General features: G+C 72.8%; 49 protein-coding genes (1 of these 49 only partly in view). 20 read left to right on the top strand and 29 right to left on the bottom strand.

What is annotated here, in order from left to right; all coding sequences use genetic code 11:
* A partial coding sequence (locus G011_RS29925) for a nucleotide disphospho-sugar-binding domain-containing protein (protein ID WP_019609404.1) occupies positions 1 to 719 on the top strand: 719 nt, incomplete at its 5' end.
* Here the strand turns inward: G011_RS29925 and G011_RS0116215 are convergent.
* The 3 genes from G011_RS0116215 to G011_RS0116225 all read right to left on the bottom strand — a co-directional run bounded on the left by G011_RS0116215 (position 706) and on the right by G011_RS0116225 (position 4,371).
* On the bottom strand, positions 706 to 1,881 hold the full coding sequence (locus tag G011_RS0116215) for a class I SAM-dependent methyltransferase (RefSeq protein ID WP_019609405.1): 1,176 nt from the start codon (positions 1,879 to 1,881) through the stop codon (positions 706 to 708). The two genes, G011_RS29925 and G011_RS0116215, sit on opposite strands and share 14 nt — an antisense overlap.
* 149 nt (positions 1,882 to 2,030) lie before the next feature.
* Entirely contained in the window at positions 2,031 to 3,014 is a 984-nt protein-coding gene (locus G011_RS0116220; RefSeq protein WP_026338358.1) for an NAD(P)-dependent oxidoreductase, read from the bottom strand.
* A gap of 4 nt (positions 3,015 to 3,018) precedes the next feature.
* The gene (locus G011_RS0116225; RefSeq protein ID WP_019609407.1) at positions 3,019 to 4,371 is read right to left on the bottom strand and encodes a nucleotide sugar dehydrogenase; all 1,353 of its coding nucleotides are present in this window, start codon (positions 4,369 to 4,371) and stop codon (positions 3,019 to 3,021) included.
* Between the two features lie 419 nt (positions 4,372 to 4,790).
* Between G011_RS0116225 and G011_RS0116230 the strand changes: the two genes are divergently transcribed.
* Positions 4,791 to 6,050 (top strand): activator-dependent family glycosyltransferase, encoded by a 1,260-nt coding sequence (locus G011_RS0116230; RefSeq protein WP_019609408.1) that lies wholly within the window; start codon positions 4,791 to 4,793, stop codon positions 6,048 to 6,050.
* A gap of 78 nt (positions 6,051 to 6,128) precedes the next feature.
* Here the strand turns inward: G011_RS0116230 and G011_RS0116235 are convergent, their stop codons facing one another.
* Positions 6,129 to 7,403 carry an activator-dependent family glycosyltransferase gene (locus G011_RS0116235; RefSeq protein WP_019609409.1) on the bottom strand — a complete coding sequence of 425 codons (1,275 nt, stop codon included), beginning with the start codon at positions 7,401 to 7,403 and terminating at the stop codon, positions 6,129 to 6,131.
* Between the two features lie 337 nt (positions 7,404 to 7,740).
* On the opposite strand from G011_RS0116235, the gene G011_RS0116240 reads away from it, so the two are divergent.
* Positions 7,741 to 8,727, top strand: coding sequence for an aldo/keto reductase (locus tag G011_RS0116240; RefSeq protein ID WP_026338359.1), 987 nt, complete (start codon positions 7,741 to 7,743; stop codon positions 8,725 to 8,727).
* Between the two features lie 22 nt (positions 8,728 to 8,749).
* On the opposite strand, the gene G011_RS0116245 is transcribed toward G011_RS0116240, so the two are convergent.
* The 8 genes from G011_RS0116245 to rfbA form a co-directional block, all read right to left on the bottom strand.
* Positions 8,750 to 9,025 (bottom strand): phosphopantetheine-binding protein, encoded by a 276-nt coding sequence (locus tag G011_RS0116245; RefSeq protein WP_026338360.1) that lies wholly within the window; start codon positions 9,023 to 9,025, stop codon positions 8,750 to 8,752.
* Positions 9,022 to 10,509 carry an amino acid adenylation domain-containing protein gene (locus tag G011_RS0116250; RefSeq protein WP_019609412.1) on the bottom strand — a complete coding sequence of 496 codons (1,488 nt, stop codon included), beginning with the start codon at positions 10,507 to 10,509 and terminating at the stop codon, positions 9,022 to 9,024. Before G011_RS0116250 ends, G011_RS0116245 begins: the two co-directional genes overlap by 4 nt.
* Positions 10,506 to 11,651: an acyl-CoA dehydrogenase family protein gene (locus G011_RS0116255; RefSeq protein WP_019609413.1), complete on the bottom strand. Its 1,146-nt coding sequence runs from the start codon at positions 11,649 to 11,651 to the stop codon at positions 10,506 to 10,508. Before G011_RS0116255 ends, G011_RS0116250 begins: the two co-directional genes overlap by 4 nt.
* Before the next feature lie 15 nt (positions 11,652 to 11,666).
* Positions 11,667 to 12,707 carry a ketoacyl-ACP synthase III family protein gene (locus G011_RS0116260; protein WP_013155714.1) on the bottom strand — a complete coding sequence of 347 codons (1,041 nt, stop codon included), beginning with the start codon at positions 12,705 to 12,707 and terminating at the stop codon, positions 11,667 to 11,669.
* Between the two features lie 134 nt (positions 12,708 to 12,841).
* Positions 12,842 to 14,341, bottom strand: coding sequence for an aromatic amino acid ammonia-lyase (locus G011_RS0116265; protein ID WP_019609415.1), 1,500 nt, complete (start codon positions 14,339 to 14,341; stop codon positions 12,842 to 12,844).
* Positions 14,338 to 15,450 (bottom strand): class I adenylate-forming enzyme family protein, encoded by a 1,113-nt coding sequence (locus G011_RS0116270; RefSeq protein WP_019609416.1) that lies wholly within the window; start codon positions 15,448 to 15,450, stop codon positions 14,338 to 14,340. The genes G011_RS0116265 and G011_RS0116270 overlap by 4 nt, the downstream gene beginning before the upstream one ends.
* 113 nt (positions 15,451 to 15,563) lie before the next feature.
* A complete protein-coding gene (gene rfbB, locus G011_RS0116275; RefSeq protein WP_019609417.1) occupies positions 15,564 to 16,556 on the bottom strand; it encodes a dTDP-glucose 4,6-dehydratase in 993 nt (330 codons plus the stop codon).
* A complete protein-coding gene (gene rfbA, locus G011_RS0116280) occupies positions 16,553 to 17,449 on the bottom strand; it encodes a glucose-1-phosphate thymidylyltransferase RfbA (RefSeq protein ID WP_026338361.1) in 897 nt (298 codons plus the stop codon). Before rfbA ends, rfbB begins: the two co-directional genes overlap by 4 nt.
* Before the next feature lie 334 nt (positions 17,450 to 17,783).
* Here rfbA and G011_RS0116285 point away from each other — a divergent pair, with 334 nt between their 5' ends.
* Positions 17,784 to 18,992, top strand: coding sequence for a nucleotide disphospho-sugar-binding domain-containing protein (locus G011_RS0116285; RefSeq protein WP_019609419.1), 1,209 nt, complete (start codon positions 17,784 to 17,786; stop codon positions 18,990 to 18,992).
* Positions 18,993 to 19,019: 27 nt separating this feature from the next.
* Here the strand turns inward: G011_RS0116285 and G011_RS0116290 are convergent, their stop codons facing one another.
* Together G011_RS0116290 and G011_RS0116295 are read right to left on the bottom strand one after the other, a co-directional pair.
* Positions 19,020 to 20,270, bottom strand: a complete 1,251-nt coding sequence (locus G011_RS0116290) for an activator-dependent family glycosyltransferase (protein WP_019609420.1) — start codon at positions 20,268 to 20,270, stop codon at positions 19,020 to 19,022.
* A gap of 43 nt (positions 20,271 to 20,313) precedes the next feature.
* Entirely contained in the window at positions 20,314 to 20,850 is a 537-nt protein-coding gene (locus G011_RS0116295; protein ID WP_231391508.1) for an N-acetyltransferase, read from the bottom strand.
* A gap of 382 nt (positions 20,851 to 21,232) precedes the next feature.
* Between G011_RS0116295 and G011_RS0116305 the strand changes: the two genes are divergently transcribed.
* The 3 genes from G011_RS0116305 to G011_RS0116315 all read left to right on the top strand — a co-directional run bounded on the left by G011_RS0116305 (position 21,233) and on the right by G011_RS0116315 (position 25,204).
* Positions 21,233 to 21,814, top strand: coding sequence for a GNAT family N-acetyltransferase (locus tag G011_RS0116305; RefSeq protein ID WP_019609422.1), 582 nt, complete (start codon positions 21,233 to 21,235; stop codon positions 21,812 to 21,814).
* A 62-nt stretch (positions 21,815 to 21,876) separates the two neighbouring features.
* Positions 21,877 to 24,396, top strand: coding sequence for a class III lanthionine synthetase LanKC (lanKC, locus tag G011_RS0116310; protein WP_019609423.1), 2,520 nt, complete (start codon positions 21,877 to 21,879; stop codon positions 24,394 to 24,396).
* Between the two features lie 82 nt (positions 24,397 to 24,478).
* Positions 24,479 to 25,204: a class I SAM-dependent methyltransferase gene (locus G011_RS0116315; protein ID WP_013155725.1), complete on the top strand. Its 726-nt coding sequence runs from the start codon at positions 24,479 to 24,481 to the stop codon at positions 25,202 to 25,204.
* Between the two features lie 6 nt (positions 25,205 to 25,210).
* Here G011_RS0116315 and G011_RS0116320 read toward each other — a convergent pair whose 3' ends face one another.
* From G011_RS0116320 to G011_RS31805, 5 genes are all read right to left on the bottom strand, one after another.
* Positions 25,211 to 25,975 (bottom strand): DUF4429 domain-containing protein, encoded by a 765-nt coding sequence (locus G011_RS0116320; protein ID WP_019609424.1) that lies wholly within the window; start codon positions 25,973 to 25,975, stop codon positions 25,211 to 25,213.
* Between the two features lie 21 nt (positions 25,976 to 25,996).
* Positions 25,997 to 27,001, bottom strand: a complete 1,005-nt coding sequence (locus G011_RS0116325) for a daunorubicin resistance protein DrrA family ABC transporter ATP-binding protein (RefSeq protein WP_019609425.1) — start codon at positions 26,999 to 27,001, stop codon at positions 25,997 to 25,999.
* A gap of 73 nt (positions 27,002 to 27,074) precedes the next feature.
* Entirely contained in the window at positions 27,075 to 27,632 is a 558-nt protein-coding gene (locus G011_RS0116330; protein WP_019609426.1) for a GNAT family protein, read from the bottom strand.
* Positions 27,633 to 27,732: 100 nt separating this feature from the next.
* Positions 27,733 to 27,855, bottom strand: coding sequence for a hypothetical protein (locus G011_RS31800; RefSeq protein WP_013155729.1), 123 nt, complete (start codon positions 27,853 to 27,855; stop codon positions 27,733 to 27,735).
* 160 nt (positions 27,856 to 28,015) lie between these two features.
* The gene (locus tag G011_RS31805; protein ID WP_013155730.1) at positions 28,016 to 28,138 is read right to left on the bottom strand and encodes a hypothetical protein; all 123 of its coding nucleotides are present in this window, start codon (positions 28,136 to 28,138) and stop codon (positions 28,016 to 28,018) included.
* A gap of 317 nt (positions 28,139 to 28,455) precedes the next feature.
* On the opposite strand from G011_RS31805, the gene G011_RS0116345 reads away from it, so the two are divergent.
* Together G011_RS0116345 and G011_RS0116350 are read left to right on the top strand one after the other, a co-directional pair.
* The gene (locus G011_RS0116345) at positions 28,456 to 29,058 is read left to right on the top strand and encodes a GNAT family N-acetyltransferase (RefSeq protein ID WP_013155731.1); all 603 of its coding nucleotides are present in this window, start codon (positions 28,456 to 28,458) and stop codon (positions 29,056 to 29,058) included.
* A 49-nt stretch (positions 29,059 to 29,107) separates the two neighbouring features.
* Positions 29,108 to 29,965: an ABC transporter permease gene (locus G011_RS0116350; RefSeq protein ID WP_013155732.1), complete on the top strand. Its 858-nt coding sequence runs from the start codon at positions 29,108 to 29,110 to the stop codon at positions 29,963 to 29,965.
* Positions 29,966 to 30,005: 40 nt separating this feature from the next.
* On the opposite strand, the gene eda is transcribed toward G011_RS0116350, so the two are convergent.
* The 3 genes from eda to zwf form a co-directional block, all read right to left on the bottom strand.
* Positions 30,006 to 30,638 (bottom strand): bifunctional 4-hydroxy-2-oxoglutarate aldolase/2-dehydro-3-deoxy-phosphogluconate aldolase, encoded by a 633-nt coding sequence (gene eda / locus G011_RS0116355; RefSeq protein ID WP_019609427.1) that lies wholly within the window; start codon positions 30,636 to 30,638, stop codon positions 30,006 to 30,008.
* A gap of 474 nt (positions 30,639 to 31,112) precedes the next feature.
* On the bottom strand, positions 31,113 to 32,963 hold the full coding sequence (gene edd / locus G011_RS0116360; protein ID WP_019609428.1) for a phosphogluconate dehydratase: 1,851 nt from the start codon (positions 32,961 to 32,963) through the stop codon (positions 31,113 to 31,115).
* A complete protein-coding gene (gene zwf / locus G011_RS0116365) occupies positions 32,960 to 34,438 on the bottom strand; it encodes a glucose-6-phosphate dehydrogenase (protein ID WP_019609429.1) in 1,479 nt (492 codons plus the stop codon). The genes edd and zwf overlap by 4 nt, the downstream gene beginning before the upstream one ends.
* A gap of 210 nt (positions 34,439 to 34,648) precedes the next feature.
* Here zwf and G011_RS0116370 point away from each other — a divergent pair, with 210 nt between their 5' ends.
* The 3 genes from G011_RS0116370 (at position 34,649) to G011_RS0116380 (ending at position 39,142) form a co-directional block, all read left to right on the top strand.
* On the top strand, positions 34,649 to 35,836 hold the full coding sequence (locus G011_RS0116370; protein WP_019609430.1) for an ROK family protein: 1,188 nt from the start codon (positions 34,649 to 34,651) through the stop codon (positions 35,834 to 35,836).
* Between the two features lie 466 nt (positions 35,837 to 36,302).
* Entirely contained in the window at positions 36,303 to 36,971 is a 669-nt protein-coding gene (locus tag G011_RS0116375) for a hypothetical protein (RefSeq protein WP_019609431.1), read from the top strand.
* Positions 36,972 to 37,429: 458 nt separating this feature from the next.
* Entirely contained in the window at positions 37,430 to 39,142 is a 1,713-nt protein-coding gene (locus G011_RS0116380) for an LCP family protein (RefSeq protein WP_026338363.1), read from the top strand.
* A gap of 353 nt (positions 39,143 to 39,495) precedes the next feature.
* Here G011_RS0116380 and G011_RS0116385 read toward each other — a convergent pair whose 3' ends face one another.
* Positions 39,496 to 40,845: a hypothetical protein gene (locus tag G011_RS0116385; RefSeq protein WP_019609433.1), complete on the bottom strand. Its 1,350-nt coding sequence runs from the start codon at positions 40,843 to 40,845 to the stop codon at positions 39,496 to 39,498.
* A 353-nt stretch (positions 40,846 to 41,198) separates the two neighbouring features.
* On the bottom strand, positions 41,199 to 42,179 hold the full coding sequence (locus tag G011_RS0116390; RefSeq protein WP_026338364.1) for a hypothetical protein: 981 nt from the start codon (positions 42,177 to 42,179) through the stop codon (positions 41,199 to 41,201).
* Between the two features lie 313 nt (positions 42,180 to 42,492).
* On the opposite strand from G011_RS0116390, the gene G011_RS0116395 reads away from it, so the two are divergent.
* Positions 42,493 to 44,238 (top strand): GAF domain-containing sensor histidine kinase, encoded by a 1,746-nt coding sequence (locus tag G011_RS0116395; protein ID WP_019609434.1) that lies wholly within the window; start codon positions 42,493 to 42,495, stop codon positions 44,236 to 44,238.
* 134 nt (positions 44,239 to 44,372) lie between these two features.
* Here the strand turns inward: G011_RS0116395 and G011_RS0116400 are convergent, their stop codons facing one another.
* From G011_RS0116400 to G011_RS0116410, 3 genes are all read right to left on the bottom strand, one after another.
* Positions 44,373 to 45,044, bottom strand: a complete 672-nt coding sequence (locus G011_RS0116400; RefSeq protein ID WP_013155741.1) for a response regulator transcription factor — start codon at positions 45,042 to 45,044, stop codon at positions 44,373 to 44,375.
* Between the two features lie 208 nt (positions 45,045 to 45,252).
* Positions 45,253 to 46,767, bottom strand: coding sequence for an amidase (locus tag G011_RS0116405; protein ID WP_019609435.1), 1,515 nt, complete (start codon positions 46,765 to 46,767; stop codon positions 45,253 to 45,255).
* Positions 46,768 to 46,796: 29 nt separating this feature from the next.
* Complete coding sequence (locus tag G011_RS0116410; protein WP_019609436.1) at positions 46,797 to 47,816, bottom strand: D-2-hydroxyacid dehydrogenase; 1,020 nt, start codon at positions 47,814 to 47,816, stop codon at positions 46,797 to 46,799.
* Between the two features lie 302 nt (positions 47,817 to 48,118).
* Here G011_RS0116410 and G011_RS0116415 point away from each other — a divergent pair, with 302 nt between their 5' ends.
* The 4 genes from G011_RS0116415 (at position 48,119) to G011_RS0116430 (ending at position 51,038) form a co-directional block, all read left to right on the top strand.
* A complete protein-coding gene (locus tag G011_RS0116415; protein WP_019609437.1) occupies positions 48,119 to 48,601 on the top strand; it encodes a DUF3830 family protein in 483 nt (160 codons plus the stop codon).
* A 115-nt stretch (positions 48,602 to 48,716) separates the two neighbouring features.
* Positions 48,717 to 49,517 carry an Asp/Glu/hydantoin racemase gene (locus G011_RS0116420; protein WP_019609438.1) on the top strand — a complete coding sequence of 267 codons (801 nt, stop codon included), beginning with the start codon at positions 48,717 to 48,719 and terminating at the stop codon, positions 49,515 to 49,517.
* A gap of 30 nt (positions 49,518 to 49,547) precedes the next feature.
* Positions 49,548 to 50,300: a maleate cis-trans isomerase gene (locus tag G011_RS0116425; protein WP_019609439.1), complete on the top strand. Its 753-nt coding sequence runs from the start codon at positions 49,548 to 49,550 to the stop codon at positions 50,298 to 50,300.
* Positions 50,301 to 50,354: 54 nt separating this feature from the next.
* Positions 50,355 to 51,038 carry a GntR family transcriptional regulator gene (locus G011_RS0116430; RefSeq protein WP_026338365.1) on the top strand — a complete coding sequence of 228 codons (684 nt, stop codon included), beginning with the start codon at positions 50,355 to 50,357 and terminating at the stop codon, positions 51,036 to 51,038.
* 250 nt (positions 51,039 to 51,288) lie between these two features.
* Here the strand turns inward: G011_RS0116430 and G011_RS32120 are convergent, their stop codons facing one another.
* Positions 51,289 to 51,465 (bottom strand): antitoxin VbhA family protein, encoded by a 177-nt coding sequence (locus G011_RS32120; RefSeq protein ID WP_013155748.1) that lies wholly within the window; start codon positions 51,463 to 51,465, stop codon positions 51,289 to 51,291.
* Between the two features lie 65 nt (positions 51,466 to 51,530).
* Positions 51,531 to 52,994 carry an NAD-dependent succinate-semialdehyde dehydrogenase gene (locus tag G011_RS0116440; RefSeq protein WP_019609441.1) on the bottom strand — a complete coding sequence of 488 codons (1,464 nt, stop codon included), beginning with the start codon at positions 52,992 to 52,994 and terminating at the stop codon, positions 51,531 to 51,533.
* A 146-nt stretch (positions 52,995 to 53,140) separates the two neighbouring features.
* Here G011_RS0116440 and G011_RS0116445 point away from each other — a divergent pair, with 146 nt between their 5' ends.
* The 3 genes from G011_RS0116445 to G011_RS0116455 all read left to right on the top strand — a co-directional run.
* A complete protein-coding gene (locus tag G011_RS0116445) occupies positions 53,141 to 54,397 on the top strand; it encodes an aspartate aminotransferase family protein (RefSeq protein ID WP_019609442.1) in 1,257 nt (418 codons plus the stop codon).
* Between the two features lie 150 nt (positions 54,398 to 54,547).
* Positions 54,548 to 55,729 (top strand): hypothetical protein, encoded by a 1,182-nt coding sequence (locus tag G011_RS0116450; RefSeq protein ID WP_019609443.1) that lies wholly within the window; start codon positions 54,548 to 54,550, stop codon positions 55,727 to 55,729.
* Positions 55,730 to 56,129: 400 nt separating this feature from the next.
* Positions 56,130 to 57,279: the 5' portion of a glycoside hydrolase family 64 protein gene (locus G011_RS0116455; RefSeq protein WP_019609444.1), read on the top strand. Its footprint extends 32 nt past the window's final position; only the first 1,150 of its 1,182 coding nucleotides appear in the window; it begins with the start codon at positions 56,130 to 56,132; its stop codon lies off the right edge, out of view.

Consider the following 57,279-nt stretch of genomic DNA (forward strand, 5'->3'; position numbering starts at 1 on the left):
CCCGCCACGGCGTGGACTTCTCCGAAACCCTCGTCCGCGGCCAGGCCACCCTGGACTACCTGCCCGCCTCCCTGGGCGTGCCCGCCCCCACCGGCACCCACCGCCTGCCCATCCGCTACGTGCCCTACAACGGACGCGCCGTCGTCCCCGACTGGCTGCGCACACCCCCCACCCGCCCCCGCGTCTGTCTCAGCCTCGGCACGACGGCCACCCAGCGCCTGGGCGGCTACACGGTCGACGTCGCGACCCTCCTGGAGGGCCTGGCCGACCTGGACGTGGAGGTCGTGGCCACCCTGCCCGCCCGCGAACAGGACAAGCTCGGCACCGTCCCCGGCAACGCCCGCCTGGTCGAGTACGTCCCCCTGCACGCCCTGACCCCCACCTGCGCCGGCATGATCACCCACGGCGGGGCGGGCACCGTGATGTCCGGCCTGGTGCACGGGGTCCCGCAGTCGGCCGTGCCGCACCACATGTACGACGAGCCCCTGCTGGCCTCACTGGTGGCCGCGCAGGGCTCGGGGGTGGTCGTGGACCCCGCCCGGGTCACCCCCGAGGCCGTCCGGGAGAGCACCCGGAGGCTGCTGGAGGACCCCTCCCACACCGAGGCCGCGCGACGCCTGCGCGGGGAGGTGGACGCCATGCCCTCCCCCGCCGACGTCGCGCGCCGGCTGGCGCGGGCCGCGGGGGAGGGCGGGCGGGTGGACCTCACACGGTGGTGACGTCCGGGACGTAGTGGATCCAGCGTCCCCCGGCCTCGCGGAACCCCTCCTCCTTGGCCATGATCTCCTCGGCGTGGTTCCAGGCCAGCAGGAGGGCGCGGTCGGGGTAGGAGGCCGTGAACGCGCCGTGGTCGCGCACCGGCACGTGGGAGCCCGGCGTCAGGCGCCCCTGCTTGGCCGGCGTGGTGTCGCAGACGAACTCCAGCAGGTCGGGGCCGATCCCGCAGAAGTTGAGCACGGTCGCGCTCTTGGCGGTGGCGCCGTAGCCCACCACGCGCAGGCCCTGGTCGCGCAGCGAGCGCAGTTCCTCCACGAGCCGGTCGCAGTTGCCCCGCACCTGGTCCGCGAAGGAGGCCAGCGACTCCGGGGAGGTCAGCTCCCGCTTCCCCTCCTCCTCCAGGATCGCCTCCACGGCGGGGGAGGCGGCCCGGGAGCCCTCGCGTGCCAGGGTGTAGCGCAGCTCGCCCCCGTGCGTGGGCAGACGCTCGACGTCGACCAGCTCCAGGCCGAACCTGCGCGCCATGTTGCGCACGGAGGATGCGGTGAACAGGAAGAAGTGCTCGTCGTAGAACTGGTCGAAGGACGCCTTCTCGCTCACGTCACCGAAGTAGGGGTCCTCGAAGACGAACACGCCCCCGGGGGACAGCAGCTCCCCGATCCCCTCCAGTACCGAGTCCACGTAGGGGATGTGGCAGAAGGTGTTGGCCGCGTAGACGACGTCGGCGGGCCCGTCCTCGGCCAGGATCTCCAGGGCCGTCGCCTTCTCGAAGAAGGCGTTGCGCACGCGCACGCCCTTGCCGCGGGCGACCTCGGCCACGGCTCCGGAGGGCTCCATCCCGAGGTGGCGCACGCCCGCGCGGGCCACCGTCTCCAGCATGACGCCGTCGTTGCACCCCAGCTCGACCACGAAGGGGTCGGAGCCGGTCAGGTGCTCCGCGAGGAGCTTCTCGGCGGTCGCCTCGAAGTGGGAGCGCATCACGGTGGAGCCCGAGGAGTAGTACGGGTACCCCTCGTGGAACATGCGTTCCCGGGGCACCTCCTCCATCAACTGCACCATCTGGCAGTCCGGGCAGAGCCCGACCGCGAGCCGGTAGAAGAACTCCTCGCTCGTGTCGTCGGGCGCCCGGAAGGCGTCGGACAGCGGCTGGCGGCCGAAGTCCATGAACTGGGTGACCGTTCCTTCGCAGACACGGCACGTGGTGGTGGGGACCAACCTCAACTCCTCGGCTTCTCACGGACGTCGTCGGACGGGCGCGCCGGACTCGGCGGCCCGGGCGCGGGCGGGGCGGTGGCGCACCGGCCGCGGCGGGGTCAGCCGGTGGTGTTCTCCGGCTGTTCGAGCCACCAGGGGTTCTCCTCGGCCCACTCGATGGTCCGGGCGACCCCCTCCCGCAGCGAGGTGGTGCTCTTCCAGCCCAGGAGCGAGCGGATCTTCCCCGCGTCGGGGATGCGCCGGTCCAGGTCCTGGTAGGAGTGCCCGAACCTGTCGCGCGTGTCGATCGAGGTCGGGACGACCTTGCCGCCGGTCAGCTCCACGATCAGGTCCACGGCCTCGCGGATGGTGACCTCGTCCGAGCTGCCGACGTTGAAGCACTCGCCGTCCGCCTCCGGACGGGTGCCGATCTGGACCGTCGCCTCGACGGCGTCGTCGATGTAGGTGAAGCTGCGGGTCTGGCCGCCCTCGTCGTAGACGACGGGGGGCTCGCCGCGCAGGGCGCGGTGGAGGCTGCGGCTGACGAGGAAGGCGGGGCGCTGGCGCGGCCCGTAGAGGTTGAAGTAGCGGACGATGGAGGCGTTGAGCCCCCGGCCCATGTAGCCGAACGTCAGGTGCTCGGCCAGGGCCTTGCTGGAGGAGTAGCTCCACCTGCTCGCCGAGGTCGTGCCGAGGACCCGGTCGGCGTCCTCCTTCCAGGGGACGTCGGGGTTCTTGCCGAACACCTCGCTGGTGCTGGCGAAGACCACCTTGGCCCCGGCGCGCTCGGCCAGGTCCAGGACGTTGCGCGTCCCCGTGAAGTTGACGTCGATGACCTCCATGGGGGACTCCAGGTAACGGTCCACCCCCACCACGGCGGCGAGGTGGTAGACCACGTCCACGCCCCCGCGGACCGCCTTGGCGAGCTGCTCGGAGGAACTGACGCTGCCCCGGACGTACTCGACCTCCTTCCATGAGGGGGCGGGCGCGGGCCGGGCCCCCCTCGTGTCGAAGACCACGACCTCGTCGCCCCTGGCGAGGAGCCGGTCGACGAGGTGGCTTCCGACGAAGCCGTTCCCTCCGGTCACTACGGCGCGTGCCACGTGTCTACCGTCCGATCCCTCGGTAGGTGAAACCGAGCCCCGTCAGGGACTCGACGGTCTGGTCGTCGAAGTGGGCCCTGCCGTCCAGGAGGAGGCACTCCCGCGCCGTGAGGCGGCGCAGGGCCGCCATGTCCAGTGCGGCGAACTCGTCGTGCCAGGCGAGCACGGCGAGGCAGTGGGCCCCGGTCGCGGCCGCCTCCGCCGAGGGGGAGGGCTCCAGGCCGAACGTCTTGCGGACCTCGTCCGGGTCGGCGAGCGGGTCGAACACCGCCACGTCGGCCCCGGCGTCGCGCAGCGCGGCGACCACGGGCAGGGTCGGCGTGGACCTCAGGTCGCCGGTGTTGTTCTTGAAGGACAGCCCGATCACGGCCACGCGGGCCCGCTCGGCGGGGGTTCCCAGCGCGTCCAGCCCCTCGGTGACGAGCCCCGCGACGTAGCCGGGCATCGCGTCGTTGGCGCCGCGGGCCGAGACGACGGTTCCCAGGTGCACGCCCCTGTCCCGGGCGGAGCGCCACAGCATCCAGGGGTCCTTGGTCAGGCAGGAGCCTCCGACGCCGACCCCCGGGGAGAGGACGTTGATGGTCCCTCCGCCCTTGGGCACCTCGTTGGTGGCGGCGATGACCTCCATCGCGTCCACCCCGATCGACGTGCAGAAGCGGGCCAGCTCGTTGGCCAGGGCGATGTTGTGGTCGATCCACCAGTTGTTGAGGAGCTTGACCGTCTCGGCGGCCTCCATGGAGGAGCAGACGACGGTCCGCACGCCGAGCCGGGACTCCCAGAACCTCGCGGCGGCGGCCCCGCTCTCCGCGTCCCACCCGCCGACGACCACGGGCAGCTCCTGGATCTCCGCCAGGGCGCTGCCCTGCGACAGCCGCTCGGGGCAGAAGGCCAGACCGAAGTCCTCGCCGCACGTCAGCCCGCCGCTCTCCAGCAGGGGGACGACGAGGTCACGGGTCGTGCCCGGGGGAACCGTGCTCTTGAAGACGAGGAGCTGCCCGCGGCGCAGGTGGCGGCCCGCCTCGGCGGCCGCGCTCCTGATCTGGGTCTCGACGAGGGTGCCGTCCTCCCGGACCGGCGTGCCGACCGCGACGACGACCACGTCCGCCGAGGAGATCGCGGAGTAGTCGGTCGTGGCGCGCAGGCGCCCGGAGCCCCGCCCCCGGGCCACCAGTTCGGGCAACCCGGGCTCCTTGAGGTGGCAGCGGCCCGCCTCGATCTCCTCGACCGGGTGGGCGTCCACGTCGACGCCCACGACGTTCACCCCGTTGGACGCCAGGCTGGCGGCCACGCACGACCCCACGTACCCCAGGCCGACGACCGAGACGGTGATCTCCTCCCGGTCCAGCAGGAAACGCATACGATCTCCATTCGACTCTCAGCCCGGCGCTACAGGGAAAACAGGCCCGGAGGGGCCTTGACGAGAAAAGTCGGGTTCCGTACCCGGCCATTCACCTGGCCCGGAGGCCGGATTCTCCCACTCTTTCTTCACTACTTCCCGTGGCCAGGGACGCACGGGGCAACATCGAGGGAATCATCGTCGGAATCGGAACAGCCAGCTTCTCTACAATCCCCTTTGTCGAGGACGGATAAAGCACCGGCCGGATCGGCTGGGCAATGATATCCGCGCGGAAGCGGCTCTTGGCAAACCCGGTTGCGCGGTGATTGGACCGCCCGCCGGAAAGGTAACAGGCCCGCCACGGGGGGCGGCGGAACCGGGAGCGCCCCGGTTCCCGACCCGGTGCGCGGGACCGCACACGAAGGACGGAGGCGACGGCCGTGCGCGTGCTGATCGCGACGCAGGCGGAGCGGACCCACTTCCTGGGGCTGGTGCCCCTGGCGTGGGCGCTGCGCGCCGCCGGGCACGAGGTCCGGGTGGCCAGCCAGCCCGAGCTGGAGGCGGTGGTCACCGGGACGGGCCTGCCCTTCTCCCCCGTGGGCAGGGACCACCTCCTGCGCCGGGTCATGCGGCAGTACCACGCGATGACCGGCGGGGAGGGCGACGACTTCGACATGGCCGAGGACCGTGACGAGGTCCTGACCTGGGACTACCTCCTGGAGGGCTACCGCCTGACCGTGCAGTGGTGGTGGCGGATGGTCAACGACCCCATGGTCGACGACCTGGTCGCCCTCTGCCGGGAATGGCGCCCCGACCTGGTCGTGTGGGAGCCCATCACCTTCTCCGGGGCGATCGCCGCCGAGGCGTGCGGGGCCGCGCACGTGCGCTACCTGTGGGGGGCCGACATCTTCGCCCGCACCCGCGCGCGGTTCCTGGCGCGGATGGGCGAGCAGCCCGCCTCACAGCGGGAGGACCCCCTGGCCGCGTGGCTGGGGGCCAGAGCGGCCCGGTACGGGGTGGACTTCTCCGAGACCCTGGTCCACGGACAGGCCACCATCGAACAGGTGCCCTCCCCGCTCAGGGTGGACACGCCCCCGCACCTGGACTACCTGCCGGTGCGCTACGTGCCCTACAACGGACGCGCCGTCGTCCCCCACTGGCTGCGCACACAACCCGACCGGCCCCGGATCGGACTCAGCCTCGGGACCAGCGCGAACGAGTGGTACGGCGGTCACCGGGTCTCCGCCGGGGAGATCCTGGAGGGTCTGGCCGAGCTGGACGTGGAGGTCGTGGCCACCCTGCCCGCCAGTGAGCAGGAGAAGCTCGGCACTGTCCCCGGCAACGCCCGCCTGGTCGAGTACGTGCCCCTGCACGCCCTGGCCCCCACCTGCGCCGCCATGGTCACCCACGGCGGCCCCGGCACCGTCCTGACCGGCCTCGCCCACGGAGTCCCGCAACTCATGTCACCCAACGCGCACATGTTCGACACGGTCCTGCTGTCCGGGCTGGTGGAGGGGGCCGGGGCGGGCAGGGTCGTGGACCCCGACCGCATGGACGCCGCCACCGTCACCGCCGGCGTACGCGACCTCCTCGAAGACCCCCGCCACACCAGCGCCGCCCACGCCCTGCGCGCACGCATGGACGCCATGCCCACCCCCGCCGACCTCGCCCACACCCTCACCGGCCTCACCCGCACCTGAAGCACGACCCACGGCCCGAGGGAACGCTCAGACACCGCCGCCACGGGTCACCCGTTGTCCCGCTGGCGGGACCGTCCCTCAGACGGAGGCGCCCAGACCCTCCAGGACGCGGGGCAGGCCGCGCACCGCCTCCGCGGGCGAGGGCATGGCGGCCATCTCCCCGCGCAGGCGCCGCGCCGCCCCGACGTGGGAGGGGTCCTCCAACAGGCGCCGGGTCGCGTCGCGGACGCTGTCGGCCCCCGCCTCGCCCGACGGCACCACCAGCCCGGCCCCCTCCCGCTCCACCAGCCGCGCGAGCAGGGGGGCGTCGAGGCGGGGGCCGGGGACGAGGAGCTGGGGAACACCGTGGGAGAGCCCGGAGCACAGGGTCCCCGGCCCCGCGTGGGTGATCATGACGTCGCAGGTGGGGGCCAGGACGTGCAGGGGGGCGTACCCCACCAGCCGCACGTTGTCCGGAACCGCGCCGAGTGCGGCCTCCTCCTCGGGGGGCAGGGTCGCGACCACCTCCGCGTCCAGTTCGCCGAGGCCGCGCACCACCTCGGCCAGGGAGAACGTGTGCCCGCCGAACCACTCGGTCGTGCTGCTCCCCACGCTGAGGCAGACGCGGGGGCGGGTGGGGGGTGTGCGCAGCCAGTCGGGGACGACGGCGCGTCCGTTGTAGGGCACGTAGCGGATGGGCAGGCGGTGGGCGCCGGTGGGGGCGGGCACGCCCAGGGAGGCGGGCAGGTAGTCCAGGGTGGCCTGGCCGCGGACGAGGGTTTCGGAGAAGTCCACGCCGTGGCGGGCGGCGCGGTCGCCCAGCCACGCGGCGAGGGGGTCGTCCCGCTCCTGTGGGGGCTGTCGTTCCATGTGGCGCAGGTACTGTTCGCGCATCGCGGCGAACAGGTCCAGGCTCCACAGGAAGCGCACGTGCGCCGCACCGCACGCCTCCGCGGCGACCGCCGCCGAGAACGTCATCGCCTCCCACACGACCAGGTCGGGGCGCCACTCGCGGCAGAAGGCGACCAGGTCCTCCAGCATCGGGTCGTTCACCATGCGCCACCACCAGGCCGCGGTGTCGCGCAGGCCCCAGCGCATCTCGTCCCAGGACAGGTCGCCGGGCCAGCTCTCCCCCACGTCGAACAGCCCCGGGGCATCGCCCTCGCCCCACTGCGTCACCAGCTCGAACCGCTCGCGCAGCAGGTGGTCCCGCCCGACCGGGACGGCGGGCAGACCCGCACCCCTCAGGAACCCCGCCAGTCCGGGCTGGCTGGCGACGCGCACCTCGTGCCCGGCGGCGCGCAGCGCCCACGCCAGGGACACCATGCCGATGAAGTGCGTCTTCTCCGCGTAGGAGGCGAGTAGTACACGCAAGGGGTCATCTCCCAGATGGAGGGCCGAACCCGCTTCCGGGACCGGGGCGGGCGCCGCGCGGCTCGGCGGCGGAGGAGGGGCCCTCGGCCGCGTCGAGTTCACGGGGCCCGGGATACGGTGCCATTCGTCCGCCGGGAGCGGGTCGGTCCCGGCCCGAATCCGCCGGACCGGAGCATACCGGCGCGGCCTTTCCCCGGAACGTGGAAGCCTTCCCCCGACGGCCTTTCCCGCTCCGGAAAAGTGGCGGCCTACCCGTGGGCTTCTGCAGCGGATGAGAGCCCCGTCCGCCCCCGAGTCCCGTTTTCTCCGCGAGAGACACCATGAAACAGGGGAGAGAATGCAGTACACACGCCTTGGCCGGACCGCTCTTGAGGTCAGCCGGCTCTGCCTGGGAACGCTGAATTTCGGCGTGAACACCCCGAGGGACGAGAGTTTCGCGATGATGGACAGGGCCCTCTCCCACGGCGTCAACTTCTTCGACACCGCCAACCACTACGGATGGCAGGTCCACAAGGGCATGACCGAGGAGCTCATCGGCGAGTGGTTCGGCAGGGGCGGCGGGCGTCGCGAGCGCTCCATCGTGGCCACCAAGGTCTTCAACCCGATGAGCGACTGGCCCAACGACCGCGGTCTGTCGGCCCGCCACATCATCGCCTCGTGCGAGGGGTCCCTGCGGCGGCTGCGCACCGACTGGATCGACCTCTTCCAGATGCACCACGTGGACCGCAACGCGCCGTGGGAGGAGGTCTGGCAGGCGATGGAGATCCTGGTCCACCAGGGCAAGGTCCGCTACGTCGGCTCCTCCAACTTCGCGGGCTGGCACCTGGCGGCGGCTCAGGAGGCCGCCAACCGCAGGAACTTCCTCGGCCTGGTCTCCGAGCAGTGCGCCTACAACCTGGTGACGCGCCACGTGGAGCTGGAGGTGCTCCCCGCGGCGCAGGCGTACGGCATCGGGGTCCTGACCTGGTCGCCCCTGCACGGCGGCCTGCTCGGCGGAGCCATCCGCAAGCTGCGCGAGGGCACCGCGGTCAAGACGGTCAAGAGCCGGGCGATGCAGGCGCTGGAGGAGCGGCGCGAGACGATCGCCGCCTACGAGGACCTGTGCGACGAGATCGGCAGGGACCCCGCCGAACTGTCCATCGCCTGGGTCCTGTCACGCCCGGAGGTGCACTCGACGATCGTCGGGCCGCGCACCCTGGAGCAGTTCGACGGGGCGCTGCGGGCCCTGGAGACGGGGCTCGGCGAGGGGGACGGCGAACGGATCGACGCCCTGTTCCCCCCGGTCGGCAAGGGCGGCCCCGCCCCCGAGGCGTGGTCCTGGTGACCCCGGGGAGGGCCGGGGCCGCTCAGGCCTCCCCGGTCCTCCCGGCGCACAGCATCGCCGCGATGCTGCGGACGTCGGTGAACGCGCGGGGGTCGATCCTCTCGGCCCGGATCTGCACGCCCAGGCCGGTGTGGATGTGGTTCATCAGGACGGCGGTGTTGAGGGAGGTGAGCACACCCCACTCCCGCAGCGGTGAGTCCTCGGTCAGCTCGCCGTGGGGGTCGCCGTCCAGGAACCGGTCGCGGACGAAGAGCAGGAGGAGTTCCCGCACCTCCTGCTCGCTGGCGTCCTTCGTCACGTGTTCTCCCTCCGCTCCGGAGCGCGCGCCCACCGGGCGAGCTCCAGTCTGTCGGTCTTGCCGTTGGGTGTGCGCGGCAGCGCCTCGGTGAAGCGCACCGCGTCCGGGATCATGTAGGCGGGCAGGTGCCGCGAGGCGTGGCGCTTGAGTCCCAGCACTCCCAGCCGGGCGCCCCTCCTCAGGACGGCGAACGCCGTGATGGCCGCCGTGACCCCGCTCCCGGTCACCACGACGGCCGCCTCCTCGACGTCCGGGCTGCGCTCCAGCGCCGCCTCCACCGCCCCCGGCTCGACGCGGTACCCGCGGACCTTGGCCATGTGGTCGCGGCGCCCCAGGAACTCGAACACGCCGTCCTCGCGCACGCGTGCCAGGTCGCCCGTGGCGTAGGGGCCCTCCACGGGCGGCGCCCCCCAGTAGCCGAGCATCACCGTGGGACCGTCCACCACCAGTTCTCCGGCCTCGCCCGGAGCCGCGGGTCCGCCCGTGTCCGAGCGCACCCAGACGCGGTTGCCCGCGGTGGCCCGGCCGATGGGCAGCGGCCTTCCGTCCTCCAGGTCGGCGGGCACCACCTCGTGGAAGGTGCACGCGTTGGTCTCGGTGGGGCCGTACAGGTTGAGCAGCCGTGCGGGGCTCCACTCCGCCAGGCGCCGGGCGTACTCCGGAGGGAGCGCCTCCCCGGCGAAGAGCACGGCGCGCAGGGCCGGAGGCGGGGGCCGGTCGGCGAGCCCGCCGTCGCGGATCATCAGCACCAGCGCCGAGGGCACGGAGTACCAGACGGTCACGCCCTCGCTGTGGACGAGGTCCACGAGCAGGTCGGGCGCGAAGGAGTACCCCTCGGGGATCAGCGTGACCGACGCCCCCGCGCTGAAGGCGGTGTACAGGTCCAGGACCGACAGGTCGAAGGTGAGCGAGGCGTGGTTGGCGAAGCGGTCCCCCGGCCCCGCGTCCAGCTCCCCGCGGGCCCACTCCACGAAGGCCAGGGCGCCCGCGTGGCTCACCGTCACACCCTTGGGCCTGCCGGTGGACCCCGAGGTGTAGAGCACGTAGGCGGGCGCGTCCGCGGGCGCGGTGCAGGCGGGGACCGGCCCGCTCCGCGCCGGAGGTGCGTCGATGTCGAGGAACGCCGTGTCCGCGCCGAGGCGTCCGCGCAACCGCTCCAGGTCCGCGGCGGCGGCGCAGACCACACGCGGTCGGCAGTCCTCGGCGATCCGCAGGACGTGGTCCGGCGGCATGGCGCCGCTGGCCGGAACGTGGACGGCCCCCGTCCGGAGCACCGCCTGGGACGCGGCGACGGCGCGCAGGCCCTTCTCCGCCCAGACCAGGACGCGCTCGCCGGGGCCCGCGCCCAGCGCCGCCAGGTCGGCGGCCATGGCGTCGGCCTCCGCGTCCAGCTCCGCGTAGGTCAGCTCCCGGCCCCCGCAGCGCAGCGCGGTGCGCTCGGGCGCCTCGCGCGCGGACCGGCGGACCAGGTCCTGGAGGTTCACAGGCCCTCCCCCCGGGCGATGATCTCGCGCTGGATCTCGCTCGTGCCCGAGACGAGGGTGCCGGGCAGGGCGTCGCGCAGCCGCTGCTCCATCCCCGTGCCGACGAGGTAGCCGGAGGAGCCGAAGAGCTGCACGGCGTCGAGCCCGTTGGCCACGGCCGCCTCGGTGACCGCGACCTTGGCCAGGGAGACGGCGGTGTCGGCCTCCGGCCTGGCCCGGTCGAGCAGCCAGCAGGCGCGGTAGAGCAGGAGGCGGGCGCCCTCCAACCTCTGGCGCATCGCGGCCACCCGGTGCGAGACCGCCTGGAACTCGCTGATCGGCCGCCCGAACTGCCTGCGGCCGCGCACGTGCGCCGCGACCCGGCCCATCTGGTCCTCCATCGCGCCCAGGTAGATCGCCGGGAGGCAGGCCCGCTCCCAGGCCATGGAGAACTGGAAGACCGCGTTCCCCTGCCCCTCGGCGCCCAGCCTGAGCGAGGCGGGCACGCGGCAGCCGGAGAAGGTCACCGGCGCCGCCGCGCAGGCGTGCAGTCCCGCCTTGCGCAGTGTCGGGCCGACGGTGACCCCGGCCGTGCCGCGCGGCACGGCGAACGCGGTGACGCCGAAGAAGCCCGCCGACGGGTCGGTGACCGCGTAGGCGACCAGGACGTCGGCCTCGGCCGCGTTGCTCACGAAGGACTTGGTCCCGTCGAGCACGTAGCCCCCGTCGTCCGGCCGGGCCGTGGTCGCCATGGCGTTGACGTCGGAGCCCGCGCCCTCCTCGGTCGCGGCGTTGCCCGCGACCAGTTCCCCGCCGGCCATGCCCCGGAGCAGGTCGGTGACCTCCGGGCCGCGGCCGAACTCGCGCATGGGTACGCCGCAGGCCAGCAGGTGGGCGGCCACCGCGAAGGGCAGACCGGCGTCGGGGCAGGCCGAACCGAGGGCTTCCAGGGCGAGGGCGGTGTCGAGCGCGCCGAGCCCTCCGCCGCCCACGGAGGCGGGCAGGCACGCACCGGTCAGTCCGGCCTCGGTCGCGGTCCGCCACTCCTCGCGGGTCAGCGGCTGGTCGTGTTCGCGGGGCGGGGCCCCGCCGAGGCGGTCCCGGACGAGCGCGGTGACGCGCTCACCCCTCTCCCGCTGCTCGGGGGTCGGGTCGAAGTCCACGGTGTCCCTTCCGTCTCAGGAGCCGGACGGGGGTTCGGCGATCCTCACCACGGCGCAGGAGACCGTCATCCCCGATCCGAGTCCGCCCAGGATGACGTGGTCCCCCGGCCCGACCTCGCCCTCGTCCATGAGGTGGCGCAGGCCGATGAAGGGGTCGGCCGCGCCGATGTGCCCGATGGTGCGGCCGTGTTCCCACGTGGAGCGCTCCATCGGCAGGCCGAGGACCTCCATCCAGCGGTGCTCCACCGCCTCGGGGCCCAGGTTGCCGAAGGCCGCCCGGGAGATGTCCCCGAAACCCACCCCGGCCTCGGCCAGGGTCCGTCCCACCAGCAGCATCATCTTCTTCTGGAGGGTGAACCAAGCGATGTTCACCTCCGGGTCCCGCTCGCCCTGCCGGGCGTGGTCACGGGCCCTGGCCCGGAAGTCGAGGAGCGAGCCGGTGGTCGCCGCGGGCGGGAAGTCCGGCTCACCCGAGCGGTGGTGCTGCTCCAGCTCGGGGACGACCATCGACCCCACCGCGAGCACCCGCGCGGGTCCGGGGCGCCGGCCGAGGAGGACGGAGCAGGCGCCGTCGCCCAGCACGAAGGCGCCCGACCGCCACCGGTCGACGCCCGGGGTGCCGAAGTTGTCCGCGGCGACGAGGAGGGCCGTGGCGTCCTCGGGCGCCTCCCTCAGGTGGGGGACGCACAACTCCATGGCGGTGAACAGGGCGTTGCACCCCTGGCGCACCTCGGCGGCGATGACGTCGCCGCGGACCAGGTGGTGCTGGAGGTGGTACTGGGGGAACCAGCCGTCCGGGCCCTGGTGCCAGGTGTCGGCGTACAGCAGGACACGCACGTCGTCCGGGCTGGCCCCGGCCCGTTCGAAGGCCTCGCGGGCGCTGCGCAGCGCCATCTCCGGCGCGGGCAGGTCGTCGGCCACGGCGGCGCCGACCATGTCGTGCACGGCGGCCTCCTCCGCCGTCGTGAGGCCCCGTTCGACCGCGGACCGCACGCTCACCCGGGTCTCCGGCAGGTACACGCCGAGGCCGCGGATCCATAGTTCTGGCGTCTTCAAGGGGAACCCTTCCTGTCCGGTCGCGGCGGGCGGCCGGGGCCCGCCCGGATGCGCGCCCGGTCGGCGGCGCGCCCCCGGACCGGGGCGCGGGACGAAGGTAGCGAAGGGCCGGGGCGCGCCCGCCCCGGCCGCCGTCACAGCTCCGGCAGGGGCCACCGGTCGGCTCTGCGCGCGGCCTCCTCGGCCAGGGCGTCGCGCACGGCCCGCACCTCGGCGGCCAGGGGGCGGTCGCGGTCCAGCGGCGGGCTGAGCTCGGCGATCCGGGCCCACGGCCCCGCCTCCTCGGACCGGCCCGAGAGCGCGGCGAGCTGCGCCAGGCCCACGCCGAGCGAACCGACGACGAGCCAGGCCAGCTCGATCGCCTGGGCCACGGAGTTGGCGCCGTTCAGCGCCATCGGCACGTGGTCCTGGTTGCCGTTGTTGCAGGGCAGGGCGGTGAGGCTGGCGGGTGTCACGAGCTGGCGGATGCGCGAGACGAACGAGGTGGCGCTCACCTGGACCCCGGCCAGACCGCTGCCCGCGCCGGGCCGGGGGGTGAGCATGGGGGGCAGGCCCCCGTTGGTCTCCGAGGCGCAGAGCAGGGAGAGCTGCCGGTCGGCCAGGTAGGCGACCTGCTGGAGGGCCAGGCCGATCTGGTCCGAGCACAACCCCACCGGCATCGCGTGGAAGTTGCCCCCGTGCAGGACCTCGTCACCGTGGCTGACCGGGTTGTCGGTGGTCCCGACCGCCTCGCGCAGCAGGATGCGCGAGGCGGCGGAGAGCTGGTCCAGGACCGCGCCCAGCACCTGCGGCGCGCACCGCAGGCTGTAGGGCTCCTGGAGGGGCCGCGAAGGCGCGCGCTCGGCTCCGGCGGGCAGGTCGGACCTGATCCAGGCCGCGACCGCGGTCTGGCCCGCCTGGCCCCGGGCCTCGGCGACACCGTGCGCGTACGCCTGGGGGTTGGCCCCCAGCAGGTCCGCCATCCGCGCCGTCATCATCGCCGAGGCGCGCACGACGTCCTCGACCTGCTGGTGGTTGTGCAGGGTCACCGCGAGGCTGACCCCGCTGCCGTTGACGAAGGAGAGGGCCTCGCGGGCGCTCCAGCGCACGGGGGCGGCGCCCAGTCGGGCGAGGGCCTCGTCGGCGGGCACGCGGGACCACCGGCCGGGGCCGTCGGACACCCACGCCTCCCCCTGCCCGGCGAAGGCCAGGGCGGCGCTGGCCAGGGGCTGGAGGTCGCCGCTCGCGCTGACGGTGCCCTCCCGCGGGATGACGGGGGTGAAGCCCCGGTTCCACAGGTCGACGAGCTCCTGCCAGAAGTCGACCGAGACCGCCGAGTAGCCCCGGCGCATGCTGGTGAGGCGCAGCGCGACCACGAGCCTGCTGACCTCGGGCGGGAGCGGCTCGCCCTGGGCGCTGCCGAGGTGGGAGATGAGCCCCTCCCCCTGCTCGCCCGCGGACTCCGCCGCGGGGAAGGCCACGAGCGGGCCGAAGCCGCGCGTGACGCCGTAGACGTCGGCGCCCTCGGCCAGGTGCTTGGCCATGGTCGTGGCGCTGGCGCGCATGCGCGAGAGGTCCTCCTCGGTCCATCCGATGCGCGCGTCCGGTCCGGCCTGGCGGAGGACCTCGGCCAGGCTGCTCGGCGTAGGCGTCAACTGTCCACTCCTTCGGGGCGGGCGCGCGTCGGCTGCACGCGCCGTAGTTTGCCTGTCTCGGAGCGGTCGATCCGCTCCACCGCGCACACCCTCCGGGGGCGGTACGCGATCTGGTCCAGGGCCCGCGCCATCTCGTCGGCGCCCGGGACGCCGTTCTCCCCCGGTACGACCAGCAGGTCGAAGTGCTCCCCCGTCAGGGGGTCGCGCACCGGGACGCAGGCGAGGTCCTCGCATTCCAGGGCGCCGGACAGGGTCTCCTCCATGGCGTCCAGGTCCAGGCGGCGGCCGTTGACGTTGACCAGCCGGGTCCTGCGCCCGGCGAAACCGAAACCGCGCTCTCCCACGCGGACCACGTGGTCGTCCATGCGGCACTCGGGACCCGCCGTCCCGTCCTGGGGGCGGGCCAGACGGGGGCTGCGCACCACCAGGGGCGCCTCCGCCGCCGGGGCGGCGGGCCCGCCGCCGAACTCGACGTCGGGGAAGAGGCGCCACGGCGGGTCGTTCGGACCCCACACCCGGTGGGCGACGCCACCGGTCTCCGTGGACCCGAAGATCTCCACCAGGCTCGCCCGGTCCCCCAGCCCGGCCATCAGGTCCACCGCGCTCTGCGGCAGGACCGCCGTGCTGTGCACGAAGGCCAGGTGCTCGGCGGAGGCGAGCCACTCCCGGCGCTGCCGCAGGATGCGGAAGGTCCAGGGGATGGCCATCACCGCCCAGCGGCGGCCGTCCGCCGGCGGGAGCGGCGCGAACTGGGAGACGTACCAGACCGGCACGCCCAGGTAGGCGGGCACCAGCACGCTGGCGAGCATGCCGTAGACGTGCCGGGGCGGGGCGAAGGACAGGACCGCCTCCGGGCGGTGGCCGACCACCAGGTCGGCGAGCAGGCGGGCCTCGTCCATGAGCTGCTCACGGGTGCGGAACCAGGACCGCGGCCGCCCCGTGCTCCCCGAGGTGAAGAACTCCGTCTCGGGCGGGAGGAGTTCGGCGAACAGCCGGTCGGCCGGTTCGTCCGCCTCGTCCCAGCGCACCGTCCACGGGCGCTCGGTGAGTTCGGGGGCCCTGGGCAGCTTCGCCATGAGGTCGCCGGGGGTCAGCTCGTCAACCGCCACGTGAGTCCTGATCCGATCGTGGTCGTGTCCCGGACCGGTCCGGGAGCTGTGCGGATGGGGCGCGCCCGCGGGTCGGTGTCCCGCCGGCGGGACGCGGCCCGGGGCGGAGCCCGTCAGTCGTCCTGCTGGGGGAGGCGCTTCTTCAGCGGCTCCCACCACGCGCGGTTCTCCGTGTACCAGGCGACGGTGCGGGCCAGCCCCTCCTCGAAGGAGACGGAGGGGCGGTACCCGAGCCTGGTCTCGGCCTTGGAGCCGTCCACGGAGTAGCGGCGGTCGTGGCCCTTGCGGTCGGCCACGAAGCGGACCATCGAGTCGTCGTGGCCGAGCAGTTCCAGGAGCGCCTCGGTGACCTCCAGGTTCCGCTTCCCGACCGAGCCGCCGATGTTGTAGACCTCGCCGGGCTCGCCGTGCTCGGCCGCCAGGGCGAGGGCGTCGCAGTGGTCGTCCACGTGGACCCACTCCCGGACGTTGCCGCCGTCCCCGTAGAGGGGGACCGGGACGCCGTCCAGGAGGTTCGTCACGAAGAGGGGGATCATCTTCTCGGGGAACTGGAAGGGCCCGTAGTTGTTGGCGCAGCGGGTCACGCAGACGCGCATCCCGTAGGTCCGGTGGAAGGACCGCGCCAGCAGGTCCGAGGCGCTCTTGGAGGCCGAGTAGGGGGAGTTCGGCTCCAGGGGGTCGGTCTCGACCCAGGACCCCGTGCTGAGGGTTCCGTAGACCTCGTCGGTGGAGACGAGGACGAAGTTCTCCACGCCCTCGTTGAGCGCGCTGTCCAGCAGGTGGAACGTGCCCACGACGTTGGTGCGCACGAAGCACCCCGCGTCGGAGATGGAGCGGTCGACGTGGGTCTCGGCGGCGCAGTGGACCACGGTCGAGACCCCGCGCATGAGGCCGCGGACGAGCTGCTCGTCGCAGACGTCCCCCTGGACGAACGTCATCCGGGGGTGGTCGGCGACGGAGGCGAGGCTCTCCGTGGTGCCCGCGTAGGTCAGTTTGTCCAGGACCACGACCTCGGCGTCCGCGAAGCGCGGATAAACGCCTGCGAGCACGCGCCTGACGAAGTTCGAACCGATGAATCCGGCTCCACCGGTGACCAGGATCTTCATACGCCCGCACCCTGCCATACCCCGGCCGCCCGGCGGGCGGCCTCCATGACGTACTCGCCGTAGGGCGAATTCTGCATTTCCTCCCCAAGGCGATAGCACTCATCGGCCCCGATGAAGCCCATGCGCAATGCGATCTCCTCAAGACAGGCGACTCGGACTCCGGATTCCCGGGCCATGGTGGACACGTACCGGCCTCCCTCCAGCAGGGATTCCTCCGTGCCGAGGTCGAGCCACGTTATCTCGTTCCCCATGGTCACGAGTTCGGCTCTGCCCATTTCCAGATAGGCGCGGTTGACATCGGTGATCTCGAGTTCTCCGCGCCCGGAGGGCTCGATCCTCTCAGCGATGTCTACCACGTCCTGGTCATAGAAATAAAGCCCGGTCACCGCGTAGTCCGACTCCGGCTCGGAGGGCTTCTCCACCAGGGAGACGAACCTGCCCTTTTCACCGAAGCCCGCCACGGCGTAATGCCGGGGGTCGCTCACCTTGCACCCGAACAGCGTGCAGCCGGAAGTGGAGGCGGCGGCCCTGCCGAGGAGGTCCGGGAACCCTTCGCCGTGAAATATGTTGTCGCCCAGGGCTAGGGCGCTACGGGTTCCGCGAATGTGGTCCCGCCCGATGAGGAGCGCCTCGGCTATACCCCTGGGCTCTTTCTGGACCGCGTATTCGATCTCTATTCCCAGATGGCCGCCGTCACCCAGGGCCTGCTGGATGAGGGGGAGGCTCTCTGCGTTCGATATCACCATGATCTCCCGGATTCCGGCCATCATGAGCACGGAAACCGGATAGTAGAACATCGGCTTGTCATAAACCGGGAAAAGGTGCTTGGAGACGCTTCGCGTGGTGGGGAATAGGCGGCTCCCAGTACCGCCTGCCAGCACAATGCCTTTCATGGTGACTCCCAACGGTGGCCGAACATCGATATTGCTGGGCAAGCACACCACGGATGCGCCGTGGTGCTTTGGTCAGCGGCCTGGACCCGGCACTCGGTGCTAGGCTCTCCGAACCTCTCCCGAAGGAATCCTCACAACAGTACCGTCACGCTGCCTCGGGAGAGGAGAACAGCCCGGAGTGCAGCACCCGCAATGAACATGGCGCGGACCGGACTTGTCAAGGATCGGTGTCGGCTTTCACTCCTCGGAACATCGGGTCATCGAAATCTCGGAAGTGGGGAACACGTTGCGAATCGTCGTCGCGGCTTACGCGGACAAAGCTTATTTCTTTAGCATGGTGCCGACGGCGTGGGCACTGCGCGCCGCCGGGCACGAGGTCCGGATCGTCACCCAGCCCTCCATGACCGAGGCCGCGGCGGAGACGGGCCTGACCGTGGTCCCGGTCGGCGGCGACCACACCCTGGCCGAGGTGCTGGCCCACGCCCGCGATCAGCAGGGCGAGTCGATCTTCGACCTGGCCGAGGAGCGGCCGGAGATGCTGGTGCCGGAGAAACTGCACCACGCCTACGAGGAGTACGTCACCTGGTGGTGGAAGCTCGTCAACGAGCCGATGGAGCGGGACCTGGTCGCCTTCTGCCGCGAGTGGCGCCCCGACCTCGTGCTGTGGGAGCCCAACACCTACTCCGCGGCGATCGCCGCGGAGGCGTGCGGCGCCGCGCACGGGCGGTTCCTGTGGAGCGTGGACCTCTTCGCGCGCATGCGGCGCCTGTACCTGGGGGCCGCCGACGCCACCCCCGGACCCGACCCGCTCAGGAGCTGGCTGGAGGAGAGCGCGGCCCGGTACGGGGTGGCGTTCTCCGAGGACCTCGTACTCGGCCAGTTCTCCGTCCACCAGATCCCGGAGGCGCTGCGGCCGCGCGAACTGGAGAAGACGGGCACCCACCTGAGCGTGCGCCCGGTTCCCTACGCCGGAAGCGCCGTTCTGCCCTCCTGGGCACGGGCCGGGTCCGAGCGGCGGCGCGTCCTGGTGGACTGGGGGTCCTGGAGCAGGACGGCCGAGGGCGCCGCCGCCCTGGTGGACGTCATCGACGCCTGTGCCGAGATCGGCGCCGAGGCCGTCGTCCTCTCCCCCGCCTCCCGCCGGGACTCCCTGCCCGCGCTGCCCGAGGACGTGGTGGTGACCGACTCGGGGGCGGCCCACATGCTCATGGGCTCCGGCTCGCTGATCGTCCACGGCGGCGGCTTCGACGTGTGCTGCAACGCCGTGGTCGAGGGGCTGCCGCAGCTGGTCGTGCTCAACACCGAGCAGTTCGACGCCGCTCCGCTCTCGCGGGCGCTCCGGGAGCGCGGGGCCGCGCGCGTACTGGCGGTGGAGGAGGTCCTCACCCGGGGCGTGGACGACCTCCTCGCGGAGCTCCTGGGCAGCGGGGAGGTACGCGCGGCGGCCGGGCTGGTGCGCGACGAGGCCCTGGCCGTGCCCGCCCCGGACCAGGTGGTGCCGGAGCTGGAGCGCATCGCGGCGGCCCGTGGCGGCGGTGTCTGAGCGTTCCCTCGGGCCGTGGGTCGTGCTTCAGGTGCGGGTGAGGCCGGTGAGGGTGTGGGCGAGGTCGGCGGGGGTGGGCATGGCGTCCATGCGTGCGCGCAGGGCGTGGGCGGCGCTGGTGTGGCGGGGGTCTTCGAGGAGGTCGCGTACGCCGGCGGTGACGGTGGCGGCGTCCAGGCGGTCGGGGTCCACGACCCTGCCCGCCCCGGCCCCCTCCACCAGCCCCGCGAGGACCGGGATGTCGAACATCCGGGCGTTGGGTGACATGAGTTGCGGGACTCCGTGGGCGAGGCCGGTCAGGACGGTGCCGGGACCGCCGTGGGTGACCATGGCGGCGCAGGTGGGGGCCAGGGCGTGCAGGGGCACGTACTCGACCAGGCGGGCGTTGTCGGGGACGGTGCCGAGCTTGTCCTGCTCACTGGCGGGCAGGGTGGCCACGACCTCCACGTCCAGCTCGGCCAGACCCTCCAGGAGGGTCGCCACGTCGACCGTGTAGCCGCCCAGGCGCAACGCCGCCGTCGTGCCGAGGCTGAGTCCGATCCGGGGGCGGGTGGGGGGTGTGCGCAGCCAGCGGGGGACGACGGCGCGTCCGTTGTAGGGCACGTAGCGCACCGGCAGGTAGTCCAGGTGCGCGGGCGTGTCCACCCTGAGCGGGGAGGGCACCTGTTCGATGGTGGCCCGGCCGTGGACCAGGGTCTCGGAGAAGTCCACGCCGTACCGGGCGGCCCTGGCTCCCAGCCACGCGGCCAGGGGGTCCTCCCGCTGTGAGGCGGGCTGCTCGCCCATCCGCGCCAGGAAGGTCCGGCGGACCCTGCTGAACAGGTCCACGCTCCACAGGTGGCGCACGTGGGCGGCACCGCACGCCTGGGCCGCCACGGGGGCGGCGTAGGTGGACGGCTCCCACACGACCAGGTCGGGGCGCCACTCGCGGCAGAGGGCGACCAGGTCGTCGAACATGGGGTCGTTGACCGTCCGCCACCACCAGGTGACCACCCCGCGGTAGCCCTGGAGGAGGTGGTCCCAGGTCAGGGCCTCGTCACGGTCCTCGGCCATGTCGAAGTCCAGGTGCCGGTCCGCCCGGCCGTCCCGGCTGATCCTGGCGAAGTGGTGGTCGCGGCCCACGGCGGTGAAGGGCAGTCCCGCCCCCGCCGCGACGGACTCCAGATGGGGCTGGCTGGCCACCCGGACCTCGTGCCCGGCGGCGCGCAGCGCCCACGCCAGGGGCACCAGCCCCAGGAAGTGGGTCCGCTCCGCCTGCGTCGCGAACAGCACCCTCATCCCGGCGTTCCCCTCCGGAGGGGACCCGTCCGCGGGACCGCGCTCACGCCGCCCTCCCGGCCGCCGCGTCCCGGACGTAACCGGCCCCGTCCGCGTCCCACGCCTCCCGGTAGACGGCGAAGATCCGCGCCGAGCGCAGCCGTTCGCCGTCGAGCACGTACTCGGGGAGCGTCCCCTCCCGGTGCACCTCGACGCCGCTCGCCCGCAGGGCGGGCAGCCCGCTGTCGACCACCCAGAAGTAGACCTTCCGGATGTTCCACATCGCGAAGGCGTAGTTCACGGCGAGGGCGTGGGCGTGGGCCACGCCCTCGGAGCCCAGTACCTCCGGGTCCGCGGCCACGGAGCACTTGACATAGCGCCCCAGCGGATTGAGGGAGTGGAGGGAGACGTAGCCCCCGACCCTTCCCGACCCCGGCTCCTCCGCGAGGAACTGCGCGGCCACGCCCTCGAACTCCTTGGGCCACAGGGACGCGAAGACGTCCCTGCTGGGAAGGCCCCCCAGCCCGTGCCGCGAGAGCTCGTCGTGGACCGCCTCCCCCGACCTCTCCGCCGTGGAGGCGAACCTGACGGCGCGCGTCACGATATGCGGAAACACGATCTCCTGCACCACATCTCCCGTCGCCCCGAACGGGGCAGAGAAAAGCGCTGTGAAGAATGGATTTCTCCACAGCGCATCAGAGGAATCAGCTGCAACCGACGTAGCTGAGACCGCTGTTCAGCAGAACGGCTTCATCGAGGACGGTGTCCATCTCCTGAAGGGACAGAACGTCAGAGAGAACCATGGCTGGCCTCCTTTCCTTCGCGTGGGCCGACACTGGCGGGACAGAACCTAGGACAATTCCTCCGGCTCGACAAGAAGGCGGACCGGTCCGGGGCCCCGGACCCGGCGGCTGTCCCGCCGGCGGGACGCCGCGCGGCGGGAGGGGGTCCGCGCCGCGGCGCGGACACTAGGGTGTGGCGCCATGCTCACACTGCACCTGGAGACCCCGCGCATCAGGTTCGGTCCCATCGCCCCGGAGAAGGTCGGAGAACTCTACGACCTCCTCGTGGAACTGGGCCTGGAAAGCCTTCCGTCACGAGGCGCCTTCATCGAGTCCTACCACTCGGTGGCCAAGCGCTTCGTCGACGTATTCGAGATCCAATTCCGCAGTACGGGCGAGGTCCTCGGTTTCGCGTCGATTCGCGAACACGATCCGGCGGGGCACGTGAAACTGGGCATCTTCATGCGCACGGACCGTCTTCCCGTGGGTGTGGGGGCCGAGTCCATGATGATGCTCGTCAACTACGCCTTCGCCCACTGGGATTACCTGCGGAAGGTATACGTTCTGACGACGGACGCGAGTCTGGGGAAATTCGGTTCGGCGCTCGCCAGCACCCCCCGGGAGGCGTCCCTCCCCCGGCACGTCTACTTCCAGGGCCGTTTGTGGGACCTGCACTTCTACTCGGTCTCCCGCGGCGCCTGGACCGACAAGGGGGCGCCCATCCTCGACCGGATCGCGCGCGGACCGCGTTCGAGACGGTCCGAGGGCCCGGACCGCGGCTGAGCCGCCGCCCGCGAGCCGGACGCAGCACCCGCCACACCGCCCATCCCGGAGGGAAGCCCCCCATGCTCGACCTGGTCGAGATGTACACGCTCGCGGACCCGTTGTTCTTCGAGGAGCCGAGCAGGCTCACGGACGACTCCCCCAACGCCCTCGTGGCCCCGGCGGACCTCTCCGTCACGAGGCTGGACCCGCCCCCGGGTTGGCGGCGCGAGCGCGACGGCCTGTGGCACGTCGTCTCCCCGGAGGCTCCGGACCTGCCCGAGCAGGGATGGAAGATCCACGTCTCGGCGACCGTGGACAACGCGGACGCGATCTGCCGCGAGGTGTGGGACCACTGCACGGAGCACGGCCTGGTGTTCAAGTACCTGTTGAACAGGAACATCCTGGTCGCGGCCAACACCAAGTACGCCCCCCGGGCCTCCAGCGGCAAGCTGCTCACCGTCTACCCCCGCGACGAGGAGGAGCTGGAACGGACCCTGCACGCGCTCTCCGCGCGCGTGGGAGGGCAGCCGGGCCCCTACGTCCTGAGCGACCTGCGGTGGGACCAAGGGCCCCTGCACGTCAGATACGGCGCCTTCCGCCAGATGTGGTGCCTCGACGAGCACGGTTCCCGGGTCCCGGCGCTGCGCGACCCCGACGGAGCGCTGGTGCCGGACCGCCGGCTGCCCTCGTTCACCCCGCCTCCCTGGGTGATCCTCCCGTCCTTCCTCCAGCCGCACCTCGACGCCCGCTCCACCGGGGAGCGCGTGCCGTACCTCATCGACAGGGCCCTGCACTTCTCCAACGGCGGAGGGATCTACCTGGGACGCCGCGAGGAGGACGGGACCCGGGTCGTACTCAAGGAGGCCCGTCCCCACGCCGGGCTCGACCGCGAGCTGCGCGACGCGGTCTCCCGCCAGACACGGGAGGAGGAGAACCTGCGGCGTCTGGACGGGGTGCCCGGCGTGCCCCGGTTCCTGGACAGCTTCACCCTGGGCGGCCACCGCTTCCTGGTCCAGGAGTACAAGGAGGGCCGGACCCTGGGCTCCTGGTGCGCCGTGCACCACCCCGGCGTCACCGAGGCGTACGCCGACGCCGACTCCCTCGCCGCCTTCACCGGGCGCGCCCTGCGCATCCTGGGCCGGTTGGAGGCCGTCCTCGACGCCGTCCACGACCGCGACCTGGTCTTCGCGGACCTGCACGCCAACAACGTGCTGGTGGACGAGGACGACGAGGTCTGCCTGATCGACTACGAACTGGCCTTCGACGCGAAGAGGGAGGGGCACCGGGCACCGCTCGGAGCCCCCGGGTTCGCCAGCGCCGACCGGGTCGGCACCGCGGTCGACCGGTACGCCCTGGCCGCGACCCGCCTGTCGGTCTTCCTGCCCTTCTCCCGGATCACCGCCCTGTCGCCGCACAAGGCCGCGGAGCTGGTGGACCTGCTCCGCGAGCTCTACCCCGTCCCCCGCGAGTGGGCCGACGAGATCGAGCGCGAACTGGTCCCGGAGCGCCCGGAGGAGGCCCCCGGGCGCCCGCCCGTGTCCCTCGGCTCCGTCGCGGCGGGCATCGCCGCCTCCGCGACCCCGGAGCGGACCGACCGGCTGTTCCCCGGGGACCTCCAGCAGTTCCTCTCCGGCGGCTACGGCGTGGCCCACGGCGCGGCCGGAGTCCTGTGGGCGCTGGAGCGCGCGGGCGGGGACCGCTTCCCGGAGCACGAGGAGTGGCTGGTCTCCGCCGCGCGGCGGCTGCGCTCCCCCGGCCAGGGCTTCTACGACGGCGTCAGCGGCCTGGCCTACGTCCTGGACCACCTCGGCCACCGCGACGAGGCCGACGACCTGCTGGAGCGCCACGCCGGGGACGAGTGCGGCGGGATCTCCCTCTTCTCCGGCATGGCGGGCGTGTGCGCCGCGCTGGTCCACCTCTCCCGGGGCGGCGCGGGCGACGCGCGCATGACCCGCGCCCTCGCCCTGGGCGGGCGGCTCTCGGAGGCGGTCGCGGAGGCGGAGGCGGCCACGGAGCCCCCGAGGCCCGGACGCGCGGGGCTCATGCGGGGATGGAGCGGCGTGGCCCTGGCCCTGCTGAACCTGTACCGGGCGACGGGGGACGGCCTCTGGCTCGACACCGCGGCGCGGGCCCTGCACCTGGACCTGGACCAGTGCGTCTCGGCCCCGGACGGCACCCTGCTGGTACGCGACCGCGGGGCGCGGGCCCTGCCCAACATCGACGCCGGGGGGCTGGGCGTCGCCCTGGTCGTCAAGGAGCTGCTGGAGCACCGCGAGGACGGGCGCTGCGCCGAGAGCCTCCCCGCGCTGACCCGTTCGTGCCACACCCTGCTGTACGCCCAGGCGGACCTGTTCCACGGCAAGGCGGGCCAGGTGGCGGCGCTGGCCCGGCTGGGCGGAGCACCCGAGGCTCTGCGCTCCCGGGTCGCCGAACTGGAGTGGTACGCCCTGCCCTTCCGGGGGCAGACCGCCTTCCACGGCGGCCGGGTGCCGCGGCTGTCGATGGACCTGGCCACGGGCGGAGCGGGCGTACTCCTCGCCCTGGCCGCCGCAGAGGGGGGCGGCCGGCCCTTCCTCCCCTTCTTCTCCGAGGCCCCCTAGGGCCGCGGAACCGGACCGGACGGCCCGCGGCCGGGGCGACAGGCGCCCCGGGTCCGCCGACCATGGACGAAGGACCGATCGGATGTACGACACCTACTACGCCGCCGTCTACGACGCGGTGATGATCCACCGGGGCAAGGACTACGCCGCCGAGGCCGACCGGATCGGCGAGATCGTCCGGGAGCGGCGGCCCGGCTCCGCCTCGCTGCTGGACGTGGCGTGCGGGACGGGCCTGCACCTGCGCGCGTTCGCGGAGCGCTTCGACGAGGTGGCGGGCCTGGACGGGTCGCGGGAGATGCTGGCGCTGGCCCGGGCGCGCGTCCCGGGCCTGCGGACCTGGTGCTCGGACCTGCGGGAGACGGCGCTGGAGGCGCGTTTCGACGCCATCACCTACCTGTTCGCCGTCCCGCACCTGGAGTCGGAGGCGGAACTGGCCGCCGTGGTCCGGTCCCTCGCGGACCACCTGAACCCGGGAGGGCTCCTCCTCCTGGAACCCTGGATCGGCCCGGACGGTTTCACGCCCGGGTACGTCTCACGGGACGTGGTGGAGGACGGCGACCGCACGATCATGCGCCTGTCCCACTCCGCCTCCGTGCCCGGGCGGCGCGACCGGATGTCGATCGTCGTGCACTACGCCGTGGCCGACCCCGCGGAGGGGCTGCGCCACGCCACCGAGTCGACGGAGATGTCCCTGTTCACCCCGGAGCAGTACGCGGCGGCCTTCGAGGGGGCCGGGTGCGAGGCCGAGCACCTGAGGACCGAACCGTTCGCGCACGGGCTGTGGGTGGCCCGGCGCCGCGACGGCTGATCCGGCTCAGCGCTCCTCCCCCTCCGGCAGCGCGCGGCGGGCGGAGCCCCCGAGTTCCCCCCGCCGCGCCGACGGGTGGGGGAGCCGCGCGGCCACGGCCGTGGCCACCGCGGCCGTGGTCCCGCCCTCGTAGTCGCGGCCCCACTGGCTCCAGTGGACGGAGAAGGGGTCGTACCGGGGCTCGGTGCGGTCGCCGCGGCCGTCCGCCGTCACGAACCTCAGGCTGCCGTCGTGGCCGCCCGCCACGGAGGTCCACCGCACCTCGGCGATGTCCTCCAACGCGAGCTGCTGGGGGCCCGCCGCGCGTTTGGCCGCCTCCGCCTTCCAGTTGGGCCTGATGTAGACGTGGGTCCCGTCGAAGACGACGGACGCGTCACCGGCCTCGGAACGCACCGGAGCCCCGGGGGCCCCGACCAGGTACCGGTCCGGGGCGCCCTCGGGGGGCAGGGCGGCGAGCTCCTCGGTGACGGTCTCGGCGAAGTACTCGGCCACCAGGACGCGGGAGCGGCCGACCCTGAGCTGGTACGGGTCGCCCCTGCGGGCCAACAGGCCCCGGGTGACCTCGGTGAAGGGGTCGGCGCCCGGGCGGAGGTGCACCCGCAGGGTCCCGCCTCCGCGCCGGGGTTCGAGGACGACGCCCGCCAGCGCGGGCAGCGGCAGCGAGACCACGCCCAGGGCACGGCGCAGCTGGTGGGACCTGCGGCCCGGGGTGATCCACACGGCCGCGCCGTCGAAGGACCACGAGCCGTCGCGCGCGCTTACCTCAGCCATGCCGTCATCGTAGGGGAGAGGTCACCGCCCGGCCCCTTCGACGGAGGGCTCGGCCCCCTGGCCGCGCTCCTCCGCGGGGGTGTTGATGCCCCGGCCGGTGTGGGCGAGGAAGACGTCGTCCAACGAGGGCGACCTGACCTGAACCGACGTGATCTCGGTGTCCGCCTCGGCGAACAGACGGGGGACGAACCGGCGCCCGTCGGCCACCGTGAACCAGACGGTGTCGCCCTCGACCACCGGGGCCGTGTCCAGGATCGACCGGAGCCGCTCGCAGAGCGCCCCGGGGTCGCGCGCGACGATCTCCACGCGGTCCCGCCCGATCCCCGCCTTGAGTTCGGCGGGGCTGCCGACCGTGACGATCCCACCGCCGTCGATGATGGCGATGCGGCCGCAGTTCTCCGCCTCCTCCAGGTAGTGCGTGGTCATGAGCACGGTGACGCCCTCGCGCTCGTTGAGCTCCCTGACCCGGTCCCAGATGGCCTCCCTGGAGCGGGGGTCGAGCCCGGCGGTCGGCTCGTCCAGGAACAGCAGGCGCGGACCGTGCAGCAGCCCCCTGGCGATCTCCAACCGTCGCCGCATACCGCCGGAGTAGGTTCCCGCGAGCCTCTCCCGGTCCTCCCACAGGCCCACGTCCCGCAGGGCCCGGGAGACCCTCTCGTCGACCTCCCCCGGGGGCACCCCGTAGATCTCCGCGTGGAACCTGAGGTTGTACCAACCCGTCAGGTAGCGGTCGAGGGTCTGCTCCTGGAACACCAGGCCGATGCTGCGGCGCACGTCGGGCCGCTCCCGGACGATGTCGAAACCCGCGATCGATCCCGTCCCGGAGGTCGGTGTGACCAGGGTCGAGAGCATGCCGATCAGCGTGGACTTGCCCGCTCCGTTGGGCCCGAGGAGGCCGAACAGCTCGCCGGGGGCCACGTCCAGGTCCACCCCCCTGACGGCCTCGACCTCACCGAAGCGCTTGGTCAGTCCGCGCGCGCGGACCATGGCCCGCGGGCCGGAGCCGTTCACCGACGTGTTCTCCAACAGTCCTCCGTACGTAGGGCGCCCCGTGTCGGGCGCGCGGACGCGGACGCCCCGGCCCCGCGGGCCGGGACCCTCACGCGGGGTCCGCCTGGCCGACGCGCCCGTCGACGAAACCGGTCCCGGTCCGCTCCCACGCGTCCCGGTAGACCGCGAAGACGCGGGCCGTGCGCAGTGTGCCCCCGACGAGCACGTACTCGGGCAGGGAGCCCTCCAGCCGGACCTCGACCCCGGTGCGGCGCAACGCGGAGGGGTCCTCCTCCAGGGTCCACAGGTAGAGCTTCCTAAGGTTCCACATGGAGAACGCGTAGTTGACGGTGAGCGCGTGGGCGTCGGTGGCGCCCCGCGGCCCCAGGACCGCCTCGTCCGCCGCCAGGGAGCAGCAGCCGTGACGCGCCTGGAAGTTGAACCCGTGCAGGGAGGCGTAGCCCGCGACGCGCCCGGAGCCCGGGACGCGCACGAGGAACTGCGCGCCGACCTGGTCGTACACGCCCGGCCACAGGGCCTCGAACACCTCGCGTCCGGGCACTCCGGCCACGCCGTGCCCGACGAGTTCGTCGTACACCCTGCCACCCCTCCTGGTGTCGGTGGGGTCGAGCACCGCGTCGGCGGAGCCGGTGTGGGGGAAGATCATCGGACACGACCTCTCGCGGGCCGGGCCGTCGCGCCCGGCCGGACGTCGGGGGGAGCGCCGCGGAGCAGGACGCCTCCGCGGCGCTCCCGTCGGGGGGCTGTTAGGCGGGGCGGACGATCACGTCACCGCTGCATCCGACGAGGCTGAGTCCGCTGTTCAGCATGGTGCTCTCGTCGACAGCGATCTCGAAACCCTGCAAATCGAGAACGTCGGAAAGGGGCATGTTCCCTCCTCGGAAGAGAATGGACGGGGGTGCCGGCACGAAAGGAACATAGAAGAACTCGGGACCGCCCACAAGAGAGGTTCCCGCGCTCGCCCGAACAGCTCCCGTCCTCCTTTGGTGGGATCATCGGCAGAACCCCTTCCGCATGGCGCGCCAGGTCTCAGGCGGGCCTGACGATGACGTCGCCGCTGCAGCCGACATAGCTCAGACCGCTGTTGAGGAGGGCCTCCGCCTCCAACCGCACGCCCAGGGACTGGAGGGAGAGGACATCGGAAATGATCATGGTTCGGCCTTTCTCGAATGCTTTTCCGACAGGACGCGCCAGAACCTAGGCAAGGGCTTCCGCGGGCGCAAGGGAAAGGCATGGAACCGCACGTCCCGCCGACGGGACGTTTACGCGCGCGAGGCCCGCGGATCCTTCTCGGACGCGCGACGCCCTTTCTCGGTCTTTCACGCGAGGACGTTCAGGGGGCTTTCTCCCGCCCTTCCGCGCCGGTCACGCCATGGGAGCGCTCCCATAACCGGGGGCGCGTGCAAGGATGGCCTCTCCCCCGGGCTGCCACGCCCGACGGTCCCACGGAAAGGCCAGGGCAGTCGGCGATGATCCCCCTCCACCTCGAAACCCCCCGTGTCCGGTTCCGCCCCATCGGGGAGGACAACGTCCTCGGGCTGTACCAACTGCTGCTGAGGCTCGGGATCGAGACGCTCCCGGCCCGGGACAGCTTCGAGTCGTCCTTCAGGGCGCTGGACGGTTCGGACGTCACCGTGCTCCAGATCGAGGCCGCCGGGAGCGGCGAGGTCCTGGGGTTCGCCTCGGTCCGCGAGCGCAGCCCGGCCGGACACGTGAAGATCGGCATCTTCATGGACCCGGACGGACTCGCCGTGGGGGTCGGCGCCGAATCCATGATGCTCCTCGTCAACTACGCGTTCGCGCGCTGGGACGACATCAGGAAGGTGTACGCGCTGACCACGGACGCGAGCCTCATGCACTTCGGTTCGGCGCTGTTCGCCACGCCCAGGGAGGCGACGCTCCCCGGCCACGTCTACTTTCGGGGACGGCTGTGGGACCTGCACTACTACTCGGTCTCCCGGGACCACTGGCTCCAGACGGGGGCCCGGCTCCTCGCGCGCATCACCGGGGGCCGGTCGCGACGGGAGGGCGGCCCGGTGGGAATCGGCTCCGCGCCGGTCTGGACCGAGTGACGGGCCCCCGGACCGATCCCCCACCACCACGAGCAAGGACAAGGACCAGATGACGGCCACGCGACGGCGCCCGCTCCCCACCTCGCCCTTCGGGCTCGGCCACGACCTGCGCACGGTCCGGGTCGTGCTCAAGCGCGACCTCTTCCGCTTCGTCCACGACGTCAGCCGGGGCGTGGCGATGCTGCTCCAGTCGGTGATGTGGCTGTTCGTCATCGGGGTGGGCTTCGGCTCCCTCATCCCGAGGGGCGAGGACGACCTCCCGCTGACCGCCGTGATGTTCCCGGGCGTGGTCGTCATGACCGTCATGGGGACGGCGGTGTCCGCCGCGGCGACCATCGTCACCGACCGCGAGGTCGGCTTCCTGCGCGGAATGCTCGTCGCCCCGGCCAAGCGCTCCGCGCTGATCCTGGGCAAGATCCTCTCGGGCGCGGTCCTGGCCACCCTCCAGGCCAGCATCATCCTGGCGGTGGCCGGCCTGGCGGGGGTGCCCTACGCGCCGGGGCTGATGCTGACCCTGTTCGGGCTCACCTTCCTGGTGGCGCTGACGGCGTCGGCGGTGGGCGTCCTCATCGCGATCTCGGTCCGGGGCAGCGAGGCGTTCATGGGGATGGCCCAGCTGGTCATCTCCCCGCTGGTCCTGCTGTCGGGCGCCATGTTCCCCATCGGGAACCTTCCCTCCTGGCTCACCGCGATCACACTGGTCAATCCCGTCACCTACGTCGTCGACCCCATGCGCCAGGCGGTCTTCGCCCACCTGGACACCTCACCGGAGACCGAGGCGCTGTTCAACCCCGGCATCTCCTGGTTCGGCTGGCAGATCCCCTGGGCGGCCGAGGTCGCCCTCGTTGCGGGCGTGGGCGTCCTGCTGGTCTGGCTGACGGTGGTCAGGTTCGGCGACTCCGAGTAGGAGGCGCCCCGGTCCCGCGGGGACCGGGGCGCGGGCGGCGCTACAGGGCGGCGGCCTCCCTGGCCAGACCGGTGATCCGCTCCCACTCCCCCGCCGCCACCAGGTCGGCCGGGGTCAGCCAGCTGCCGCCCACGCAGCCCACGTTGGGCAGGGCCAGGTAGGTGGGAGCCGACGCGACGGTGATGCCGCCGGTGGGGCAGAACCGCACCTGGGGCAGGGGGCCCGCCAGCGACTTCAGGAACGCCGCGCCGCCCGAGGCCTCGGCCGGGAAGAACTTCATCTCCGTCACCCCGCGCTCCAGGAGCGCCAGGGCCTCGGACACGGTGCCCACGCCGGGCAGGAAGGGCAGGCCCGTGTCGGACATGGCCGACGCCAGCCCGTCGGTGCACCCGGGGCTGACCAGGAAGCGCGCGCCCGCCCTGGCGGCCGCGGCCGCCTGGTCGGGGGTGGCCACGGTGCCCGCGCCGACCACGGCCTCGGGCACCTCGGCGGCGATCCGCTCGATGGCCTCCAACGCGGCCGGGGTCCGCAGGGTCACCTCGATGCCCGGCAGGCCGCCCGCCACCAGCGCGCGGGCCAGCGGCACGGCGGACTCGGCCTCCGAGACGACCACCACCGGCATCACCGGGGCCAGGTCGAGGATGTCGGCGCCCGAACGGGGGTTCGTCGTCATCTGAATCCTTTCGAGAAAACTCTGGCCTTCAGGCCAGAGAGGAATCGGGCTCCTGCGGAGCGGGACGGTCAACGGTCGTGCGCCCCCGGGCGAATCACCATCCACCAAAATCACCGAACCCGCCAACCACCACTCGAACCGGTGATAGCTTGCTTCGCGTCGGCTCAGACGAGAACCACATCCGGGCCTCCTACTGCCGGGCTGGCAGAAAGTCAGGTCTGTGGAGCTGATGTAAGACCGATGGGCGGCACCCCGTCCCCCGCCGTTAGTTCGGGTCGGCAACCGGCTACGAAGCAGAAAGCTCAACCCGCGAGGGAAGAATCTCCCCGCTTCAGCTGGGAGAGAAGTCAAGTCGTGTTCTCTCCAGGATCGGTCGAAGGTCTGGGGCGGGCGCGCCGCGGCCGCGGGGGCGTGCGGGGCGGATGTCCGCCGCACGCCCCCGGGCCGGTCCCCCGGCGCGCCCGGGTCGGCGGGTCAGGATCCGAAGACCCCTGCGCCCTTCTCCGCGGGGCCGACCGCGCCGCGCAGGGCCGCGAAGAGCTCCCGGCCGGTACCGGTGGCGGAGTCCACGGTGGGACGGGCGGGCTCGCGGCCGGTCAGGTCGGCCAGCACCTCCAGTGTGCCCGTGGTGGCGTCCAGGCGGATGGGGTCGCCGTCGCGGACGTAGGCCAGCGCGCCGCCCGCCTCGGCCTCGGGGGACACGTGGATGGCGGCGGGCACCTTGCCCGAGGCGCCCGACATGCGGCCGTCGGTCACCAGCGCCACCTTCTGGCCCCGGTCCTGGAGCACGGCCAGCGGCGGCGTGAGCTTGTGCAGCTCGGGCATGCCGTTGGCGCGCGGCCCCTGGAAGCGGACCACCGCGACGAAGTCGCCGGTCAGCTCCCCGGCGGAGAACGCCTCCTGGAGTTCGGCCTGGTCGCCGAAGACGCGGGCCGGCGCCTCCACCACGTGCCGCTCCGGCGCGACCGCGGAGACCTTGATGACGGCGCGGCCCAGGTTGCCCGACAGCATGCGAAGGCCGCCGTCGGGGGCGAAGGGGTCGTCCGTGCCGCGCAGGACGGAGGTGTCGCCGCTCTCCTTGGGACCGTCGACCCAGGTCAGCTCGCCCCCGTCCAGGCTCGGGACCTGGCGGTAGCGGCCCAGGCCCTCGCCCATCAGGGTGCGCACGTCCTCGTGCAGCAGTCCGGCGTCCAGCAGGGAGCCGATCAGGTGGGCCATACCGCCCGCCTCGTGGAACTGGTTCACGTCGGCGGCGCCGTTGGGGTACATGCGGGTGAGCAGCGGCACCACCTCGGACAGGTCGGCGAAGTCGTCCCAGGTCAGCTCGATACCGGCGGCGCGGGCGATGGCGACCAGGTGCAGGGTGTGGTTGCTGGAGCCGCCGGTGGCCAGCAGGGCGACCACGGCGTTGACGACGGCCCGCTCGTCGACCTGGCGGCCGACGGGGTTGTAGGAGTCGCCCAGGGCGGTGCGGGCGAGCACGCTGCGCCCGGCCTCGGCGGTCAGGGCCTCGCGCAGCGGGGTGCCCGGCTGCTCGAAGCTGGCCCCGGCCAGGTGCAGGCCCATGACCTCCATGAGCATCTGGTTGGAGTTGGCGGTGCCGTAGAAGGTGCAGGTGCCGGGCGAGTGGTAGGCGGCGGACTCGGCCTGGAGCAGCTCGCGGCGGCCCACCTGGCCCTCGGCGAAGCGCTGGCGCACGCGGGCCTTGTCCTTGTTGGGCAGGCCCGAGGGCATGGGTCCGGCGGGCACGAACGCCACCGGCAGGTGGCCGAAGGACAGGGCGCCGATCAGCAGGCCCGGCACGATCTTGTCGCACACGCCGAGCATCAGCGCGCCGTCGAACATGTCGTGGGACAGGGCCACGGCGGTGGCCATCGCGATGACGTCCCTGCTGAACAGGGACAGCTCCATGCCCGCGCGGCCCTGGGTGATGCCGTCGCACATGGCGGGCACGCCCCCGGCGAACTGGGCGACGCCGCCCGCCTCGGCCACGGCGGCCTTGATCACGGCCGGGTAGGACTCCAGCGGCTGGTGCGCGGAGAGCATGTCGTTGTAGGCGGAGACGATCGCCAGGTTGGGCGTGACGTCGCCGGACAGCTTGAGCTTGTCCGAGACGCCGCAGGCCGCGAACCCGTGGGCGAGGTTGGCGCAGCCCAGGGCGGAGCGGGCGGGGCCCTCGGCCGCCGCCGCGTCGATCCGCGCCAGGTAGGCGGACCGGGTGTCGGCGCTGCGCTCGGCGAGGCGCCGGGTGACGTCTGCGACGACGGGGTGGACGGCGGGTCCGTACCCTGCGTTGTCGGCGTCGTCGGGGATGTGCGCGGTCATCGGGGTCGCTCCTCTTCGTACCACGTACGGCCTGTTCGGCCGATGAGCCGGTGCGCGCCCGCGGGGCCGGCGCTTCCGGCTGGATAGGTCTCGGGGGTGGTGCTCAGGCCGTTCCACGCCTCGATGACGGGGTCCACCCAGCGCCAGGCGGCCTCGACCTCGTCGCGGCGCATGAAGAGGGTGGAGTCACCGGCCAGGACGTCCGTCAGCAGCCGCTCGTAGGCCTCGGGCGAGCGGGTGGCGAAGGTGTCGGCGAAGCTGAGCTCCAGCGGGGCGGGCCGCAGCCGCAGCGCTCCGGCGCCGGGCGTCTTGGCCAGCATGGTCAGGTGTATGCCCTCGTCCGGCTGGAGCCGGATCACGAGGCTGCCCGCGCCGGGCAGGTTGGTGCCGGGGAAGATCGTGTGCGGCACCTCGCGGAAGCGGATGACGATCTCCGAGCGGGCGTGCGACATGCGCTTGCCGGTGCGCAGGTAGAAGGGCACTCCCGCCCAGCGCCAGTTGGCCACCTCGGCGCGCAGGGCCACGAAGGTCTCGGTGTCGCTGAGGGCGGGTCCGCCGGGCTCGTCGAGGTAGCCGAGCACCTCCGAGCCGTGGACGGAGCCGCGTCCGTACTGGCCGCGCACGGTGTCCTCGGCGACGCGGTCCCCGGTGAGGGGGCGCAGCGACTGGAGGACCTTGAGCTTCTCGTCGCGGACGGAGTCGCGGTCGTAGCTGGCCGGGGGTTCCATGGCGGTCAGGCACAGCAGCTGGAGCAGGTGGTTCTGGACCATGTCGCGCATGGCGCCGGAGGTGTCGTAGTAGCCCCGGCGCCCGCCGACGCCGACGGTCTCGGCGGCGGTGATCTGGACGTGGTCGATCCAGCGGGAGTTCCACAGGGGTTCGAGGAAGACGTTGGCGAAGCGCAGCACCAGCAGGTTCTGCACCGTCTCCTTGCCCAGGTAGTGGTCGATGCGGTAGATGCGCGACTCGTCGAAGACCGCCCCCACCGCGTCGTTGACGGCGCGGGAGGAGGCCAGGTCGCGGCCCAGGGGCTTCTCCATGACCACGCGGGAGTCGGGGGTGACGAGCCCGGCGTCGTCCAGGCCGCGGCAGATCGCGCCGGAGATCATCGGCGGGACGGCGAGGTAGAAGACGCGGTCGCGGCCGGGGGCGAGGGCGGCGGTGAGGGCGTCCCAGCCCGAGGGGTCGCCGCCGACGTCCACGGTGACGTGGGAGAGGCGCTCCAGGAACCGGTGGAGCACGTCGGGTTCGGCGACCTGGACGGCGTGGTGGCCGCGGACCGCCGAGGCGGCCTTGTCCCTGAGGTCGGCGTCGGTGAGGCCGTCGCGCGAGACGGCGACGACGCGGGTCCCCCCGTCCAGGTGGCCGTCGCGGTCCAGCAGGTACAGGGAGGGGAGGAGTTTGCGCATGGACAGGTCGCCGGTACCCCCGAAGACCACCAGGTCGGTGGCACGGGACGCGGACTGCTGCGGCATCTTCGGTCTGCTCCAGCGGGGAGGGAAGGGGATGGGGAGCGGGGGGCGGAGTGTGACGCAGGCGGGGGGCGCGGGGAGGCGGTGCGGACGCGCGGGACGTCCGGCCCTTTGAGCCTAAACCCGACTATGGTAAAAAACCAAGCACACTTGAGAACAATTATTTACATAACCTCCCAGTCTTCCCGTCGTAACCTCATGGTTGAATGAGCTATGGCCAGAACCCCCGGACGCCTGTCCTCTGCTGCCACCAGCGGCCACATCCTGGAGCTCATCCGCTCCGGAACCGCGACCAGCCGCTCCGAGATCGGCCGGGTCACGGGCCTGTCCCGTCCCTCCGTCGCCCTGCGGGTCACCGAGCTGATCGGCGGCGGGCTCGTCACCGAGGGCACCGGCGCGGTCTCCAGCGGCGGACGGCCGCCCACCCTGCTGGAGTTCAACGCCGCCAGCGGCCTCATCCTCACCAGCGCCCTGGGCATGGTCCGCAGCCAGGCCGCCGTGTGCGACCTCGACGGCGAGGTCCTCGTGCGCACTCCGGGTTCGCCCGCGATGGAACAGGGTCCCGACGCCACCCTCCCCTGGCTGCTGGACACCTGGTCGGAGCAGATCGCCTCGCTCGGCCGCGACCCCGGTGACGTGCGCGGCGTGGGCATCGGCCTGCCCGGCACCGTCGAGTTCCACGCGGGCCGCGCCGACGACCGCCCCTTCCTCGGCAAGTGGGCGGGCGTGGCGCTGGCCCCGCTGGTCGCCGAGCGCTTCCCGGTACCGGTGATGGTGGACAACGACGTGAACGTGATGGCGCTCGGCGAGCACATCGCGGGCGGGCACGGGCACCCCGACGACATGGTGTTCGTGAAGGTCTCCACGGGGATCGGCGCGGGTCTGCTGTCCGGCGGGCGGTTGCTGCGCGGTTCGCTGGGCGCCGCCGGGGAGATCGGGCACATCCCGGTGCGCGGCGCGGGCGGGCTCCCGTGCCGCTGCGGCAACACCGACTGCTTGGAGGCGGTCGCGGGCGGGCGGCGGCTGCTGGAGAGCGCCGCCGAGCAGGGGTGCCGGGCGCGGACGCTCAAGGACCTGGTGGCGCTGGCCTCGGGGGGCGACCCGGTGGCCGTCACCCTGGTCCGGGAGGCGGGGCGCAGACTGGGCGAGGCGCTCGCGGGGGCGGTGAACCTGCTCAACCCCGAGGTGATCGTGCTGGGCGGCGACCTGGCCGAGGCCTACGACCACCTGGTGGCGGGCGTGCGCGAGGTGGTGTTCCAGCAGTGCACCGCCCTGGCCACCCGTCAGCTGCGCGTCGTGGCCAGCTCCCTGTGGGACGAGGCGGGCGTGCGCGGCTGCGCGGCCATGGTGACCGAGGAGATCCTGTCGCCGGAGGCGGTGAACAAGCTCCTGGCGGGCTGAGGGCGACGCCGCGGGTCCTGAGGGGCGGCGCCGGCCCCTGGCAGCCGCGGCGGCGGAGGCGCCGAGCGGCCGCTGGGGAGCCTGAGGAGGCGTAGGACCCGGCGGGGCCGTGCGCCCCGTGGCGGACCGTTCCCGGGGGTGGGGCCGACCCCGGCGCGTGTCCGGGCCCCTCCTTCGTCCACAGGCCGTGGACGGGGAAGTTACCTCCGCGCCCGACCGGGAATCCTCGCACGGGAGGGGCTCCGGCCCCCTCCGGCGACCGCCGCGACCCGCGACCGAGCCGTGCCCCCGCGCTCACCCCGCCGACCTGCGACGACGCGTTCGTCGGCGCGCACTCACCCCGCACCCGCACTTGACAACCGCCCTCGACGTGACGAATAGTCACCGAGCATCACCCCCGCCCCGCACACCTCTGTCACCCCTGTGGCCGCGCCCGTGCGGACCCCCGCCCGGAAAGGTCCCCGCCGTGTTCCCAGAGAACCCCCTCGTACTGATCCTGTTGGGTGCCGGAATCAGCCTGGTCACCAGCGTCGTCGTCACCGCCGTCCAGGCCCGCCTGGTCAGGCGCGACGCCATCCGCACCTCCTCCCGCGCCTCCGCGCGCACCCTCACCAGCGCCTTCATCGCCGAACGCGACTCCGTCGACGGCGGCGACAGCTTCCTCGCCGAGGCGGAGCTGACCGTCATGTCCATGACCGACCGCAAGACGCGGGACCGGCTGCGCGACGTCATCCGCCTGCTGCGCGAGCGGGCCCTGCCGGAGATCGAGGAGCTCAGCGGGGTCAGGTCCGAGCGCTCCCGCCAGCTGCTGTGCGACCACGCCCTGGAGGTGCTCGGCGCGCACCTGCGTTCCGAGAAGCTGCCCGAGGTGCCCGCTGCGGTCCGCAAGATGCTGTCCGTGGAGGAGGAGGCGCTGAGCATCCACTCCGGCGAGACGCCGCGTCCCGCCGAGCCCATCACCAAGAGCGCGGTCACCCCGCGCCCCCGGCACACCGGCGCCAAGCCCGCGGCCCCGGCCCGCAAGCCCGCCAAGAGCACGGCCAAGACCCCCGCCAAGCCCGCGGCGAAGGGCGGGCGATCCTCCTCCGCGACCGCGGAGGAGCCCGCCAAGGAGAGCGCCTTCTGGGATGACTGACCCGGCCCCGCTCCGCTGACCGCCCGCCGTCCCCGCTCGGGGGCGCGGGCGGTCCACTTCTGTCCCGGCAGAGACCGGACATAGGCGTTTCAAGCGGACAAGCCAGGGAAAGTCAGGCGGACAGACTCCAGGAGACGACCACGGGGGCTGAGGAATTGTGCGGCGCAATTGCGGTCAGGCCCCCCGCCCAGGGACAACCCGCGCGCGCGGACGGGAAGAACTTGACCTAGGATCTCTGCCACGCACGCGTTTTCCGTGCCCTCGGCCGCACCCGCTTCCCGGTGCTGCCGGTGCCCCGTGGGCCGCCCCCGAATCCCCAGGAGGCCCCGGATCCGGCGACCGCCCGCCGCTGACGTTCCGCGCGTTCCCCGCCCTCCCCCGAACTCGGACGCGTGTCCCTCCGGCCCGGCGTCCGACCGTTGGCACGTCCCGCCGTCCGAACTCACCGAGATTGCACGATGCCCGCTGATGAGAAGCCCTCTGCCTCCGGCAGGGACCACACACCAGACGACAGGCCCGAGGACGGCTCCACACCCCGATCAGGGACCGAGAACACCGGTGACGACGCGGCGGGTGGGGACAACACCACCGCGCCCGAAACCGGGGCTGACGGAACCGGCCGGGCCCACGAGTCGGACGAGACCGAGGGGGCGGAGGAGGCCGGAAAGGCCGAGGAGACCCCCAATACCGGTGTGACATCAGACACCGGAGGCGCCCAGGAGACCCCGGAGGCTGACGAGCCTGCCGGTACCGGGGAGGCTGGCGACACCCGAAAGTCCACCGGTACCGAAGGGGCCTCCGAGACCGAGGAGGCCACCGGGGACGAGAAGGCCGTTGAGGCCGGGGAGGCCACCGCGGAACCAGTGGCTGGATCCGCCGCCGGGGCCAAGGCGCCCTCAGAGGCCGCTGGGACTGGTGCCTCAACCGGAGCCACCGGAACCACGGAGTCCGGAGAGACCGCGGGGACCGCTGGGGCTGCCCCGACCGCCGCCGCTCCCGTCCGCACGGAGCGCCGCCGGACCGGCAGGATCCTGGTGTGGGTCGCCGCGAGCCTGGTCCTCGTCCTGGCCGCCGGGGTCGGCACCGCCTACGGCTACTACCGCTCGCTGCGCTCGGACATGGTCCAGTACGACATCGACGGGCTGCTCAAGGAGGAGGACCGGCCCGAGAGGATCAACGACTCCGTCAACATCCTCTTCATGGGCACCGACGGCTACGAGGAGGGCAGCACCGCCTACTCGACGGAGTTCGAGGGCGAGCGTTCGGACTCGATCATGCTGGCGCACATCTCTCCCGAGAGCCGGGTGTCGGTGATCAGCTTCCCCCGCGACTCGCTGGTGGCCCTGCCCGACTGCGACCCTTACGGAGAAACCGAGGGCACGCCCGGCTACTTCGGCATGATCAACGCCGCGATGTACCACGGCGGACCGCCCTGCGTGGTCAGCACCATCGAGTCGCTGAGCGACGTCCGCATCGACCACTTCGTGCACCTCAGCTTCATGAGCTTCCGGGACGTGGTGGACGCCATCGGCGGCGTGGACATGTGCATCCCCGAGCCGATGGAGGACAGCCGGTCCAAGCTCGACCTCGACGCGGGCCGGCAGACGCTCGACGGCGACGAGGCTCTGTCGTTCGTCCGGGCCCGCTACGAGATCGGCGACGGCGGCGACATCGGCCGCATCGACCGCCAGCAGATGTTCCTCGCGGCCCTGGCCGACCAGGTGACCAGCAACGACGTGATCACCGACCCGGGCAGGCTCAACGCCGTCCTGCGCGCGGTGGCCGAGCACAGCGCCACCGACAGCGCCCTCACGTTCGACCGGATGCTGTCGATCGCCGTGACCCTGGCGGACGTGGAACTGACCGACATCGAGTTCCACACCGTGCCCTGGTACCAGGCGCCCTCCAACCCCAACCGGGTCCTGTGGTACGAGGACCAGGCCGAGGAGCTGTTCACCGCCGTGCGCGAGGACCGGCCCCTGCCCCTCACGATGGCCGACGAGGCACCCGCTCCCCAGGACCCGCCCGGGGCCTCGCCCTCCCCGGCGGACGAGGAGGTCGCGGAGGCCTCCCCGGATGACGAGCCCGCCCGTCCGGGCGTGGGACGCGACGCCACCTCCAACCCGTGCTCCGACGGCCTGGGCTACGGCACCGGGGACGAGATGGAATAAGGCGCCCTGGAGGGGCCTCTGAGACTCCTGGAGCTTTCCGGGATCGCAGAGGCCCCTCCGCCGCTCTTTCCGTGCCCTCCGGAACGCCGAGGGGCCCCGGGGCCGGTACGACTCTCCGTACCGGCCCCGGGGCCCCTTCCGTGTTCCCGGGGACTCCGGGCACGAAGGACCGCGGTTCCGGTCCCCCCGGTCCGGAACCGCGGTCGGGCCTCGGGCGGCGGAGACTCCGCCCTCCGCCGGTACGCGCCTGGAACCCCCACAGTTCCGTTCGGCGCCCCTCAGCGGAGGTGGTCCCGCTCACCGCCCGAGGCTCGTGCGCCCGCCACGACCGGCGGGCGCACGTTCCAGGGAGGTCAGGCGATGCTGTCGGGCAGCAGGTTCAGCTGGCTGGTGTCCACCTGGGGCCGACCCAGGTCGGGCATGCCGTCCACGCCCACCAGGTCGTTGCCCACGAAGTCACCGGAGGGGTCGAGCTGCGTCGTGCGGACCGCGTCGACGGCGAGGTCGGCCACGTCCGAGACCTCGGGAGCGGCGGCCATGGGCAGGGTGCCCTCGGGCAGGGGCAGCAGGTCGGCCGAGGCGTCGGCGACGGTCTCGGGCAGTGAGGAGGTGCCCGCGGACATGGGCAGCTTCACGTCGTCGGACAGCACCAGGTCGGAGACCAGGTCGGCGGCGCCGCCGGTCAGGTCGGTGTTCTGGCCGTTGATGGGGCCGGTGGGGGTGTCCGCGGCGGCCAGGGGAAGGGTGTCCCCGGACGCGGGCAGGGTCGCGTCCAGGCTGCTCAGGTCGGTGCCGACCTCGTGCGTGCCCCGCTCGACCGACGAGCCCAGCTGGTTGAGGCCGGTGCCGACCGTCTCCCTGGTGTCCTGGAGGGACAGGGAGGACTCCGGGTGCGACAGCGGCAGGGTGCCGCCGCCCGCCCCGCCGCCGACACCGCCGAGCAGCCCGCCCACGAGGTCCGTACCGCCCAACCCCGTGGAACCACCGCCCAGCAGACCGGACAGCGCGTCACCCGACACCGGACCCGAGGCCAGCCGCTCCGTGGAGCCGTGGCTCAGCGGCAGCGTACTGCCGCCGGTGTCCAGGCCCACGCCTTCGAGCAGGTCGGTTCCGCCCAGCAGGGTGGACAGCGGGTCGCCCGACACCGGACCCGAGGCCAGCTGCTCCGTGGAGGCGTGCGACAGCGGCAGGGTGCCGCCGCCCGCCCCGCCGCCGACACCGCCGAGCAGTCCGCCCACGAGGTCCGTACCGCCCAACCCCGTGGAACCACCGCCCAGCAGACCGGACAGCGCGTCACCCGACACCGGGCTCGCGGTGCCCGACAGGGGCAGCGTCTCGCTGACGGTGTCCAGCTCCAGCGGACCGACGTTGGTGGCGTTCTCCTCCCCCGCCCGGATCGGGGCGTCGGTGGAGACGGCGTTCCCGGCGACCGGGCCGAGGGGCTGATCCGGGGCGGACTGGCGCCGCACGTCGGGCTGGGCGGAGATCTGACCGGGCTCGACCTTGACCAGCTCGCCCAGGGGCGTGGAGACGCCCTCCGTCAGCGGCGCCGGAACCTGGCTGCCCAGGTCGTTCAGCGCGAGCCCGTCCGTGGCGCCGCCGAGGACGTCGGCCCCGGCGATCCCGGCGCCGAGGGCGACGAAACCCGCGGTGCTGGCGGCCACCAGCAGGGTCCTGGCAGAGGTGCGAGCGGTGTTGAACATGTCGTGTGTCCTTCCGGAATGTGGTCTGTGGCTCTCGCGTGGACGGCGTTCGTGTGCGCTTCCCGCCGTCCGGCGGTTCCGCTCCCCTGGCCGGGGGGAGGGGTTCCGCTCTGGTCCGGGCTTTCCGGTGGGAGAGCCCGCCGCGCCTGGAGGGAGCGGTGCGGCTCTACCGGTCATCAGTCGTGGATCTGGCTGGCCACTGACTGACGTGAACCTCGCCGTCGAGGTGCGCGGCTCACGTCAACCCCCAGAGGAGTCCGGTTCCTCACCCACCGTGATCGGTCGGAGGCGTTGCGGCTCTGGGAAGGGGCGTGCCAGGAGGGGTCGCTGGGCGACCGGCTGGGAGGGGGCCGCTAGTCGGGCGAGAAGGTCGGCTCGTCCGCGGACTCGGCGGGGACCGCGAGCAGGACGTGCCGGGCGGCCTGGAGCTGGCCGGGCGCCGGTGCCGGGGCACCGGTGGTGGTCAGGTAGCCCGCGACGGCGGGGACACCGATGGGAGCGCCCTGGGCGGAGCCCGAGGCGGAGCCGTTCAGCCCGGAGGGCGTGGCGACCGGGTCGGAGACCAGGCGCGCGGGAGCGTTCTCCGCGGCCGGGTCGGCGTGCGCCCGGACGGCGCCCGCGGTGGCTCCGGTGACGGCCGGGACGAAGTGCGTGACGACCTCGGCGGGTGCGGGCGGTACCGCGGCCCCGCTCTCGGTTCCGGTCCGCTCGTCCGTGTCGGCCGGGGTCGCGGACGGGTCCTGCGTCCGCGGCTCGGTGCCGGAGGCGTCGTCCTCGTCGAGGTACTCCTCGACGGGCTCGGTCACCCCGTGCACGGTGTCGCGGATCTGCCGGGCCACCTCGGAGGTCTCGGGCACGTCGCCGCGGGAGACCCCGGCGGACCCGTCGAGGACCATCCGCGTGGTGTTCTCCCCGACCGCGGACACGGCGCCGACCAGCGGGTCGTTGATCCTGGCGGTCATCGGGACGGAGGTCCCGGCGTCCGGGCGGTTCCCGGAGTCGGGGCCGCCCGCGTCCGTCCGCGCGGCGTCGGCCTGCCCGGAGCCGTTCCGGCCCGAGCCTTCGTGACCGTGAGCGGCCCGCTCCGCCTCCGGCCGCTCCGCGACCGCCTGGGCGGCGGGTGCCCGCACGCTCGCGGCGACGGAGGCGGCCTGGTGCACGAGGGTGCCGGTCGCCCCCTCCTCCTGCGCCCGCACGGGGTCGGAGGCCGTCAGCCACGCGGTGACCACGAGGCCGCAGACCAGGGCGGCGAGCAGCAGCGCCCGCCGCACCGGCGCGGGGAGCACGGCGGAACGGGCGCCGGCGGCGCTCGTGAGACCGTGGACTCCAGACACCGGGGGTTCCTCTCCACCGTGGGGCGAGAACCGACACGCGGGGGCGGTCGGGGCCGGTCGCGCCGCACCGGGCGGCGCCTTCCAGCCGGGGGACGGGAGGTCACAAGGGCCTCGTCGCGTCCGCTGATCGCGACGTTAGCATGAATTAGACGACCGGAACCCCGAATCCACAGGAATTCCCGCCCATCCGGAACCGGCCCCTGAACAGCAAGATGTGGCAAACCGGGGAAAAACCAACGACAATTCGACTATTACGCCCGAGGAAACGCGCATTGCCACAACGCCGACCGGCTCTGCGGAGGTTGACGGACACATGACTGAGATCCCCCAGAGCTCCTCCCTGTCCCCCCACAGCGTGGACGAACTGCTGGACGAGGTGCGCTCACTGGACCCGCGCATGTCCGCGCACGGCCGGGTGCACTCGCTGCTCCAGGCCGTCCTGGCCATCGGCGGTGACCTCGACCTGGCGACCGTGCTGCGCAGACTGACCGAGGCGGCGGCACAGCTGACCGGCGCCCGGTACGCGGGCCTGGGAGTGATGGACGAGGACGGGGGCTTCAGCGAGTTCATCCCCGTGGGCCTGAGCGAGGAACAGGCCCGGCGCGTCACCGGCTTCCCCCACGGCAAGGGCGTCCTGGGCGTGCCCCTGAACGAGCGCGCGTCACTGCGCCTGGCCGACCTGCGCGAGCACCCCGACTTCGAGGGCTTCCCCGAGGGCCACCCGCACATGGGCAGCTTCCTCGGCGTCCCCATCCAGGTGCGCGACGAGGTCTTCGGCAACCTCTACCTCACCGAGAAGGCCCGGGGCGCGGAGTTCGACGAGGACGACGAGGCGGTGGTGACCGCGCTGGCCACCGCCGCGGGCATGGCCATCGAGAACGCGCGCCTGTACGAGGAGGCGCGGCTGCGAGAGCGGTGGCTGGCCGCGTCCACCGAGGTCACCACCCGCCTGCTGTCGGGCGCCGACACCTCCGAGGTGCTCGCCCACATGGCCGCGCAGGCCCGGGAGATCGGCGGCGCGGACACGGCCGTGATCATGCTCCCCGATCCCCGCGCCCGGGGGCACCTGTTCGCGGAGATCGCGGACGGGCCCATCGCCCAGGAGATCCTGGGGACGCCGGTGGAGATCCACGGCTCCGCGTGCGGGTGGGTGTACGAGTCGGGAGAGGCCCTGAGCGTCCCCGACCTGAGCCGTGCGAACTGCCCCATGCTCGCCCATCGCGGCTACGCCTCGGGCCTGGTGGTGCCCCTGGGCACCCCGGGGAACACGCGCGGGGTGCTGCTCCTGGGCAAGCTGTCCGACCGCGCCCCGTTCACCGCGGCGGTACGCCGCATGCTGCACGGGTTCTCGGTGCAGGCCGCGGTGGCCCTGGAGCTGGCCGAGGCGCGGCGCGACACCGAGCGCCTGGCGGTGCTGGAGGAACGCGACCGGATCGCCAAGGACCTGCACGACGTGGTGATCCAGCGCCTGTTCGCCTCGGCGATGACGCTGATGAGCACGCTGCGGCTGATCACCTCACCCGAGGCCGAGGAGCGGGTGCAGCGGACCATCGACGAACTCGACGGCACCATCCGCGAGATCCGCTCGACGATCTTCGCGCTCCAGAACCCGCCGAGCCGCAGGGACACGTCGCTGCGCGGGCGCATCCTGAAACTGGCCGAGAACACCGCGCACAGCCTGGGGTGCCACCCCGGGGTGAGCCTGGACGGGCCGATCGACGCGTCCGTGCCCGACGACATCGGCGAGCAGCTGCTCGCGGTGCTCGGCGAGGGACTGACCAACGTGGCGCGGCACGCGCGCGCGACGGAGGTGCACGTGTCGGTGGCGGTGGAGGAGGCCGCGCACACCGGGCGCCCCACCACCCTGACCCTGACGGTGACCGACAACGGCGTGGGCCTGCCCGAGCACGGACGGCGCAGCGGTCTGCGCAACCTGGAGCAGCGGGCCCAGGCCCTGGGCGGCGGTTTCACCGCGCGCGGGAGCGAGGGCGGGGGCACGGTGCTGGTGTGGCGGGTGCCCCTGCGCGACGACGCCGTGCCGCCCCCGGACAGTTTCTGAGGGATCCGGTCCCACGGTCCACGAGCCACCGCGCGGTCGCCGGGGCCCGTGGGACCACCGGGACTGCGGAGACCATCGGGACCGCCGTGGTCGGCCCGCTGCCCGACCCGCCGGGGCGGGCCGGGCAGCCGTGGTCAGTACCGGCGGCCGCGCAGTTCGGCGACGAGCACGGCGGCCTGCGTGCGGCGCTTGAGGTCCAGTTTGGACAGCAGGGCGGACACGTAGTTCTTGACGGTCTTCTCCGCCAGGTACAGGCGCTCGCCGATCTGCCGGTTGGTCATCCCCTCGCCGATGAGGTCGAGGATCTGCCGCTCCTGCGGGGTCAGCTCGGCCAGCGGGTCCGGCTCGGCCTGGGCGCCGCGCAGCCGCTCCAGCATCGCGCCGGTGCTGCCCGAGTCCAGCAGCGAGCCGCCCGAGGCCACCGTGCGAACCGCCCCGACCAGGTCGGCGCCGTGGATCTGCTTGAGCACGTACCCGGCCGCTCCGGCCATGACGGCGTCGTACAGGGCGTCCTCGTCGGCGAACGAGGTCAGCATCAGGCAGGCGATCTCGGGGTGGTCCGAGCGGATCTCCCGGCACACCTGCACGCCCGACCCGCCCGGCAGCCGCACGTCCAGGACCGCGACGTCGGGCAGCACCACGGGGATCCGCGACAGCGCCTGTTCGGCCGTCCCGGCCTCACCGACGACGGTCATGTCGTCCTCGGTCTCCAGCAGGGCGGCCACCCCCCGGCGGACCACCTCGTGGTCGTCCACCAGGAACACCCTGATCCGCTTGCGAACGCCCTCGGCTCCACCACCCGGCATCGGCCCATCCTCATCCCTGCGTCACCGCGATCAGACACCGCTCCGATGAAGACGGTAATACGTGCGGAGGCCCGCGCGCGGGCCCTTAGGCACCGAACTCCTCGGACGAAGGTCCTACAAACGGACAATTCTCCTCATCTTCGGAGCAAAGCACCTGATCGCAGCGGGTGTGCACTTGATTCCCACGAGCCACGAAACCTCTCGGAATTCACGGCCTCCGGTCCGCCCAGGGACGGGCGAGCTCGAACGCGCGGCAGGCCGCCAGCACCCGGGCGTCGGCGTGCCGGGGTCCGACCACCTGGAGGCCCACCGGCAGCCCCGCCGCCGTGAACCCGCAGGGCACGCTCGCCGCGGGCTGCTGGGTCATGTTGAACGGGTAGCTGAACCCCGCCCACGAGGTCCACCGCTCCCCCGCCAGCCGCGGCGGCGACTCCAGCCCCGCCTCGAACGCCGCGATCGGCATCGACGGGGTGAGCAGCAGGTCGTAGGCGTCGTGGAAGCGGCCCATCCGGGCGCCCATCTCCATCCGCAGCGCCATCGCGGTCAGGTAGTCCTGCGCCGAGTAGGTCAGCCCCTCCTCGACGATCTCCCGCAGGCCGGGGTCGAGCAGGTCCCGCTGGCGGTCCGTGAGCCGGTCCGTGGCCTTGGCCGCACCGGAGTACCACAGCACGTGGAACTCCTCCCGGGAGTCGGGCAGGCCGGGGTCGGCCTCCTCCACCCGGGCGCCCAGCGCCTCGAACACGGCCACCGCGTCGGCGACCGCCGCGGCCACCTCCGGGTCCACGTCCAGCCCGCCCAGGGTGGGGCTGTAGGCGATCCGCACGCCCCGCACCAGCCGCTCGGCGTCGGTGCGCAGGCGCACGTCGCCGAGGCCGGGCGCGGGCGCCGCCAGCGCGGCCCAGTCGCGCGCGTCGGGCTGGGCCATGACCTCCAGCATCAGCGCCATGTCGCCCACCGTGCGGGCCAGCGGCCCGGTGTGCGCGAGCGACCCGAAGGGGCTGGCCGGGTAGTGCGGCACCAGGCCCCACGTGGGCTTGATCCCGCACACGCCGGTGAAGCTGGCCGGGATGCGGATCGAACCGCCACCGTCGGTCCCGGTGGACAGCGGGGCCATCCCGGCCGCGACGGCCGCCGCGGACCCGCCGCTGGAGCCGCCCGGCGTGGTGGACAGGTCCCACGGGTTGCGGGTGACGCCGGTGAGCGGGCCGTCGGTGACGCCCTTCCACGCCAGTTCGGGCGTGGTCGTCTTGCCGACGAACACCGCGCCGCCCTCGCGCAGCCGGGCCACCGCCGGGGAGTCCTCGTCCCACGGACCCTCCTGGGGGCTGGTGACCGAGCCCTTCAGGGTGGGCCACCCGCGGGTGAGGTGGACGTCCTTGACCGAGACCGGCACCCCGTCCAGGACCCCGGAGGGCTCGCCGCGCCGCCACCGCTCGGCGGAGGCGCGGGCGGCCTCGCGGGCCTCGTCCGGGCGCACCAGGCAGAACGCGTTGAGCGCCGGGTTGTCCCGCTCGATGCGCTCCAGCACGGAGTCGACGGCCTCCACCGGGGACAGCTCCCCGGCGGCGTAGGCCGCGAGCAGCCGCTCGGCGGACAGGTCGGCCGGTGCGGAGGGCCCGCCGGGGCGCGCCTGCGGAACCGCGGTCGCCCCCGGGGCGCCCTCGGCCGCGCCGACGTCCGCGTTCGCGTCCTCGGTCCCGGCCCGGTCGGAACGGATCGTCACTTCAGCCTCCCGTGTCACGCCATCAGGGGTCAGCCGGGCACGTAGCCGCGGCTCTTGTCGACCACGTTGAGCAGTTCCCGCCCGTCCAGGTAACGGGCGAGGTTGTCGAGGAACAGGTCCATGAGGTCATCGCGCCAGCCGACGACGTCGCCCGACATGTGCGGCGAGACCACCGACCCGGGCAGCCCCCACAGCGGGGAGACCGCCTTGAGGGGCTCGTCCTCGAACACGTCCAGTGCGGCGCCCGCGATGACGCGGTGCTCCAGGGCCGCGGCCAGGTCGGCCTCGACCACGATGGGGCCGCGCGCCACGTTGACCAGTCGCGCGGTGGGTTTCATGAGCCCCAGGAAGCGGCGGTCGACCAGCCCCCGGGTGGCGTCGGTGAGCGGGGCGGCGATCACCACGTAGTCGGCCTCGGGGAGTTCGCCGGCCAGGGTCGGGGCGCCGTCGGCGCCGCGTACGGCCAGGCTGGACTCGACCACGGTGCCGAAGTCGGGGTCGCCTTCCCGCGCGCGGCTGCCGGAGGCGCGCACGCGCATGCCCACGGCGGTCAGCTTGCGGGCGATGTGGCGGCCGATCGGCCCGGTCCCGACCACGAGGGCCCGCCTGCCGGACACGCGCTCGGTCTCCCTGTGCTCCCAGCGGTGCTCGCGCTGGTGCTCCCAGGTCTGCTGGAAGCCCTTGGCGAAGGCGATGACCTGGCCGAGCACGTACTCGGCGATGGGCTCGTCGAAGACCCCGCGCGAGTTGGTGACCACCGCCGGGCTCTCCACCAGGCCGGGGAACATGAGGTTGTCCACCCCGGCGGTGGCGGCGTGCACCCAGGCCAGGGAGTCGGCCTTGGGCCAGGCGGAGGCCAGCGCCTCGGTGAACAGGTCCCACACCAGCAGCGCGTGCGCCCCGGGCAGCCTGGCGGGAAGCTCGTCGGCGGTGGCGTAGACGACCTCGCCGAGGCGGGGATGGTCGTCCATCCGCTCGCGGCCGGGCGGGAGGTCGTCACCGTGGAGGACGAGGAGTCTCGGTCGGTCGGGCGGGATGAGGCTGTTCACGGGCGTGCACTCTCCGGTTGGCGACGGTGGTTCAGAGAGGTCGTCGGGGACGGATCGCCCTGCACGGGAAACGCTAGGGAGCCCACATAGGATTGTCAACAATCCACAAATCGACTGTTCCCCCCGAAACCCGGGCCTCCCCCACCACCTCTGACCTGCCCGGGATACCCACTCGCACCGGGGTTATTGCCGCATCCGGGTTGTGGACCCTAGGATTGTCAACAATCAACAGCCCCGGCGCCGGGGGTGTTCCCGCAGGTCCCGCTGCCCGACGTCGAAGGGACTACCCATTGCCCCGGTACATGACCATCACCCTGCCCAGGCGCGGGGTCTCCTGCGTCGCCGAACTCCTGGACAAGGACGCGCCCCGCACCTGTGAGGCGGTCTGGAACGCCCTGCCGCAGGGCGACGCGGTCCAGCACGCCAAGTACGCGCGCAACGAGGTCTACACGATGGTGCCGCGGTTCGCCGATGACGAGCCCGGCCAGGAGAACCCCACCGTCACCCCGATCCCCGGCGACGTCGTCTACTTCTCCTTCGACGGGGGCATGCTCGACCGCGCCTTCAAGGAGGACAAGGGGATCGGCCACCTGCCCGGGGTCATCGACCTCGCCCTCTTCTACGGGCGCAACAACCTGCTCCTCAACGGCGACGTCGGCTGGGTGCCCGGCAACGTCTTCGCCACCGTCGTCGAGAACCTGCCCGCCATGGCCGAGGCCTGCAACGACGTCTGGCGCTCGGGCAGCGTCGGCGAGCGGCTGGTGTACGAGCGCCTGGAGCGCTGACCGGCCCGCGGGCCACCACGACCGCGCCCGCGGACGGCCCTCGGGCCCCGGCGCGGAGCGACCGCGTCCCCGCGGGGACGGCAACGACAACACACATCCGGGAGGTGAGTGACCGATGCGGACCGACGGAGAGCACACGAACGGCACCGGCGCGCAGCAGCAGGTCGTCGAACTGGCCGCGAGCACGCGGACGCCGTGGCAGGCGGGGGTCGGCGTCATCGCGCCCTACGACTTCGCGCTCGACCGCGAACTCTGGCGCTGGACGCCCGACGACGTCTCACTGCACGTCACGCGGTTGCCGTACGTACACGTACCGGTGACGGTCGACCAGGCCGCCGCCCTGTGCCGGGAGGAGCACGTGGCCCCGGCGGTCCGCGCGCTGCTCGCCCCCGAGCCCCTGGCCATCGGGTACGCGTGCGCCTCGGGCAGCTTCGTGCACGGCGCCCGGGGCGAGCGGCGCCTGCACGGGGCCATGGTGGACGCCGGGGCGCCCGCCGCCGTCACCACGTCCGGGGCGCTGGTCCAGGCCCTGGAGGTGCTCGGCGCCGACCGGATCGCCGTCGTCACGCCCTACGTGGACAGCGTGACCGACCGGCTCCTGGCCTACCTCGCCGAGCACCGCGTCGCCGTGACCTCCAGCGTGGGGCTGGGCCTGCTCAGCCACATCTGGCGGGTGACCTACGCCGAGGTGTCCGAGGCGGTGCACTCGGTGGACCGCCCCGACGCCCAGGCCGTGTTCATCAGCTGCACCAACGTGCTCACCTACGACATCATCGCGCCCCTGGAACGCGAGCTGGGCAAACCGGTGATCGCGGCCAACCAGGTGACCATGTGGGCCGTGATGAGGGCCGCGGGCCGCCAGGCCGTGGCCCACGGACAGAGTCTGATCGACGTCGCCGCACCGAGTGCCGCGTGACGCGCGGGACGTGACGCAAAGGAGGGCCACATGACCCGCGTCGGATTCCTCTACCCCGGGTTCAGCGCCGAGGACGACTACAAGGCCTTCGAGGGCCTGCTCGGAGGGGGCGTCGAACTCCCCGTGGTGCACACGCTCATGCGCGAGGACGCCCACCGCGTGGACGCCCTGCTCGACGTCGGCGGCGAGGACGTGCTCGCCAGGGGCGCCCAGGAGCTGGCCGTGATGGAGGTGGAGGCCGCGGTGTGGGCCTGTACCAGCGGCAGCTTCGTGTTCGGCTGGGAGGGCGCCCGCAGGCAGGTCGAGGGGGTGCGCCGGCACGCGGGCGCTCCGTCGTCGAGCACCTCGTTCGCCTTCGTGCACGCGCTGAGCCAGCTGCGCGTCTCGCGGGTGGCGATCGCCGCCACCTACCCCGACGACGTCGCCCAGAGGTTCGTGGAGTTCCTCACCGAGGCGGGGGTGACCGTGCTGTCGCTGGCCAGCCACGGCATCGCCACCGCCGCCGAGGTCGGCGACCTGGACCCCGACGACGTCCTGGACTTCGTCATCTCCAACGACCACCAGCGCGCCGAGGCCGTCCTGGTGCCGGACACCGCCCTGCACAGCGCCCACCTCATCGAACCCCTGGAGGCGCTGCTCGGCAAGACCGTGCTCACCGCCAACCAGGTGAGCGTGTGGGAGGGTCTGCGCCTGGCGGGGGCGACCGCGGGCCGGGGCTCCGGACCGGGCATGCTGTTCCGTTCGGGTTCGGCCGCGGTCAACAGCGTCCTGGCGCCCCGTTAACCTCGACGACGCGCCCGCCGCGCGTCCCGTCCCCGATCCGAGAGGAGGGCGGCCATGCCCGCCCCAGGCCAGCTCAGACCCGTGCCCCGGCGTTCCACCGCCGAACTGATCGCCGACCAGCTGCGGTCCGCGATCATGTACGGCTCGCTCGCACCGGGTGACCAGCTCGGCGAGTCCGAGCTGGCGGGTCAGCTCGGGGTGAGCCGCGGCCCCCTGCGAGAGGCGATGCAGCGCCTGGTGCAGGAGGGGCTGCTGCGCAGCGAACGGCACAGGGGGCTGTTCGTGCGCGAACTCACGCCCGCGGACGTGCGCGACGTCTACGTGGCCCGGCTCGCCGTCGAGCGGACCGCGTGCGAGCTGATCATGCGCGGCAACCGGGGCGAGGCCGTCGCCCGCCTCACCCCGGCCGTGGAGCGGCTCGCCGCCGCGGCGGCGGGCCGCGACCGCAACGCCATGAGCGACGCCGACCAGGCCTTCCACCAGACCCTCGTCAGCTGCGCGGGCAACAGCCGCCTGGAGCGCATGGCGCAGACGCTGCTGGTGGAGACCCGGATGTGCCTCACGGTGATGCAGGACGTGTACCCGGAGCCGGAGGAGCTCCTGGACGAGCACCGCCGCATCCTGGACGCGATCGTGGACGGGGCGGAGGAGGAGCTGCTGCGCCTGATCGAGGCGCACATGGTGGACACCGTCGAGCGCATCAACGGCGGGGGCGGGGAGTCCGTCCCCGAGGCCTAGGACGCCCGCGGAACACGGACGCGCCCGTGCCGGTGCGCGGCGCCGACGTCCGGAGTGCCCCTGGGCGCGGTCGTGCCGTGCCGCCGCCCGGCACCGACGCCTGACCTGTGCTGGCCGGAAACGTCACCGGTGTGACGCAAGGGGTCTGAACCGCGATGATCTTGTACTTGTAGCCGATGTCGGCGCTCGAACCCCGCTATGAGTACGAGATCGCGGCGAACAGGATCGCGGAGGCGCCGCGTCGCCTCCGTCACTCCCGCAGCCGGTACCTGGCCAGGATGCGCTCCCTGGCCTCCTCGAAGCTCATCTCACCGCGTGCGATCCGCTCCAGGTCCGCCCGCGCCTCCGGCGACGGTTCACCGCCCGCCGCCCTGACGGAGGCCAGAGCGGCGGCGGTGTCACCGTCGTCGGGAATCCGTGTGCCCATGGGGCGAGCGTAGGCGGTGCCGCGCCCGAGGCACAGGCGAACCTCCGGATCGCCCGGACATCCGGTCAGATTCCGCCGATGCCGACGTACTTGGTCTCCAGGAACTCGTCGATGCCGACCCGGCCGCCCTCGCGGCCCAGACCGGAGTGCTTGACCCCGCCGAAGGGCGCGGCCGGGTTGGAGACCACGCCCTGGTTGAGGCCGACCATGCCGGTCTCCAGGTTCTCGCTGACCCGCAGCGCCCGGTTGAGGTCGCGGGTGTAGACGTAGCTGACCAGTCCGTACTCGGTGTCGTTGGCGGCCCGCAGCACCTCGTCCTCCGTCTCGAAGGGCAGTACGGGGGCCACCGGGCCGAAGATCTCGGTGGTGGACAGCTCGGCCTCGAAGGGCACGTCGGCGAGCACGGTGGGCTTGTAGAAGTGGCCCGGGCCGTCGCCGGGGCCGCCGCCGACCAGCACGCGGGCGCCCTTGCCCACGGCGTCGTCCACCAGGCCCTGCACCTTGTCGCGGGCCTTGTCGTCGATGAGCGGGCCCACGTCGACGCCCTCGTCCACGCCGCGGCCCAGGCGCAGCGCGCCCATGCGGCGGCTGAGGCGCTCGGCGAACTCCTCGGCGATGCCCGCCTGGGCGTAGATGCGGTTGGCGGCTGTGCAGGCCTCGCCGATGTTGCGCATCTTGGCGAGCATCGCGCCGTCCACGGCGGCGTCCATGTCGGCGTCGTCGAAGACCAGGAAGGGCGCGTTGCCTCCCAGCTCCATGGAGGTGCGCAGAACCTGCCCGGCGCTCTGTTCGAGGAGCTTGCGCCCCACGGCGGTGGATCCGGTGAAGGAGACCTTGCGGATGCGGCCGTCGCTGAGCAGGGGCTCGGTGACCGAGCCCGGGTCCGTGGTGGGGATGACGCTGAGGACGCCCTCGGGGAGCCCGGCCTCGGAGAGGATGCCCGCCAGCGCGAGGGCGGACAGGGGCGTCTGGTGGGCGGGCTTGAGGATCATGGTGCACCCCGCGGCGATGGCGGGGCCGATCTTGCGGGTGCCCATCGCCATGGGGAAGTTCCAGGGGGTGATGAGCATGCAGGGGCCGACCGCCTGGCGCATGACCAGGAAGCGGGACTTGCCGTCGGGGGAGGTGGAGAACCCTCCCTCGATGCGCACGGCCTCCTCCGAGAACCAGCGCAGGAACTCGGCGGCGTAGGCGATCTCGCCCCGCGCCTCGGCGAGGGGCTTGCCCATCTCCAGGGTCATCAGGACCGCCAGGTCCTCCCGGCGCTCCATGAGCAGCTCGTAGCCCCGGTACAGGATCTCGCCGCGGTCCCGGGGCGCCGTGCGCATCCAGTCGGCCTGGGCCCGGTGCGCCGCGTCCAGGGCGTCGAGCGCGTCCTCCTTCCCCGCGTCCGCGACCTCGCAGAGCACCTCGCCGGTGGAGGGGTCCTCCACCTCGAAGGCGTTCCCGGAGGCGGCGTCTCGCCACGTCCCGCCGATGAACAGCCTCTTGTCCACCTGCGCGACGACCCGTGCTTCCTGATCCGACATGTTCGCTACTCCCCGGTCGAGATTCGGCCTGTGGTCAGAACTGCCCAACGTGCGCCCACTGGACACCGTCGCCGCACGGATGTTTCCATAGCAGCGTCGATTGTCAACAATCCTACGGAACACGCGACACGGAATCGAGGCCACGCATGGCGGAGCTCTCCCCGATCCTCAAGCAGGCGACACCGGTCGTCGCCGCCCGAGGCGAGGGCGCCTACATCTACGACGAGGACGACCGCCGCTATCTCGACTTCACCGCCGGCATCGGCGTCACCAGCACCGGCCACTGCCACCCCCGCGTCGTGGCCGCCGCGCGGGAGCAGGTGGGGACCCTGGTCCACGGCCAGTACACCACCGTGATGCACCGGCCGCTGCTGCGGCTCACCGAGCGGCTGGGCGAGGTGCTGCCCGCCGGGCTCGACCGGCTGTTCTACGTGAACTCGGGAAGCGAGGCCGTCGAGGCCGCCCTGCGGCTGGCCCGGCAGGCGACCGGTCGGCAGAACGTCATCGTGTTCCAGGGGTCCTTCCACGGGCGCACCATGGGCGCCGCGTCGCTGACCACGTCCGGGGTCAAGATCCGCGCGGGCATCGGCCCGCTGATGCCCGGCGTGGTGGTCTCGCCGTTCCCCTACGCCTACCGGCTGGGCGTGTCCGAGGCCGACGCGGTCGCGTACGCGCTGCGCGAGCTGGACTACCTGTTCGCCACGGTGACCTCGCCCAGGGACACCGCCGCCGTGTTCATCGAGCCGGTGCTGGGCGAGGGCGGCTACGTGCCGGTGCCCTCGGCCTTCCTCCAGGGGCTGCGCGAGCGCGCGGACCAGCACGGGTTCCTGCTGGTCGCGGACGAGGTGCAGACCGGCTTCGGGCGCACGGGCACGTTCTGGGGCCACGAGCCCTCGGGCATCCGGCCGGACGTGGTCATCACCGCCAAGGGGCTGGCCAGCGGCTTCCCGCTGTCGGCGATCGCCGCCCCCGCCGCGATCATGGAGAAGGCCTGGCCCGGCTCCCAGGGCGGGACCTACGGCGGCAACGCGGTGTCCTGCGCCGCCGCCCTGGCCACCCTGGACGTGATTCAGGAGGAGGGCCTGGTGGAGAACGCCGCGCGCATGGGCGAGCGGCTGCGCCTGGGCCTGGAGAAGGTGGCGGAGGCCAACCCGGTCATCGGCGACGTGCGCGGCCGGGGGCTGATGCTCGGCAACGAGTTCACCGCCGCCGACGGCTCGCCGGACGGCGCCACCGCGCTGCGCGCCCAGCAGGCCGCGGCCCGGCACGGGCTCCTGCTGCTCACCTGCGCCCCCGAGGGGAACGTGGTGCGGATGATCCCGCCGCTCATCGTCGACGGCGACCAGGTCGACAGCGCGGTGTCGCTGTGGGCCGCCGCCGTGGAGGAGGCCGTCGCGGGCTGAGGCGGGATTCGTGACCACCGCCCCGGTACGGATTCCGTGCCGGGGCGGTAACGTGCGGTACGGACTCCCCGAGAAACCGCGCGTCCGAAACGCGTGTCCGAAACGGAGGGGGCCGAGCGCGGCGAACCGCACGCGAGAGGAGCCGAACCAGTGTCGGACAGCCGGTGGAAGGTCGCGGACAGCACGGGTGGGGGCGCACGTCCCGTCCTGGACCCCTCACTGCCTCCCCGCCTCGCCGGAAGGCTCCGGAAGCATCTGCCCTTCCTGCGCTCGAAGCGGGCCTGGGCCAGACAGCCCCGGTTCCCCAACCGGACGCGCATGGCGGCGGGCGGGACCGCGGTGGCCGCGCTGAGCCTCCTCTGGGCGCTGGTCAGCGGCCCCCTCCTGGTGTGGTCGGTCCCTCTGTACTTCCTGGGCCTGCTGGTGCAGGCCGCGGCCGTGGGCGCCGCCGGACTCGCCGTCACCCGTGTGCGCCCGCGGTCCCTGCTGCCGCGGTGGCTGTCGCGGACCTCCCGGCGCCGGTCCTGGCAGGCGTTCTCCCTGGCCTTCGTGCCCGCGACCCTGACGAGCTGGTTCCTCGCGCTGGCGGGGCCGGAGTGGGCCTTCAACCTCTACTGGTTCGTGCCGGGCGCGGTGTACGCGGCCGCCGCCATGTGGGCCGGGTGGTGGTGGCCCCGGGGCGACCGGTTGGCGGCGGCCCACGCGGACCGCTACCTGGTGCCCGCGAACCTCGGTCGGCAGGGCGCCCGCCTGCTGCTGGACGTGCAGAGGACGATCGGGACCGTCGAGGAGGCCGACCTGCGGCTGGGCGACTCCTTCGACGCGGCCCAGCCCCTGTCGGTCCTGCGCGCCGAGGAGTGGCGGATCGCCTCGCTGCTGCACCGGCACGAGCGGATCAGGGAGGAGTACGTGGCGGACTCCCTCGACGCCGTCTCCGACCGGGTGCTCGCCGTGCTGGACCAGCAGCACGAGCGCCACGAGGCCGTGTACCGGGAGCTGGCGGCCCGGGTGGACGCGATCCGCGACTACGGGGCGTCCGTCGAGGAGGCCCTGGCCGCGCACACCGAGTGGGAGCAGGTGCAGAGGGTCGAGGAGCGCCAGCGCGAGCTGGACCTGCTCCTCGTCCAGGTGGACTCCGACGGCGGCAACGCCGACCAGCTGTACGGCGAAGCCCTGAACGCGCGCGCCGTCAGGGAGACCAGGGACGAACTGATCGACCGGATGCTGGAGGCGGGCCGTTCCCTGGAGGCCGGGGCCGTCGTTCCGGTCGAGTCGGCCGTGCTGACCGGGGTCGCCGCGCCGACGGAGCCCGCCGAGGGCGCGAGGGCGTAGACCGGGGGCTGTGCGGACGGGAACGGCGAAGCCCCGGACCGGGGTCCCGGTCGGCGCGGGCCGGACGGCGGTGCGGCCGGGCGATGGTGCGGCGCCGGGCCCCTTCCGTCCCGTTCGGTAGGGGGAGCGAGTCCGCGCGCCAGCTCCCTCCGGCGGAGCGCGGCCCCCGTGAACCGCCGCCCACCAGGGGGAGAACTTCTGTGGACGCCCATCCGCCGAAAATGTTCACCCACAGAACCGAAAATCATTCGGATCGAGAGTGACATAAGTCACATGGCAACTTTGTTACCAGTAAGAACACGAAAACGTCGCGGACGGATCGTGACCACGGGTTGACGCGACACTTCAACGGTCGTCAGATTGGGCGCGTCTTACCAGCCCCTCCAGTGAGGCGACCCCCATGATCGACCGAAGACTGTTCCTCGGCGGCGCGTCGCTCGCCACCGTCAGCACCCTGCTCGTCACGACCGGTTGCTCCCGTGCGGAGAGCAACGGCGAACTCACCTCGGGCGGCACTCAGGCCGGCGCCCTTCCGGTGAGGGTCGCCAACGAGACCGGGACCTTCCCCGACAGCGAGATCCGCGCCTACATCGTGGGAACCGACCTGACCACGAACACGCAGTCCTGGGTCGACGCCAGCGGCGTCGCACATCCGGTCGCGGAGTCCGACAACACCGACGACGGGTTCACCGACTACTCGATCCCGCTGGACTCGGTCAGCGAGCTGTCCCTGCCGTTCATGTCCGGCCGGGTGTACTTCGCCCTCGGCGGCAAGCTCCGGTTCAAGGTCGTCACCGACGGCAACGGCAGGCCCGCGCTCCAGTACCCGGCGGGCTGGGTCGAGTCCGACCCCAGCCACGGAGTGCTCCACGACACCGTGGAGTTCACCCACAACGAGACCGGCATGTACTGCAACACCAGCATGGTGGACCAGTTCAGCGTGCCGCTGGCCATCCGCCTCCAGGGCGAGGCCGACCAGACCACCGGCACGTTCGAGCCGGGCGGCCGCGACGCGGTCTTCGCCACGCTCTCCGCCGACCCCGTCTTCTCGTCGCTCGTGCTGAGCGAGGGAGAACTCGTCATCGCCCCCGGACACGGGCTGGACGCCGGACTGTTCCCGGCCGACTACTACGACTCCTACATCGACCAGGTCTGGGAGCGCTACAGCACCACCGACCTGCGCGTCACCACCAACGCCGGGACCTTCACCGGCCGCGTGGACGGTTCGGGCAACCTGGTCTTCGACGGCGGCGTGGCCCCGATCCCCAAGCCCTCCACCCGCGACGTCTTCTTCTGCGACGGCGCCCTGGCGGCCCCCAACGACGGCATCACCGGTCCGGTGGCCGCGATCCTGGGCGCGGCGTTCAACCGCTCGACGCTGCTGGACACCGCCGAGCACCCGGTCACCGACCCCGCGGCGTTCTACAACCACGAGACCACCAACCGCTACGCGGCGGTCTTCCACGAGAACACCGTGGACGGCAAGGCCTACGGCTTCGCCTTCGACGACGTGTCGAACTTCGCCTCCTACGTCCAGGACCACGCGCCGG

This window comes from Nocardiopsis sp. CNS-639, from assembly GCF_000381685.1.
GTDB lineage: Bacteria > Actinomycetota > Actinomycetes > Streptosporangiales > Streptosporangiaceae > Nocardiopsis > Nocardiopsis dassonvillei.

Coding starts and splice junctions, on each gene's coding strand:
- G011_RS0116380 (WP_026338363.1), top strand. CDS start 37,430: ATGCCCGCTGATGAGAAGCCCTCTGCCTCCGGCAGGGACCACACACCA.
- G011_RS0116225 (WP_019609407.1), bottom strand. CDS start 4,371: ATGCGTTTCCTGCTGGACCGGGAGGAGATCACCGTCTCGGTCGTCGGC.
- G011_RS0116320 (WP_019609424.1), bottom strand. CDS start 25,975: ATGGCTGAGGTAAGCGCGCGCGACGGCTCGTGGTCCTTCGACGGCGCG.
- G011_RS0116240 (WP_026338359.1), top strand. CDS start 7,741: ATGCAGTACACACGCCTTGGCCGGACCGCTCTTGAGGTCAGCCGGCTC.
- G011_RS0116305 (WP_019609422.1), top strand. CDS start 21,233: ATGCTCACACTGCACCTGGAGACCCCGCGCATCAGGTTCGGTCCCATC.
- G011_RS0116395 (WP_019609434.1), top strand. CDS start 42,493: ATGACTGAGATCCCCCAGAGCTCCTCCCTGTCCCCCCACAGCGTGGAC.
- G011_RS0116285 (WP_019609419.1), top strand. CDS start 17,784: ATGGTGCCGACGGCGTGGGCACTGCGCGCCGCCGGGCACGAGGTCCGG.
- G011_RS0116440 (WP_019609441.1), bottom strand. CDS start 52,994: ATGTCGGATCAGGAAGCACGGGTCGTCGCGCAGGTGGACAAGAGGCTG.
- G011_RS0116400 (WP_013155741.1), bottom strand. CDS start 45,044: ATGCCGGGTGGTGGAGCCGAGGGCGTTCGCAAGCGGATCAGGGTGTTC.
- G011_RS0116420 (WP_019609438.1), top strand. CDS start 48,717: ATGCGGACCGACGGAGAGCACACGAACGGCACCGGCGCGCAGCAGCAG.
- G011_RS0116385 (WP_019609433.1), bottom strand. CDS start 40,845: ATGTTCAACACCGCTCGCACCTCTGCCAGGACCCTGCTGGTGGCCGCC.
- eda (WP_019609427.1), bottom strand. CDS start 30,638: ATGACGACGAACCCCCGTTCGGGCGCCGACATCCTCGACCTGGCCCCG.
- G011_RS31800 (WP_013155729.1), bottom strand. CDS start 27,855: ATGCCCCTTTCCGACGTTCTCGATTTGCAGGGTTTCGAGATCGCTGTC.
- G011_RS0116445 (WP_019609442.1), top strand. CDS start 53,141: ATGGCGGAGCTCTCCCCGATCCTCAAGCAGGCGACACCGGTCGTCGCC.
- lanKC (WP_019609423.1), top strand. CDS start 21,877: ATGCTCGACCTGGTCGAGATGTACACGCTCGCGGACCCGTTGTTCTTC.
- G011_RS0116415 (WP_019609437.1), top strand. CDS start 48,119: ATGACCATCACCCTGCCCAGGCGCGGGGTCTCCTGCGTCGCCGAACTC.
- rfbA (WP_026338361.1), bottom strand. CDS start 17,449: ATGAAAGGCATTGTGCTGGCAGGCGGTACTGGGAGCCGCCTATTCCCC.
- G011_RS0116290 (WP_019609420.1), bottom strand. CDS start 20,270: ATGAGGGTGCTGTTCGCGACGCAGGCGGAGCGGACCCACTTCCTGGGG.
- rfbB (WP_019609417.1), bottom strand. CDS start 16,556: ATGAAGATCCTGGTCACCGGTGGAGCCGGATTCATCGGTTCGAACTTC.
- edd (WP_019609428.1), bottom strand. CDS start 32,963: ATGACCGCGCACATCCCCGACGACGCCGACAACGCAGGGTACGGACCC.
- G011_RS0116215 (WP_019609405.1), bottom strand. CDS start 1,881: ATGGACTTCGGCCGCCAGCCGCTGTCCGACGCCTTCCGGGCGCCCGAC.
- G011_RS0116370 (WP_019609430.1), top strand. CDS start 34,649: ATGGCCAGAACCCCCGGACGCCTGTCCTCTGCTGCCACCAGCGGCCAC.
- zwf (WP_019609429.1), bottom strand. CDS start 34,438: ATGCCGCAGCAGTCCGCGTCCCGTGCCACCGACCTGGTGGTCTTCGGG.
- G011_RS0116430 (WP_026338365.1), top strand. CDS start 50,355: ATGCCCGCCCCAGGCCAGCTCAGACCCGTGCCCCGGCGTTCCACCGCC.
- G011_RS0116350 (WP_013155732.1), top strand. CDS start 29,108: ATGACGGCCACGCGACGGCGCCCGCTCCCCACCTCGCCCTTCGGGCTC.
- G011_RS32120 (WP_013155748.1), bottom strand. CDS start 51,465: ATGGGCACACGGATTCCCGACGACGGTGACACCGCCGCCGCTCTGGCC.
- G011_RS0116315 (WP_013155725.1), top strand. CDS start 24,479: ATGTACGACACCTACTACGCCGCCGTCTACGACGCGGTGATGATCCAC.
- G011_RS0116425 (WP_019609439.1), top strand. CDS start 49,548: ATGACCCGCGTCGGATTCCTCTACCCCGGGTTCAGCGCCGAGGACGAC.
- G011_RS31805 (WP_013155730.1), bottom strand. CDS start 28,138: ATGATCATTTCCGATGTCCTCTCCCTCCAGTCCCTGGGCGTGCGGTTG.
- G011_RS0116345 (WP_013155731.1), top strand. CDS start 28,456: ATGATCCCCCTCCACCTCGAAACCCCCCGTGTCCGGTTCCGCCCCATC.
- G011_RS0116330 (WP_019609426.1), bottom strand. CDS start 27,632: ATGATCTTCCCCCACACCGGCTCCGCCGACGCGGTGCTCGACCCCACC.